Here is a 57,671-nt window from a genome sequence, read left to right as displayed (position 1 = left end):
TGCGCCGCCTGCGCCACCGAAGTGGTGGACTTCACCCGCATGAGCGACGCCGAAATCATGGCTTTCATGGCCCGGCAGGGCGGCCGGCGCGTGTGCGCCCTGACCAATGCCACTCAGCTGGCTCCCACGGCCCCGGCCACGCGCTGGCGGCGCTGGCTGCTGGCCGGCCTCGCGTTGCTGGGCTGGCAGTCGGCCACCTCGTGCGCTACCAAGCCACCCCAGCAGCCGCCCGTGCCCACCACCGCCACCGTGGCCACCGACCCGGCCATGACCCCGGCACGCCAAATCATCATTCGTGGCCAGGTGCTGGACGGCCCCAGCGGCCCCGCCGTGGCCGGCGTGCGGGTAATGATAAACGACACGGAGTTTGGCACCACCACCGACGAGAAGGGCAATTTCGAGCTGATAATGGCCCGCGACTGGGCGCCCATCGCCGGAGGCAGCGTGACGCTGAAATTCTTAGGCAACCCGTTCGATTTTCAGCCCAAGGATGTGGCGCTGAACCTGAAGGCCGCGCCCGCCGCACTGGCCGTGCACCTGGAATCAGTGCCGAACCGGGGCAAGGTGATGGGCAAAATCCGGATGCCCGAGCCGCCCGTAGCCCCGCCGCAGAAGTAGCGGCTGCATCATCATCAGTTATGATTTAAGCCCCAACTGCTGAACGCCGTGATTTCCATTCCGAAGCCCTGTGCCGAAAGTTGGGATGCCATGATGCCCACGGCCGACGGCCGCCAGTGTGGCCGCTGCCAAACGGAGGTGGTGGATTTTACTCGCATGAGTCAGGCGGAAATACTGGCTTTTATGGCGGCGCGGAAGGGGCAGCGCGTTTGTGCCTTCATGGCGGTCCCGGTGGCGGTGCTGCACCACCCGAAACGGTGGAGTGGCCCCCGGCGGTGGCTGTTGGCGGTAGCTGCTTTTCTGAGTGGGCAGCAGGTTTCGGCGGCCGCTCTGCCGCCACAGCCGCTGCTCATCGGGCATTCGCTGGTTGGGCAGAATCCTGGCAAGGCCATGATTACCATTCGCGGGGTCGTGATAGATGACTCATTGAATGTGCCAGTAGCCGGAGCGAGAGTATATTTTGGCGAAACACAATACGGTACGGTTGCCAACGAGCGGGGAGAATTTTCCTTTTCCTTTCCCGCTGATTGGGCACCCGCAAAAAGCGGAATTATAAAAGTGAGAGTTGGGGGCGTGCCTTTTGCGCTTGCAGGGCAGGCCGTGGAAGTAAGCGTAAAAGTGACTTCAGCGCCTTCGCCGCTTACCATCCGGCTGCTTTCAATTCCGGAACGCGGCTTTCGCAAGGGAAAAGCCAGGTTGGAAGAGCCCCCGGTTCCCTTGCCTGGACCTCGCAAAAGCCGCCGCTAACCACCAAACCTTTCTGCCCCAAAATGCCTTCTGAGAGGGTATGAAAGTTTTGCGTTTTGCCCTCCTTTGCCTGCTGGCGGCGTGTGCTGCCCCGCGTCCCACCACCCGCTTCAACCCCACCGCTACCCACGCCGCGCTGCCCCACGAGGAAGCCGTGCACCCCAAAAACTCGCTGGAATGGTGGTACCTCACCGGCCACCTGCGCGACCAGGCCACCGGCGAGGATTTCGGCGTGGAGTACGTATTCTTCCACTTCAACCTGAAAGACGGCCGCCAGGACTGGCAGATGGTGAATGTGGCTCTCACCGACCCGCAAGGCCAGAAATTCCACTTCGACTACAAGCTGGGCCGGCTGCCCGTGCTGCTCACCGACTCATTGCCGCTGCGCCTGCGCGAGCAGCAGCGCGGTGAAACCTGGAAATTTGACGGGCAGGAGGGAGCCTACCACCTGCAGGCTGCCCTCACCGGCAAGGCTAATGCCGGCTACGCCCTCAACCTCACCACCCTGCCCACCCGCGACGTGGTGCTGCACAGTGGCACCGGCTACGAAAACTACGGCAACGGCATCATGGCCGGCTACTATTCCTTCCCGCGCCTGGCCACCACCGGCACGCTCACAGTGGCCGGCAAAACCCGTCAGGTAGCCGGCGAGCTGTGGTACGACCGGCAGTGGAACTGCACCAGCATCGTGGACAAAAACGTGGGCTGGGACTGGCTCAGCATCCAGCTCGACCAGCCCCAGGAGGAATTCATGCTGAACACCCTGCGCAACTCCGCCACCGGCCAGAACCTCAACAACGGTACCTTCAGCGGCACCACCGGCCCCAGCATCCACCTCTCCGGCCCCGATTTCCAGCTCACGCCCCTGACGTACTGGACCAGCCCGACCTCGAAAAAGAAATACCCCGCCACCTGGCGCGTGCAGGTGCCCGGCAAGGGCTACGACCTCACCGTGGAGCCACTGGTGCCGCAGCAGGAGCTGGCGCTACGGTTTTTCCACGCCTTCACCATGTATTACTGGGAGGGAATGTGCCGCGTGAAAGGCACCCACAACGGCCAGCCCGTGACGGGCAAGGCGTATGTGGAGATTACGAATCGGTAGGCGGCTTGTCATTGCGAGGCTGCAGGCCGTGGCAATCCGTTCTCTCTCAGCGACCAGCCCTGGGCTGTGAAAAGCCCTTTTTAAAGCCAGGAAAGCCCCGATACTGAGTAGTGCCGGGGCTTTCTGGTAGAAGAAAATATCTGGTTTTGACAGGACGGATTGCTTCGTCGTACCTCCTCGCAACTACAGGCGGCCACTACTGATTCAGCACCACGCGGAAGGTGGTGCCGCGCCCCAATTCGCTCCATTTCACGAAAAGCTTGCCCTCGTGGTAGTTCTCGATAATGCGCTTAGCCAGCGCCAGGCCCAGGCCCCAGCCGCGCTTTTTGGTGGTGAAACCGGGCATAAATACGCTTTCGAGCTTGTTTTTGGGGATACCCTTGCCCGTGTCGGTGATGTCGATGGCCACTTGGCGGGGCGGGGCGCCGCGCCGGTACCAGCTGCGGCGGGTACGCACGCGGCGTAGGTGCAGCGTGATGGAACCGCGCCCTTCCATGGCATCCACGGCGTTTTTACAGATGTTTTCGATGACCCAGTCGAACAGCGGCACGTTGATGCGGGCCGGCGTGTCCATCGGCAGGTCGGATTCAATCTTGAAAATGACCTTCTTCGACACCCGGCTTTGCAGGTATTCGATGGCGTTGCGGGTGGTGAGGTACAGGTTTTCGTCCTTCAGCACCGGCACCGAGCCGATGTTGGAGAAGCGCTCCGTGATGATTTCCAGCCGCCGAATGTCCTTGCCCAGCTCCTCCACGATAGGCTCGTTTTTGAACCGCTCGGAGTCGCGTAGGTAGTTCTGCCAGCCCACCAGGCTGCTGAGCGGCGTGCCCAGCTGGTGGGCCGTTTCCTTGGCCAGGCCCACCCACACGCGGTTTTGCTCGGCCCGGCGCGACGAACTGAACGCGAAATACGCAATGACGGCCAGGCAGCCAATTACCACCAACTGCACCAGCGGGTAGGTGCGCAGCTGCCGCAGCAGCTGCGAGTCGCGGTAGAAAATATAGTTAACCTGCCCCGCCCCAAACTTCACGATGATGGGCGGGTGCTGCTTCTTCATCAGCAACAGCTCGCTTTCGAGCAGCGTCACCGAATCGGCCGGTGAGAGGTGGGCCGCCATGGTGATGTTTTTGGCGTTGGTAATGTCCTTGCCATCGCTGCTGAGAATGACCGGGATAGTCGTGTTGTTGCTGATTATTTCGTTGAAAACAAACGTATTGGTTTCGGCTTCCGAATTGATAATGTATTCCAGTGCCTTGGCGTAGAGCTGAATCTGCTGCTGCTCCCGCTCCGACACGCGCTGCACCAGCAGGTTGGTGTAGATGACCGTGGCCGCCCCGATGAGCAGCGCCAGCACGGCTATCAGAATTTTGATGCGGGTTTTTTGACTGTAAATCGGAATCATGAACGGGAATACGGGGCGGGCAAAGGAACGGCAGTAAAATTGACTGTCATCCTGAGCGCAGCGAAGGACCTTATCACGCTAAAACGGCTTGCAGTAAAAATGATTGCTGCAAATCTGGTCAGGCGTGATAAGGTCCTTCGCTACGCTCAGGATGACAGAAGTGCCTCAGCCCACCAGCACAGCGTTGCTGCTGGCAATTTCCTGCAAAATCTCCAGCACGTCGGCGGGCGTTTCGGCATTCACCAGGCTGGTGCGCCAGGTTTTCGCGCCTTCCAGGCCCCGGAAATAATGCGCGTAGTGGCGGCGCATCTCGAAGACGCCCACCTTCGGGCCTTTCCACTCAATGCTGCGGTCGAAGTGCATCTGGCAGGCGGCCACGCGCTCCTCCAGCGTGGGCGGGGCCAGGAGCTGGCCGGTGGCCACGTAGTGCTTCACTTCCCGGAAAATCCAGGGGTAGCCGATGCTGGCCCGGCCAATCATCACGCCATCCACGCCGTAGCGGTTTTTGTATTCGAGTGCTTTTTCGGGGGAGGTGATGTCGCCGTTGCCGAAAATCGGGATTTTGATGCGCGGGTTGTCCTTGATTTTGGCGATGAGCCGCCAGTCGGCATCGCCCTTGTAGAGCTGGGCGCGGGTGCGGCCGTGCACGGTGAGGGCGGCAATGCCCACGTCCTGCAGGCGCTCGGCCACTTCTTCCACGTTTTTGGTGCCTTCGTCCCAGCCCAGGCGGGTTTTCACGGTCACGGGCAGGTGGGTGTGCTTCACTACGGAAGCCGTCATGGCCACCATCTTGGGGATGTCCTGGAGCAGGGCCGCGCCCGCACCCCGGCAGGCCACCTGCTTCACCGGGCAGCCGTAGTTGATGTCAATCAAATCCGGCCCCGCCTCGGTGCTGATGGCTGCGCATTCGCCCATCGTCTCCACGTCGGAACCGAAGAGCTGGATGCCGATGGGCCGCTCATAATCAAAGATGTCCAGTTTCTTGCGGCTCTTGGCAGCCGCCCGAATCAGGCCTTCCGAGGAGATGAATTCGGTGTACATCAAATCGGCCCCGTGGGCCTTGCACACGGCGCGGAAGGGCGGGTCGCTCACGTCCTCCATGGGCGCGAGCAGGAGCGGGAAATCGGGAAGCTGGATGTTGGGACCTATGTTGACCACGGGAGTATCGTATGTTGATATTTTACAGAACGTCATGCAGAGCGCAGCGCAGCATCTTGCCCGCCACCACTAACTCAAACGTTGAAGCGTCATGAATTAGTGACTGCGGGCAAGATGCTGCGCTGCGCTCTGCATGACGTTCTATAAAGTCGTTATTCAAGCCTAAGTTAAAAACTACGGTAAATTTACGCCCTTCCCAACTTGCACCCCGCTATGAAAGGTTTCCTACCCCGCACCCTGCATCCTGGCCTTCAGATACTGCTGCTGCTGGGCACCATGATAATGGGGGCCTGCGTGGGCTACGCCATCGTGTTTGTGTGGGCGCAGGCGGGCTTCGGCGTGTCGATGCTCCAGGCGCTGGGCATGATGAATAATCCGGCGGCTTCGCCCCAGGGCTGGGGGCTGCTGATGATGTTTCAGGGCGTGCTGCTGCTGTCGGCGTTTGGGGGCGGGGCGGTGCTGCTGGCCTCGGCGCTGGGCTACGGCTGGGCCGAGTATTTTAGTCCGCGCCGACTGGGGGCGTGGTGGTGGCTGCTGGTGGTGGCGGTGCTGATTATTGTCACGCTGCCGTTTATGTCCACCATCATTGCCTGGAACGCGGGGGCGCATTTCCCAGCTCAGATGCACGAGTTTGAGGTGTGGGCGCGGGCCAGCGAGGACCGGGCGGCCGTGCTCACCAAGTTCCTCACCAAGTTCAACACGCCCGAGCGCTTTTGGCTGGGCGTGCTGGTGATTGGACTGGTGCCGGCTGTGGCCGAGGAGCTGGTGTTTCGGGGCGTGATTCAGAAAAATCTGGTGCGCTGGTTTTCGCCGCATGTGGGCGTATGGCTGGGGGCGGCCATTTTTTCGGCCATTCACTTTCAGTTTTTTGGGTTCGTGCCGCGCTTCGTGCTGGGGCTGGTGCTGGGGTATCTGTACCTCTGGAGCGGCAATATCCTGGTGAGCATGACCGCGCACTTCACCCAAAATGCCTTCCAACTGTTCATCCTCTACCTGGCTCAGCGCGGCCAGTTCGGCTGGGGCTTCGACCCTGACTCGACCGACGCCCTGCCCTGGCTGCTGGTGATTCCGTCGGCGCTGCTCTCGGCCGGCTTGCTCTATGTGCTGCACCGGCACTTCACGGCCCCGGCCCCGCCCACCGCCATGCTCACCCTCAGCAGCGAGGGCGTGACTGTGCGTAAGGCTGAGGAGCCTTTGGCCTAAAAAGAACGTCATGCAGAGCGCAGCGAAGCATCTTTACTGCAATTATAAACCCCGTCGATTGGATTGCGTTGCGCGGTAAATATGCTTCGCTACGCTCTGCATGACGTTTAATAATTCGTTTTCAAACCTCCCCACTTTGCCCGACTCTACGCCTCCGCCTGCCCCCGCCGTCTCTCCCGAAACTACCGCCGCACCCGCCGGTCCCAGCAACTTGCGCCTGCGCGTCATCTGGGGCGTCATCGGGGCCGTGCTGCTGCTGGGCAGCGTCTGGTTTAGCCCCTGGACGTTCGGGCTGTTCTTCGCCGCCGTGCAGGCCATCATGCTGTGGGAGTTTTACCGCATGATGCGTGCGGGCGGTTACGCGCCGGCTACGTGGATTGGGGTTGTAGTTAGCTTAGCGCTATTCGGGAGTGTCTTATTTGGTACTTATTACTTGATGGGTGACAGCATCTTTTCGTTGGCCAAAACTGACGGTTCGCCCGAAGGAAATAAACTCGCAGAACACATCACGACTTCCTTTTGGCAGTCGCAAACCTGGCTGACGCTGTTTGCCATTCCAGGAGCGCTGCTCACCGCAACAACGGTAGTTCTGCTGATTCGGGAAATGTTTCTCTGGCCCAAATACAGCCAGCCTTTCACAAATGTGGGCACCGCCATTACCGGGTTGCTTTACATCAGTGTGCCAATGACGGCGCTTATTGTCCTTGCTTTTGGCGCAGGAGGCTATGACTACCGCCGCGTCTTCGCCCTCCTCTTCCTTATCTGGGCTTCCGATATCGGCGCGTACGCCGTGGGCCGGGCCATCGGCAAGCACAAACTGGCCCCCCAAATCTCGCCCGGCAAAACCTGGGAAGGCTGGGCCGGCGGCTTCGTCATGACGCTGGTAGTGGGCTGGGCCATCGGCTACATGCTGCCCGATATGCCCCTCACGCACCGCCTCGTGGCGGCGGGCGTGGTAGCAGTGTTCGCGCCCCTCGGCGATTTGGCCGAATCCATGCTCAAGCGCAGCGTGGGGGTGAAGGACTCGGGCAGCATCATGCCCGGCCACGGCGGCTTGCTGGATAGGTTCGATGCGTTTCTACTGGTGCTGCCGGTGCTGGCGCTGCTGCAGTTGCTGGTGGGGTAGGGGCGCTTGTCATTGCGAGTGGAGCGCAGCGCAACGCGGCAATCCGTCCTGTCAAAACCAGAACTTTCTTTTGCCAGAAAGCCCCGTTACTTCGCTGTATCGGGGCTTTCTGGTGTTTAAAAAGAGCTTTATCACATCTCAGGGCTTATCACGTTATACAGGGCAGATTGCCACGTTCCGCTGCGCTTCACTCGCAATGACAGGCGATTAACGTTTTCCCAAACGTTTGCGGCATTTGCCCGCTTCATCCTGCCAAAAGCAATACCTTTGCGGCGCGAAACCGTACCCATATTCCCACCCAAACCACATCCCTAAATCCCCATCCCGAATGGCAGCTCACACTGTGTACAAGGAGCCGGCTCCGATAATGGACCGCGAAAACCCGCTCGAATCCATGATGTCGCGTTTCAACATCGCGGCCGAAATCCTCGGCCTCGATGACGAAACATACAACGTTCTCAAAGCGCCCGATAAGCAGGTCATCGTGAACCTGCCCGTGACGATGGACGATGGCAAGCTGCGCGTGTTCGAAGGCTACCGCGTGATTCACAACACCATCCTCGGTCCCTCGAAAGGCGGCATCCGCTACGACAAGCACGTGCACCTCGACGAGGTGAAGGCCCTCGCGGCCTGGATGACCTGGAAGTGCGCCGTGGTGGATATTCCCTACGGCGGTGCCAAGGGCGGCATCATCTGCGACCCCACCACCATGAGCCCCGGCGAGTTGGAGCGCCTCACCCGCGCCTACACACTGGCCCTGAAAGACGTTTTTGGCCCCGACCGCGACATTCCGGCCCCCGACATGGGCACCGGCCCCCGCGAAATGGCCTGGCTGATGGATGAGTTCTCGAAAACCGTCGGCGCTACCTCGCCTGCCGTGGTAACGGGTAAGCCGCTGGTAATGGGCGGCTCGCTGGGCCGCACCGAGGCTACCGGACGCGGCGTAATGGTTTCGGCCCTGGCCGCACTGGGCAAGCTGGGCCTGAAGCCGACCGAAGTGTCGGCCGCTGTGCAGGGCTTTGGCAACGTGGGCTCCTGGGCCGCCAAGCTGCTCTTCGACAAAGGCTTGAAAATTAAAGCCGTGAGCGACATCTCGGGCGCTTACTGGAACGACAACGGCATCAACATCGATGAAGCCATTGCCTACAAAAATGCCCACAACGGCCGCCTCGAAGGCTTTAGCGGGGCTACCACCATGGATGCCGACGACCTGCTGACGTGCGACGTGGACGTGCTGGTGCCTGCCGCCGTGGAGGACGTAATTACCGAGCACAACGCCCGCGATATCAAGGCCAAGCTCATTGTGGAAGGTGCCAACGGCCCGACTTCGGCTTCGGCCGACCCGATTATCAATGAAAAAGGCATCATGGTCGTGCCGGATATTCTGGCCAACTCGGGCGGCGTTACGGTGTCGTACTTCGAGTGGGTGCAGAACCGCCAAGGCTTCAAGTGGACCGAGGAAATGGTGACCGAGCGCGCCGACCGCATCATGTCCGACGCCTTCGAGAAGGTGTATGCCACGAGCCAGAAATATAAAATCCCGATGCGCATCGCGGCCTACGTAGTGAGCATTGATAAAGTAGCCCAGACGTACAAGTTCCGCGGCGGCTTCTAATCAAATAGTTAGCGTGATTTCACGGAATGCACAGATTTTTTCTGCGTTCTTCCGTACTTGCTTTCTGGAAAGGCACGGGCCGCTCGGTTCGTGCCTTTCTGATTTCTGTAGCGACCTTTGCCCGGATATCCCGTTTACAACGTTTACCTCATCAGTCGGCCCGGTTCTGCGCGGCTGAGTAGCTTTTTCATCTGAAACCGAATTCATGAACCAAAGGACGGCGCAAGCCACGCCGGGGAGTTCGTTTCAAGCCGTGCTATATGAAGATTCATAAAGAAGGACGACGCATTCTGTTCGTTACGCTGCTGATTTTGCTGGCGCTCAATTTGCTCATGTTTCAGTTCAATCGGGGCCAGGATTTGGTGAACCGGCTCTTTGCTGGGGCCACGGTCATCATCTTTCTGCTGATTCTGCAGTTCTTCCGGAGCCCGTTCCGGCACCTGTTCACCCACGAAGACCTGCTGCTGGCCCCGGCCGATGGCAAGGTGGTGGTAATCGAGAACGTATTCGAGCCCGAGTATTTTGAGGATGAGCGCAAGCAAATCAGCATTTTCATGTCGCCCATCAACGTGCATGTGACGCGCAACCCCATTTCGGGCCTCGTAAAGTATTTCAAGTACCACCCCGGCAACTACTTGGTGGCCTGGCACCCCAAAAGCAGCACCCAGAACGAGCGCACCACCGTGGTAGTGGAGTCCGATGCCGGCCCGCTGGTGCTTTTTCGGCAGATTGCCGGGGCCATGGCCCGCCGCATTGTGTGGTATGTGAACGAGGGCGACGAAGTGAGCCAAGGCGAAGAGTTCGGCTTCATCAAGTTCGGCTCGCGCGTCGATTTGTTTGTGCCGCTTGATACGGAAGTGAAAGTGGAGCTGGGCCAGAAGGTGAAGGGCGGCGAAACCGTGATTTGCCAGCTGAAAGTCTGATTAATTAAATGGTCACGCATAAAAAAGGCCGCTCACTGAGCGGCCTTTTTTATGCGTGACCATTTAATTAAAACCAGGTGGCGGCCAGCTGCATCAGTTGCTCCAGCGCGGCCTGGTCGTCGTGGTCGAAATCGTTGAGCTGGTCGCTGTCGACATCGAGCACGGCCACGACCTGACCGTTTTTAATGATGGGCACCACGATTTCGGATTTGGAATCGGAGCTGCAGGCGATGTGGCCGGGGAAGGCTTCTACGTCGGGCACGAGGATGGTTGCGGCCCGCGCCCAGCTGGCCCCGCACACGCCCTTGCCGTGGCGGATGCGCGTGCAGGCAATCGGGCCCTGGAACGGGCCGAGGACCAGCTCATCGGCTTTCACGAGGTAGAATCCTACCCAGAAAAAGCCGAATGCTTGGCGTAGCGCGGCAGCCGTGTTGGCCAGATTGGCGGTGAGGTCGGGCTCGCCATTGGTGAGGGCTTCTATTTGGGGCAGCAACTGCCGGTATTGCTCGGCTTTGGTGAGCGTGGTGTCGAGGGCGAGGGTTTCGGCCATGATATTTTTAGGTATTGAGTGCGGAATGCTGTCATCCTGAGCGCAGCGAAGGACCTTGTCACGTCCTCATTTTTGAATTCACTGCTAATCGTGCAGAGGTAATAAGGTCCTTCGCTGCGCTCAGGATGACAGGCGTGGAATAGAAAAGCTTACTGATTCACGTACCAGAACAGCTCATCGGCCCCAACGTTTTCGACGTTGCGCAGGCCGCCGTGGCCCAGGCGCGGGGCGGCAATGCCCTGGCCCAGCTTCATGGGCGAGCGAAATACGCGAATTTCGTCCCACATGCCGGCGTTTATCAGCGCGTTCAGCACCGTGGGGCCGCCTTCGACTAACACTGATTGAATTTGGCGCTGGTAGAGGTCGGCCATTACCTGGGGTAGGAGGTCGTCGGCTTCGGAGAGGTGTACGAGGTCGAGGTTGGCCTTGTGGTAGGGCTGGCGGTAGGTGTAGATGAGGGTGGGCTGCGAGCCGTCGAGCAAATTATGGGTGGGCGGCAGGCTCAGGTTTTTGTCGATGACGAGGCGCGTGGGCTGGGCCCCGGGCCAGTCGCGGGCGCTTAGGCGGGGGTTGTCGTGCAGGGCCGTGCGCGTGCCCACCAGAATGCCCTGCTCCTCGGTGCGCCATTTGTGGGTGAGCAGGCCCGCCTGCGGCCCGCTAATCTGGACCGACTGGAAGTAGCGCCCGGCCAGGAAGCCGTCGGCAGTTTCGGCCCATTTGAGCACCAGATAGGGGCGCTTTTTCTCGTGAAAGGTGAAGAAGCGCCGGTTCAGCCAGCGTCCTTCTTCGGCCAGCGGGCCAGTCTCGACGTGGATGCCGGCGGCGCGGAGCTTCTCAATGCCGCGCCCTGCTACCAGCGGGAAGGGGTCTTCGTTGCAAATCACCACCTCGGGCACGCCCTTGGCGATGAGCAAATCGGCGCAGGGCGGGGTTTTGCCGTGGTGGGCGCAGGGCTCCAGGGTGACGTAGACGCGGCTTTTTTTCAGCAGCGCTTGGTCTTCTACGGCGGCCAGGGCGTTTACTTCGGCGTGGGGGCCGCCGTATTGCTGGTGCCAGCCCTCGCCGATGATGCGGCCGTCGTGCGTCACGACGCAGCCGACCAGGGGGTTGGGCCGGGCGTGGCCGGTGCCGAGCAGCGCCAAATCGAGGGCGCGGCGCATGAACAGGGCATCATCGTTTTTCATGGGCGCGAAGGTAAGCGCCGGGCCGCCGCTGGGGCCCGGCGCTACCTTTGGGGCAATGAACGTTCGCCAATTCACCGACTCGATTACCACGGCACTGCAAGCCATCTACCCCACCTCAGAAGCCCAGGCCATTTCCGCTTTGGTAGCGGAGCACCTGCTGCAAATGGATGCCCTGAAGCGTATGATGGAAGCCCAACAGCCCGTTGCGCCCGGCACCGAAGCCGCCCTGGAACCACTACTAATGCGCCTGCTGGCCCACGAGCCGGTGCAATACGTGCTGGGCACCGCCCACTTCGCCGATATGGAGCTGGAGGTGACGCCCGCCACCCTCATCCCGCGCCCCGAAACCGAAGAGTTGGTGTATCTCATCAAGCAGGAGCAAGCGGGCCGAACGGGCTTGCGCGTGCTCGACGTGGGCACGGGCTCGGGCTGCCTGGCGCTGGCGCTGGCCCGCCTGCTGCCCACCGCCGAGGTGATGGCCGTGGATATTTCGGCCGAAGCCCTAGCCGTGGCCCGGCGCAATGCGGCCCGCTTTGCGCCCCAGGTGGTGTTTGAGTTGGTCGATATTCTGAACTTGCTGCCGAAGGAAATTGCCCCTAGCTCGCTGGATGTATTGGTGAGCAACCCGCCCTACGTGCGCGAAAGCGAACGGCCCGAAATGCGCGACAACGTTCTGGCCTGGGAGCCCGCCACCGCCCTGTTCGTGCCCGATGCCGACCCGTTATTGTTCTACCGCCGGCTGGCCGAAGTGGGCCGGGCGCTGCTGCGCACCGGCGGGAGCATTTACCTGGAAATCAACGAAGCCCTGGGCGCTGAAACGGCCGCCTTACTCACGCCCGGTGATTTTGAGGATGTGCGCGTGCTGCCCGATATGTTCGGCAAGGCGCGGGTGGTGCGCGGCACGCGGCGGTAAGCCACTTGTCATCCTGAACGCAGTGAAGGACCCTATCACGGTTGAACAACTTGCTCAATCGTGATAAGGTCCTTCACTGCGTTCAGGATGACAGATGGATTCAGCGCCAGCCAAAATCCTACAAATTCTGCAGCACGAAATTCGTCATCTGGCGGTAGAGGTGCAGGCGGGTGTTGCCGCCCGAGATGCCGTGGTTGCGGTTGGGGTAGTACAGCGTCTGGTAGTCCTTGTTGGCCTTGATGAGGGCATCGACGAAGGCGATGGAGTTCTGGAAATGCACGTTGTCGTCGCCGGTGCCGTGCACGAGCAGGAACTTGCCCTTCAGGTTCTGGGCGAACTGCACGGGAGAGTTATCGTCGTAGCCGCCCGGGTTTTCCTGGGGCGTTTTGAGGTAGCGCTCCGTGTACACGGTGTCGTAGTAGCGCCAGTTCGTGACCGGGGCCACGGCGATGCCCATCTTGAAGAGTTCGGCGTTTTTGGTCATGGCCAGCGAGGTCATGTAGCCGCCGTAGCTCCAGCCCCAGATGCCGATGCGCGACTTATCCACGTAGGGCAGCGTGGCCAGGTATTTCGCGCCCTCGCCCTGGTCGATGGTTTCGAGCTTGCCCATGTTGGCGTAGGTGGCCTTGCGGAAGGCCGAGCCCCGGCCCGAGGTGCCCCGGTTTTCCACCGAAACCACGATGTAGCCCTTTTCGGCCAGCATCTGGTGCCAGAGGTAGTTGGTGAAAGCCGTGCCGCCGCCGGCGTTATCCAGCACCGTCTGGGTGCTGCTGGTGCCGAAGCTGGGGCCGCCGTACACGTGCATCAGCACGGGGTATTTCTTAGCGGGGTCGAAGTTGCTGGGCTTAATCATCCAGGCGTTCAGCTCCACGCCTTCGCTGGTTTTAAATGTCAGGAATTCGAGCTTGCCGAGGTCGTACTGCGTGAGGGTTTGCTTGAGCTTGGCGTTGTCTTCCAGGGTTTTCACCAGCTTGCCGGTGCTGCCTTCACGCAGACTGGTCACCGTGGGCACGCCCGCCGAGGAGTGCACGTTGAGGAAATACTTCGTGTCGGGGCTCATGTTCACCACGTCGGTGCCGTTGCCGGCTTCGCTGATGCGTTTTTTGTCGCCGCCCTTCAGATTAATGCGATACAAATGGCGCTGCAACGCCGAGCCTTCGGTGCTAGTGTAATAGACATTGCCGGTCTTGGCATCGAAGCCGTTGATGGCCGAGATTTCCCAGTTGCCCTTCGTGAGTTGGCGTACCTGCTTGCCGTCCATGTCGTGCAGGTAGAGGTGCTGGTAGCCGTCTTTCTCGCTGGTGAAGAGGAATTGCTTGCCGCCTTCGAGGTAGTTCAAATCATCGTTGATTTCAACGTAGGCGGGGTTGGTGTCCGTGAGCACGACTTTGGTTTTGCCAGTGGTCACGTCGCCGTGCAGGATTTCGAGCTTGTTCTGCAGGCGGTTCAGGCGCTGGATGCTGACCGTGTTGGGCACGCGCGTCCACTGCAGGCGCGGGATGTATTGGTCGGCCACGGGGCCCACGTCCATCTTCGTGGTTTTGCCGCTGGCCACGTCGTAGCTGCTCACGCTCACGATGGAGTTTTTCTCGCCGGCCTTGGGGTATTTAAAGCGGTATTCCTTCGGATAAAGCCCGCCCCATTCCTGCATGTCGTACTCGGGTACCTGGCTCTCATCGAAGGTGTAAAAGGCAATCTGCCGGCTGTCCGGCGACCAGAAAAAGCCCTGCGCGAAGCCAAATTCCTCCTCGTACACCCAGTCGGCCGAGCCGTTGATGATATTGTTTTTTAGGCCGTTGGTGGTCACGGCGGTTTCCTGCATCGTGGCCAGGTCGGTCACGAACACGTTGTTGTCGCGGGTGAAGGCCACGCGCTGGCCGTCGGGCGAGAAGGTGGCGTAGCCCTGCTTGCCGCCGGTGCTCAGGGGCGTCAGCTTCTTGGTGCCCCGGTCGAACACGTAATAGCTGGCGCGGGCGCTGCGGCGGTAAATGGGCTCGGTGCCCGTCGTGAACAGGATTTTCTGCTCGTTAGTATTGAAGGAGTAGCCATCCACGTTGAGCGGTGCGCCGGCCAGCTGCAATTCGGCGGCGGCGGCCAGGGTTTGCACGGCTTTGCCGGTGGTCACCTCGTACTGCACCAGGCTGCCGTTTTCCAGGGCCGAGTAGTAGCGGCCGTCATTCATCCAGTTGAAACCAGGCACCGAAGCCGAGCGGAACGTGGGCTTGGCCCAGATGTCTTCTAAGGTGAGGGGCAGCTTCTGCTGCGCGTGAACGAGGGTGGGAGTGAGGCCCGGCACCAGGGCCGGGCCATTGGCGGCCAGCAGGGCCGCCAGCGCAAAAAAGCGTAAACGCATAGGGAATAAGAACAAAATCGAAATAAGGACGGAAACCGAACGTTAAAGGTAACATTCGCCGGCAGCACGGTTGCAGGCCGTGGCCCCCGTTACCTTTGCATTATGCGTTTTCGCCTCCTGTTGCTTTGCCTGCCCGTGCTGCTGGCCGCCTGTTCCAAAACCGACCGGCCGGTTCAGCTCGACTTCGTCGGTATCTCCACGCTGACTTCCAGCAACAAGACCGTCCAGCCCAACGACACGCTCACGACCCGCGTGTACGCCGTGGGCAATGACAATGCGCTCAAGCGCCTGAAAATCACCGTTACTTACCTCCCCGGCATCAAGCCCATCATCTACCCGGTGCCCCTGTCATCCTATGACCCCACCAAGAATGCGCCAGATAGCAAGGAAATCACCTACCTCGATTCGCTGATTCAGCCCATAGCTGGCAGCAGCAGTGGCCACGATATCAGCGAAACGCTGTTTGTCAATCAGTTTGCGGCCCGGGCCACTTCCGGCACCGAGCAGTGGCAATACACGGCCACCGACGTAGCCGGGGCCACGGCCAGCCGCGCCTACCGCCTCACGGCCCGCAAAGCCGACTCCGCCGTCGTCGTGCACAGCTTCACGGCGGTGCTGCGGCCGGTGCCGCGCCGCGCCGTGGTAGCCCGGGGCGTGCGCGACCGCAGCCGGGTATTTCTCAACCTGCAATACGGCCTGTTGCTGCCCAAATACGCGGTGCTGAACCAGGAGCGCTCCGTAGAAGCCAACCAAACCCTGGTGGACCTGATTTGCGTGGCGGGCGGCACCGGCACTACCCTCAGCCTGGTAGCGCCGGCCAATACCGATACCGCCATCTGCAAACTGCCCGCCGTGTGGGCCACCGCCAGCCGCCACGCCACCGGCCTGCGCCTGACCACGCTCACCAGCGACCAGTTCAGCAAGGCCGTTGCCGCCGACTTCACCACGAGCTACGACAGCAGCCCGGCCTTCAAGCCCAACGCCTTCGCCACCGGTGCCCTGACCAAAGGCCAGGTACTGGCCTTTAAAATCAGCGACGGCACCACGGACCGCTACGGCCTGCTGCTCGTTTCCGACCTCGTGCTGGGCTCGGCCCCGGTGCTCAACTGCTCCGTTAGGGTGCAGAAATAAGCCGGCAGCCTGCTGCACAAAAAAGCCTTCCCGGATTCGGGAAGGCTTTTTTGCAATGGCAAAGCAGGGCCTTTGTTAGAAAGTGATGCCGGCCGTGATGCTGGTGGTGAAACGGGAGTTGTCCACCTTCACCAGCGGCTCGTCGCCGCCCAGGTCGTAGGGCGTGTGATATTGGTGGTAGGATGTGTACACGCCGGCCAGGTCGAGGAAGAAATTGCCCTGCCGCAGGCCCGCTCCCAGGGTGTAGAAATTCTGGGCGCGCTCGTTGCTGTTGTCAATTTTGTAGGGGTCGCCGTAGCGGGCATAGCCAGCCCGCACCCGGAAAATATCGAAGCGGCCCTCGGCCCCAACGCGCAGGTTGACGGTGTTGCGGTAGCTGGCGCGGATGTCGCTGTTTTCAGCCGTGAAGGAATAGTCATCGCCGTTGCTGTCCTGCGCGTCGTTGTGCAGGCGGGCTTGGCTGTAGCCCACATACTCCACATCGCCCGTCACAAAGCCGTGCTTGCCAATGGTGTAGGCCACGCCGCCATTGGCCCGGAATGGCGTGGTGATGGTGTACGCATAGAGCGGAAATTCCTGGTCGAGCACCTTCACGCCCACCGGGCCGCTGGGCAGCGAGGTTGCCACCACATCGTTTCCCTGCGCCGTAAACGTCGTGGTAAAGGCTGCACTATAGGTATCGGTCATGCGCATGAACGTGGGCGTTTGGATGGATGCACCGATGCGCAACGCATCCGTGGCCCGGTAAATGGCCCCGATGCGGGCGTTGAGGCCGGTGCCGGTGGTTTTCAGCTCATCGTGCAGCGTGTAGTCGCTGAGGTGAGTGGTGGCGTCGGTTTCGGTTTCCGTGTAGTTGCGGGTCTGGGTAAAGTTCGAGCTCACAATGCCCACGCCGATGCCCAGATAAAGCCGGTCGCGGTAATTGGCCCCGTAGCCCAGGTCGAACTGCGAAACCGAGCCCTTCGAAATCACGCTTTCCGCCTGCCCGATTGGCCCCTTGCGCGTGGTAGAAGCCACACCGATGTCGTTGCCGTTGCGGTCTTTGGCAATAGTGGTCAGGTAAGCCCCGTAAGCCAGCCCGTTGAGGGAGGTGAAGTTGCCAGACTGGCCCTGCGCCCGCAGCCGGTCGACGCTGGCCTGGGTGTAGCCGTTGTACCCGACCGTGCGGCGCAACGAAGCCAGATACGACTGGTCATCGCCGGTCAGGGTATAGTTACCCGCCACGCGGGTATTAAGGGTATTGCCGTACTGGAAGGCCGTATTGAAGTCGGCCAGCCGGGTAAAGCCCAGGGCAAAAGCCCCGCCCCGCCAGTTGGTGGTCTGGTCGTCATCGGGCCGGCGGCTGGCAAACACCGCGCCGGTGCTGGCAATGTGAAAGCTGTTCTTCGTGTCGTTCTGGGCCGCGCTTGCGCTGCCGTCAACGTGGCTGTCGCTCTGGCCAATGCCAATGCCGGGCGTCAGGTGCACTTCTGATTTCTGAAACAGTCCCAGCCCGGCGGGGTTGCTGGTGAGGTTACCAAAATCAGCTCCCAGGGCCACATTGGCTCCCCCAATGGCCTGGGTGCGGGCCGTGCCCCCAAATTGCAGGCGGGAATATCGGAGAGCATCGGTGGCATCCTGGGCAAAGGCGTGGCCGGCCTGCCCTGCTACCAGGGCCAGGCTAAGCCAGTAAATCCGTTTTTTCATGATAAGGGAAGAAAGGGAGCCAACCGTTCGGCCAGCTCGCTGGAAATTTTTTGCAGAATCCTTAGCCTATACCTTATTCGCCGCGACCACGGCCCCGGCCACCACCGCCACCTCCCCCGCCACCACCAGATGGCGCGGAGTAGGAGGGCTGGCTGTACGAGCGTTGCTGTGGTTGCTCGTAGCTGCGTTGCTTCGGTTGCTCATATGTGCGTTGTTGCGGCTGCTCATACGTGCGCTGCTGAGGCTGGCTGTATGTGCGCTGCTGGGGCTGCTCATACGTGCGCTGCTGCCGGGGCTGCTCGGCGGCCTGCCCGCCGTTGTTGTTGATGGGCTCCCCAAGAATGTTCTGGAAGAACCCACCGCGGCGGCGCTGGCCTTCCTGCGGTTGCGGCTGCATCTGGCCGTTGTTTTGCGGCAGGGCCTCGGCGGTGCGTGTGCGGCCCCGGCCATCGTCGCTCATCATCTGGCCCTGGTCCTGCGGGGCTGCGCCTATGGCCGGCCGGTTAGTCGTGGACTGGTCCATGTTGCGGTAGCGCGGCTGGTCATCCATACGCCGGGGCTGGTTGTAGGAGTCGTTGGTGCGCATGGGCTGCGTGGCGGGCGAAGTCGAAGCGGCCTCACTGCGGGTGCGGCCCACGGCATCGGCCATGCCCATTGGCATCGATTCGGGGGTATTCGACATCACGCGCTCATCGCGGGTGCGGCCGCTGCCGTTGGGCGTGGCTGGGGTGCCAGCGCCCTGCCCATTGCCCGCGCGGCCCGACGAATACCGGCCATCCGAAGCGCGGTCGGTGCGGTGGCTGCCGTAGTTGCGGCCGCCCCGGTCGCCGCCGTTGCTGTAGTAGCCGTTGTTATAATTGTTGCCGTAATAGCTGCTGCCATAATAGCCGCCGCGCCCATAGTAGCCGCCATAGAAGGGGCTGCTGTAGTAGAACGGGTCATACCCACCGTAGCCATAGCCATATGGGCTGTAGCCATAACCGAACGGGCTATAGCCATAGTAGCCGCCGTAGCCGCCATACCCAAACGAGCGGCCAAATCCAAAGCTGATGCTCAGGCCCGAACCGTAGCCATAGCCGCCATAGCCAAACGGGCTATAAAGCGAGCTGTAAAACGGGTCGCACCATCCGAAGGCATAAGGCGAAAAGCCGCAGGCCCCGCCGCCATAAGCATAGCCGCCGCCGTAGCTCAGGCTGGTATAGGGGCTGTAAGGCGAGTAAGAGTTCAGCCCCGGGCCGTAGTAGCTCGATGAGCCCCCGTAGCCGGGCGCACCGCGCATGTAGGTGTAGGTGTTGTCGTAATACTGGTCGGAACCGGAATTATTCTGCCGGGTTGAAGACGAGTTGGTGGTACCGCCATTGTAGTCCGGGTTGGCCTCCTCGCTGGTAGCGGCCGGGGCCGGCGCGGTGCTGACCACGGCCGTGGTGCGGTCTTTGGAAGAATAATAGACCCCGTCGTCTTCCGACGAAACGAGGCCCGAGGTGCTCGCGCAGCCGCCCAGTGCAAACAGGGCCAAAGCGGGCAAACAGGCGGTGAGCAGGTTTTTCATGACTAAAAAAAAGTAAGGATGGGAAGGCTTTCTGTAAAGTAACGGACTATACGATGATAGCGGGGTGAAGCGGCTAGAAATCAGGTTCAGCCCAGTAAAAAATGCTGAAAAATAAGCCGGTCACTGCCGTCACCAGCGCAAAGCACTTCCGCAAGGAGGTCCGCACTTTAATAACGTAATTTGACCCCGAAACGGTGCCCCAAGGTCAAGTCAAATCCTGTACCAAATCCGGGAACTTTTTCAATTACCCCTAAGATGCCTCCCATGAGTAAAAAGTTGCCTACCCGCCAGGAAGATTATTCGCTTTGGTACAATGAGTTAGTGAAGCGTGCCGGCCTGGCCGAAAACTCGGCCGTGCGCGGCTGCATGGTCATCAAACCCTACGGCTACGCCATCTGGGAAAAAATGCAGCGCCAGCTGGACGATATGTTCAAGCGCACCGGCCACGAAAATGCCTACTTCCCGCTCTTCGTACCCAAAAGCTTATTTGAAGCCGAAGAAAAAAACGCCGAAGGCTTCGCCAAAGAGTGCGCCGTAGTGACTCACTACCGCCTCCAGACTGACCCCGACAAACCCGGCAAGCTGCGCGTAGACCCCAACGCCAAGCTGGAAGAAGAGCTGGTGGTGCGCCCCACCTCGGAGGCCATCATCTGGAGCACGTACAAGAACTGGGTGCAGAGCTACCGCGACCTGCCGCTGCTCATCAACCAGTGGGCCAACGTGGTACGCTGGGAAATGCGTACCCGCCTGTTCCTGCGCACCGCCGAATTCCTGTGGCAGGAGGGCCACACCGCCCACGCAACTGCTGAAGAGGCAGTAGCCGAAACCCGCCAGATGCTCGACGTTTACGCCGAGTTTGCCGAGGAGCACATGGCCCTGCCGGTGGTGAAGGGTGTGAAAACCCCCAACGAGCGGTTCGCCGGGGCCGAGGACACGTATTGCATCGAAGCCTTGATGCAGGACGGCAAGGCCCTGCAAGCCGGCACCAGCCACTTTCTGGGCCAGAATTTTGCCAAGGCGTTCGATGTGCAGTTTGCCAACAAGGAAGGCGTGCGTGAGCACGTGTGGGGCACCAGCTGGGGCGTGAGCACGCGCCTGATGGGCGCCCTCGTGATGGCCCACTCCGACGACGAAGGCCTGGTGCTGCCGCCTAAATTGGCTCCTATACAAGTAGTTATCGTGCCCATCTACAAAACGGGCGAGCTTGATGCACTGCTGGAGCGCATCAAACCCATTCAGATGGGCCTGATTGCTCGGGGCATTTCGGTGAAGCTGGACGCGCGCGACACCGAGCGCCCCGGCTTCAAGTTTGCCGAGTGGGAGCTGAAGGGCGTGCCCGTGCGCCTGGCCATCGGCGCGCGCGACCTTGATGCCGGCATGGTGGAAGTGGTGCGCCGTGACACCAAAGAGAAAATGAGCCTGCCCCTGGCCGACATCGTGGCCAGCGTCGACCAATTGCTCACCGATATCCAGACCAATATCTACGAGCGCGCCAAGAATTTCCGTGCCGCTCACACCACCCGCGTGGACAGCTACGACGAGTTCAAGCGGATGCTGGACGAGGAGCCCGGCTTCCTGCTGGCCCACTATGACGGCACCTCCGAAACCGAGGAGCGCATCAAGGAGGAAACCAAAGCCACCGTGCGCTGCCTGCCCCTGAACGAGGCCGACGAAGAAGGCATCTGCATGGTGACGGGCAAGCCCAGCCCGCGCCGCGCTTATTTTGCCCGCGCCTACTAAGCCGAATTAGCGGCCATTCCTGAGTTGTCATTCCGACGCAGGAGGAATCTGAGTGAGGTCGTTGAACAATGACTTTACTCAGATTCCTCCTGCGTCGGAATGACAATTTTTTGGTTCAGGCGTTGGCGGGAGGGGGACAATGTGCCTGCCCGCTAGTACCTTCGGAGAGAATTATCATGCTTGATAGCCTCGATTTAGCCATTTCATCATCTTTCCATAACATTTTACCACATTACTATGAAATACGCCATACTAGCCGGCCTGCTGACACTGGGCACCCTGGCCGCCAATGCCCAGACAGGCAAAATCCAGGTGCCGGCCCAGGCCATCACCCAACTCGAAGACCTGAAAGAGCTCACCAAAGCCGAAGTAGCCAAGGCCGGCAAAGCCACCAAAGCCCACGCCGAAGTGCGCCCCGACCTCAACCGCTACCTCGTTATCTCGGCCGATGATTTCCTGCGCGTGACCAAGGAGCAGCCCACCAAAGAGGCCTACCTCAAGTGCCTGGACAACGGCCTGGCGCGCGTAGCCCCGCTCACCGCTACCGCTACCGACCGCCAGCAGGTGGCCGAGTACTTCCAGGAGCTCATGGAAATCGTGGGCCTGGAAAGCTCCGAAGGCCGCCTGGATTCCTTCGTAGGCGCGGCCAGCAAGGCGCGGCAATAATCAGCGTCCGCATCATAAAAAAAGCCCCGATACATTACGTATCGGGGCTTTTTTGCGTCCAGTCAGGCCGGGCTATTTCTTGGTGATGGTGAACTCCACGCGGCGGTTTTTGGCGCGGGTTTCTTCCTGGTCGTTGCTGGCAATGGGCTTGGTGTCGCCGAAGCCTTCGGTGGTCACCCGCTCACTTTTGATGCCGTGGGTGCCGAGGTATTTCTTCACCTCGTTCACGCGGTCCTGGCTCAGCTTGAGGTTCAGGGCCGGGTCACCCTGGTTGTCGGTGTGGCCCGAGAGCTTAATTTCCACCGTCGGGTAATCCTTCATGATGCGGATGAGGCGCAGCAATTCGGGGTAGGAGTTGGTGGTGAGGTAATACTTGCTTTGCTGGAAGAAGATGTTGTTCATCTTCACCGTCTGGCCCACATTGAAGGGTACGAGGAACAGGTCCTGCTTCTGCTCGGAATATTTGTCCTTGGCCGTCACGTCGAGGTTAGCGTTTTCGGCGATGTAGCCTTTGGCCTCGGCGCGGTAGCCATACTGCACGCCGCTGGGCAGCACGATGGTATAGGAGCCATCAACCGGGTCGGTTTCGGCTACGCCGATTTCCTCACCCGTGAGCAGGTTTTCGTAATGAATAATGGCGCGGATGGGCTTGCCGGTGTTCACGTCGAGCACTTTGCCGGTTACCAGCGTCACCACTTCGGGCTGGAAAGCGGGGGCCAGCGAGATGCGGAAAATGTCCTTGGAACCGTTGGTACCGTTGCGCGACGACACCAGGTAAGCATCCTGGCCGGCGGCCGAAATGGTGTAGTAGGCATCGAAATCGGGCGAGTTCACCACCGGACCCAGGTTGCGGGGCGGGCTCCAGTTGGTCCAGGTATCGTCGAGGCGCTTGCTGTAGAAGATGTCCGACTTGCCGTAGCCGCCCCGGCCTTCGCTGGCGAAGTACAGGGTCTTTTCGTCGGCGGCGAGGAAGGGGGCGAAGTCCGATTTCGCGGTGTTCACGTTCGGGCCCAGGTTCTTGGGTTTGGTCCAGGTGTTGTTGGTTTCGGGCACCGGGAAGCTCACGAAGAGGTCCTGGCCGCCCAGACCGTCGGGGCGCTCCACGGCCATGAGCAGGGCCTTGCCCGACGTGGCGAGGAAGAAATCGACGTGCTCCTTATCGAGGTTCACGAAGTCCTTGATGACCTGCGGCACGGGCTGCGTCCAGCCCATGCGGGTGTGCTTGGTGAGGCTGCACCCGAGCGGGTCCATGGTGCCGTCGCGGTTGTAGATGTTGATGAGGATGGCGCTCTGGCCGTTGGCCGATACCGAGGCGATGCCGTTGGGGTCGTCGGGGGTGTTCACGGGGCCGCCCACGTTCTTGGCCAGGCCCCAGGTCTTGTTTTTGCCGCTGAGCAGGGCCGAGGCGAAGACGTCCTGCGGGTCGCGGCTGCCGCCCACGTTGTCGGGGTTGCTTTCGCGGGCGAAGTAGAGCGTGCGGCCGTTGGGCGAGATAACCGGGTGGGTTTCTACGTAACGGGTGTTCACGTTCGGGCCGAGGTTCACCAGCGAGGAGTCAAACTGGGTCGATTTCACGGCATCAGGGCCTTTCTCGCCGGTAAAGGCCTGCTTCACCATGGTCGACACCACGTCGGCGATGCCGATGGCGTCAATCTGGTTGATACCTTCGACTTTGGCCGTGTTCATGCGCACCACTACGCCCAGGGTGCGGTATTCGGCAGCCGGGAACTTCACTTCCAGCGTGCGGGAGGGCTCGGGGAGGGGGCCGGGGTTGTCGTTGGAGTATACTTCGTGGTGCACGCCTTTGGTGTCCACCAGCTCGACTTTGGTGATGGAGCCGGGGTTGAAGTTCTCGACAATAGTCACCTGCTGGGCGGCCACCGAACGCGCAAAGCGCACTTCGATGAACTCATTGGGTCCTTCCTTGCGCGGAATCCAGGCGTCGTTGCTGATTTGACCCAGCGGCAGGGCATTGGGCACGCCCAGCACCTGCGACGGCGCGAACGGGTCTTTCCCATCAGATTTCTGCGACGACACGGCTACCAGCCGGGCTGCCCATTGCACGTGCTGCGCCTGGGCCGACGTAGCGGCCAGCAAGCCCAGCGCCACCGGTGCGGCCATCAGCAAATTCTTCATAAGATAATTATTCATGGTATCAATAGCAGAAAAGAGAAGTGGCAATAGGGCCCCGGGCAAATTTACATCAATGCCGTTGGGAACGGGCGGGGTTTGCTACCGCTAACCTAACGAAACCTAACGAAAAACTATTTTCGGGGCCTCGCCGTGCAATGTATTACCTTCCCGCTTCGGCCCGCCGAGGGAATAAGTCGGGGGCCGGACAAACGTGGTAATCCGGTGGTTTTCGGCGGGTAAGAGGACCGTAGCGCGGGGCGCGGCGGTGGGCCGGCGCGTGGCCGGGCTGCTGGTGTTGCTGGCGCTGCTGCCGCTGGCGGGCCGGGCGCAGGTACTGGTGGGCGCTACCGCGTTTGGGCCGGTTTTTCGGGGTTTGCGGCCCGCCGGGGCCGATACGGCGCTGCTACTGGTGGCCCGGGCCCGACGGGTGGGCGTGAGCACCTTCGTGCAAACCAGCGGGGCGCGGGGTTACCTTCGGCTGGGGCCGCGCCAGCAGCTGCGCTACCGCGTGGGCACCGACATGATTTACGACTCGCGGGGCACGCCGCCCTTCGTGCGGGAAGACTACGGGGCCGATGTGGCCGACGTGTTCACCCTCGACGCGGCCAACCACTGGCAGCTGGGCCAGCAATTCCACTACGACCAGAGCCGCGCCAATGCCACCCGTACCGGCCTGTGGCTGGGCCGCCTGGGCTACCAGCGCCGCCTGCGCGCCGCCTCGCCCACCGATACCCTGAGCCAGATGCGCCTCACGGTGCTGGGCGGCCTGGCCACCGACCGCCGCAACGGCCGCGAAGACGCAGGCTTCGCCTTGGGCTTCGATGCGGCGGCGCTGTACTTCCTGAATGGCCCCACGGCCGCGCCGCTGGCTGTGCGCGTGCTGGGCACCCGGGCCAGCCTTGGCCCCCGCACCATGCAGCGGCTGGTGGCCGAGGCGGCCGGCGAACAGGCGTTTCTGGAAGGTGCGCCGCTGGTGGTGCAGGGCCTCGTGGGCTACCGCACCAACCGCGCCGAAGACTACCTGCTGGGCTCGGTGCAGCGCATTCAGTCCGATACCGTGGCGGTGCAGGCGGGGGCTTCGTACCGCATTAATGAGTTTGCCACGCTGCGCTCGGATAATAGCTTGCTGTTGCCCAAACGGGCCTTCCGCTACCGGCGGCTGGGCGAGCGGGCCGATACCTTGCAGGACGTGGGCTACCGCCAGCGCGAGTTGGATACCCGCCAGGAGCTGCGCTTTGCCCGGCCCAAACTGCAGTCGTCCATCAGCTTTGGCTACCGCGAGCGCACCCGGTCGTATTATCTTGATAACTCCCGGTTTTTGAGCGTGCCGCGTTTGGCGACTGCGCTGGCCCGCGAGCAGGTGAAAGACATCAAGGAGCAAACCATCTTGTGGCTGGGTAATTTGACTTGGCTGCCCAGTCCGCGCCACGCGCTGGCGCTGCTGGGCTCGGCCCAATTGCTGCGCGTGGATGCTCCTAGTAAGGACAACCAGCAAACCCGCGACGAAGCCCAGCACCTGCTGCGCCTGACCTGGACGGGCCGCTGGGCCGGGGCCTTCCGCACCACGCTCGGGGTGGCGGGCGAGTACCGCCAAACGGTTTTCATCCGGGCCAGCCAGAGCGCCGAGAACTACGTGGACCACCTGCTGCACTGGGAGCCGGGCTTCACCTGGGCCCCCGGCAAGTGGAGCATCCGCTCGAACTACCACCTCTGGGTGAGCTACCAGGTGCGCGACCAGACCACCGAGCAGGCCCGCAACCGCGCCAGCCGCGTGCTGGAACAATCCCAAAGCCTCACCTACCAGCTGCGGCCGCACCTGCTGCTGCTGGCCGACTACCAGCGCCGCGAAAACCGCGTGGGCCAGCTCGATTGGACGCGCTTCCGCGAGAGCCCACTCGATACCAGCGTGACGCACGACCTGTCCATCGGGGGGCGGCAGAGCTGGATTGGCAAGCGGGGCAGCACCAGCCTGCGCCTGGGCTACCGCCTGCTGGAGCAGCGCAACTACGGCCGCGCCGCCCTGCTGCTCGACAACCCCACCGGGCCGGCCTCGCAGCTTATCTACCTGCACAGCATCACGCGGCAGCAGGGGCCGGAGGTGGCGGTGGAGCGCCGCGCCACGGCCGGCTTCAACCTCACGGCCAGCATCTGGCTGCAATGGCTGCGCACGTATTCGGCATATTCGATGGGGAAGGGGGCGTACTCGGGCAGCAGCTACACGGCGGTGGATTTGGCGCAGGAAACGCGCCGGGTACTACCGTATTTCGAACTGGCGGCGGAGTGGCGGGTAGGGCGGCGGTAGGGTAAGCAGAAAGTTTGTGCTACTTCCCCTACCTTCCGGCCTCACAACCTAACCCCCACATTTCAACCCTCATGGCAGCCCTTTACCACGACCTCTACACCCCCCATTTCAACAACATCCGGTGCAGCCGGCCCACCTTCCTGTGCTTGCTCAACTACACCGTGACGGCCACCGGTGCCAGCACCGACCCCGCCCTCCTGGCCCTGAGCCCCGGCCTGAAAGCCGCCGCCACCGCCCTGGCCGGCACCGTGGTGGCCCGCGAAGGCCAGGATGGCACCGGCCAGGCCCTCACCCGCTCCAAAAAGGACGTGTTGCGGGCCATGCGCACCTTCGTGCAGGACACCAATGCCGTGACCTTGGTGCCCACCTACCGCCAGCACCTCGACCGCCTCAAGGGGCTGCTGCCCCAGGGCCTGATGCACCTCACCGACGCCAACGCCACCGACCTGCCCGTGCGCTTCGAGGCCTTTGCCAAAGCCCTGCACGCCCACGAGGGCGACCTGGGCAAGCAGGCCGCCAAGGATGCCGATGCACTTCTCACCGAGCTCACCGCCGCCACCGCCGCCAAGGATGCTGGCCTGAAAGTGGAAAAGGAAACCATCGGCTCATTGGGCGGGCAGTGGGCGCATGCCTGCCAGCTGCTGTGGCAGGTGCACTGCACCGCCCTGGCTGCCTTCTGGCAAGAGCCCAAGCAGGCCGAAATCTACTTCAACTACGGCCTGCTGCCCAACCGCACGGGTGGCAAAGCCAAAGTGGCCGCCCCCGCCACGCCCAAGTCCTAACCCCCAAAAAGCTCCGCCGCATGCGGCGGTACCCTTCGGCACAGTGCCCACATGGCCAACCGCATGCGGCGGGCCATGTGGGCACTGTGCCGAAGGGTACCACCGCATGCGGCAATAGGCATGGGAAATGTGCCCACATGGCCCGCCGCATGCGGCGGTAGGCATGGGCACTATGCCGAAGGGTACCGCCGTATGCGGCGGAGCTTTTACCAGCCCCATCAGTGGCCTTAGGCCCTGTTTTCCATTAGTCTCCCCTTTTTCCTTTCCCAATGAAGCATTTTTCTACAACCTTTCCCGGCTCTGGCCGGCAACTCATCACCTGGCTGCGGCCGTATCTGGCGGCGCTGCTGCTGCTGCTGCTTGCAGCCCCGCTGGCCCGTGCTCAGGCTCCGGCTCCGGCTTGGCAGTCGCTGTTTACGGTGGGAGCTTCAGGCATCAACGGGGCGTATATAAGTGCTACGGCGGCCGATGCGAGCGGCAATATTTTCATCGCCGGCGGCTTCAGTGGCACCGTCCCGTTTGGCAGCACCACGCTCACGAGCGCCGGGCGCGACGATGTATTTGTGGCCAAATGGAGCCCGGCCACCAACGGCTTCGTGTGGGCCCAACGGGCCGGCGGCACCAGCATAGACTACGTCAATGCCCTGGCCGTGAGCGGCAGCAGCGTGTACCTGGTGGGCGTGTTTGGCAGCACCCAGTTGGTGTGTGGCAGCACAACCCTGACCAATGCCGGCCCCACCACGGCCTCCACTGTCATCTACGATGCCTTCGTGGCCAAGCTCACGGATGCGGGCAGCAGCGGCAGCTTTGTCTGGGCCCAAAGCGTGGGCGGCACGGGCGTCGAGTACGGCAACGGGGTGGCCGTGAGCGGCAGCAGCGTGTATTTCGTGGGCCAGTTCGGCAGCCCAACCGCCGCCTTCGGCCCGCTCACGCTCACCAACAACGTCACCACGGGCAGCGGCAACAACATCTCCGATGTGTACGTGGCCAAGCTCACCGACGCGGGCAGCACTAGCAGCTTTTCCTGGGCCGAGCGGATAGGCGGCACGGGGGGCGATTATTGCTCCGGCATTGCCATCAGCGGTTCGAATATCTACCTGGGGGGCTCTTTCGGGGCGCCTACCGCCCGGCTGGGCAGCCTGGTGCTGACCAACGCCGACCCGGCGGGGACGGCGACGGATGTTTTTGTCACGAAGCTGCTCGACCAGGGCACGGCCCCGGCCTTCGTCTGGGCGCAGCGGGCCGGCGGTACCGGCCCCGAGGAGGTCCAACACCTGGCCGCCAGCCCGAACGGGGTCTACATCGTGGGGCGCTGGTATGGGGCCCCCGCCCGCTTCGGCAATGCCGTGCTGGTGAATGCCGGCCAGCTCGATGCCTACGTGGCCAAGCTCACCGATGCCGGGGCCTCAGGCGGGTTTGAGTGGGCGCAGCAGCTGGGCGGGCCGACGATGGACTACGCCTACGGGCTGGACGTGCGCGGCGGCAGCGTGTACGTGGCCGGCAACTTTCAGAACACGGCCACATTCGGTCCGCACACCCTTACCAGCCTAGGGGCCGACGACGTGTTTGTGGTGCGCCTGGCCGATGCCGGCCCCACTGCCCAGGTGGTGTGGGCGCAGCAGGCCGGCGGCCCCGGCAGCGATGCCCCGTCGGCCGTGCTGGTGATGGGTTCCCGTGTCTACATCGCGGGGGGCGTGGGGGTGCCAGCGGCCTTCGGCACGTTGCCGGTGGCCAGCCCGGTAGGCGGCAGTGCCACCTTCCTAGCTTCGATGACCGACCTGGTGGGCCTGGCCACCACCGGCCCCCGCGCCCTGCCCGACGTGGCGGTGTACCCCAACCCCGCCCACGCCACGGCCACGGTGCAGCTGCCGCCCGTGCCCGGGGCCTCGGCTGCCACCATTGCAATTACCGATGCCCTGGGCCGCGTGGTGCGCACCGCCACCGTGCCCCTGCCCGCCGCCGGCCTGCGCCACGAGCTGGACCTGGCCGGGCTGCCTGCCGGCCTCTACGCCGTGCGCGTGGCCGCCGCTGGCCGCAGCGCCACTCACCGCCTGGTGGTGGAGTAGGGCCGGCAGCCCGCCCCATCACCCAAAGCCAAACGCCCCCGCTACTTCCGTGGCGGGGGCGTTTGCGTTAGGCGGCAGGCACGGCCGTGGGCAGGGCCGTCAGCAGCTCGGTGAGGCCGGCCGCCAGCGCCTCGGTGGCTTGCTGGCGCTCCGTATCGGGAGCCGTTTTGCTTTCCACCGCGGCCAGCCAGGGCACCAGCTGCTCGGCCCCGATGAGCTTGAGCGACGGCCGTAGCTTGTGGGCCACGGCGGCGGCGGCGGGCCAGTCGGTGGCGGCCAGGGCAGCGTGCAGGTCGGCCACGCTGGCGGGCGTGTTGGTGTGGAAGGAGGTCAGAATCCGGTTGATGAACGTGGCGTTGCCGTGGGCCGTCTGGTGCAGCAGGGCCAGGTCGAAGAGCGCTGCGGCGGCCGGGGCGGCGCTTGGGGCAGCGGCCGGCACCGGCACCGGGGCTGGTAGTGGAGCGGGCGCGGCAGCGGCGGGCTTCACGTCCACCAGCGGCTCCTTCACGCCGGCCATCAGTGAAGCCAGCTTGCTCAGCAGCTCGGCCTCGTCGAAGGGCTTGGGCAGCGTGTCGTTCATGCCGGCGGCATAGTACTTCTCGGCATCGGCCCGGAAGGCGTTGGCCGTGAGGGCCAGGATGGGCGTGGCCGCCCGCCGCGCATCGGCGTGGGCCCGGATGCGGGCCGTGGCCTCCAGCCCGTTCATGCCGGGCATCTGGATGTCCATCAGGATAACGTCGTAACGGTTCATCTCGAACCATTCCAGGGCTTCGATGCCGCTGGCGGCCTCGTCCACCGTCACGCCGTGGGCCTCCAGCAGCAGCTGGGCCACTTCGCGGTTCACGGCATTGTCTTCCACCAGCAGCACGCGGGCCCCGCGCACGGCCGCTTCCTGCACCGGGGCCAAGGGGGCCAGGGCCGCCTGCCGGGCTTCGGGGCTGGCCTTAGGCAGCGTGACGCGGAAGGCAAAGGAGCTGCCCTTGCCAGACTCGCTCTGCACCGTGAGCTGGCCGCCCATCTGGGTCACCAGCGCCCGGCTGATGCTCAGGCCCAGGCCCGTGCCCCCAAACTGCCGGGTGGTGTCGGCATAGGCCTGGGTAAATTCTTTGAAGATGCTCTCCAGCTTGTCCGGGGCAATGCCGATGCCGGTATCCGTCACCCGAAACTCGGTGGTGAGCGTGTCCTCGGTTTCGCTCACGTAGTAGCCGCCCACCGTCACGGTGCCCCCCACCGGCGTGAACTTGATGGCATTCGACAGCAGGTTGATGAGCACCTGGTTGAGGCGGTAGGAGTCGCCCAGCACCCAGGGGTGCGGGCACGAGTCCTTCAGCAGGGTGCCCACCACCCGAATGCCCTTCTCCTGGGCCTGCATCACCAGCGGCTGAGCGGCGCTGCCCATCGAGTCGCAGAGGTTGAAGGCGCTTTGCTCCAGCTCCAGGTTGCCGGAGGTGATTTTGGCCATGTCGAGCACGTCGTTCACCACGTTCAGCAAGTGCCGCCCCGAGTGCTGAATGACGGCCGTATAGTTGCGCTGCTGCTCGTTGAGGCCGGTTTTGGCCAGCAGGCTGGTCATGCCCAGCACGCCATTGAGCGGCGTGCGGATTTCGTGGCTCATGTTGGCCAGGAAGTTTTCGCGGGCCGTGGCGGCGGCTTCGGCCGCGTGCTGGGCGTTTTTCAGGGCCGAAATATCGGTGCTCACGCCCAGCACCTGGGCCGTGCCATCGGCCAGCACCAGCGGGCAGCGCACGGTTTGCAGCCAGCGCACCTCGCCATTGGCCAGCGTGATGGACGTCTGAATGGTGAGCGGCTGGCCGGTGCGCAGCACTTCCTGGTCGGCCTGCACCGAGGTTTGGATTTCCTCCTTACTCATGCCCGCTTCCATGCTGGACGCGCCGGCCAGCTCCGCAATGAGGCGGCGCCAGGTCTGCATCTCGGCGTTCTCAAAGATGGTGTAGCCCTTGGCATCGCGCACCCAGATGAGGTTGGGGTTGAGGTCGAGCACCAGATTGGTGAAGGCGTGCTGGGCCTGGGCGGCGGCCTCGCTCTCACGGGTGCGGGCCTCCGCCTGGCGCAGGTTGGTGATGTCGAGGCCGTAGCACATTACCTGGCGCAGCACCCCATCGGGCCCGAACACGGGCTGGTAGTAGCACAGCCAGTGGTGGTGGTCTTCGGTGCTGGTGCCGGGCCAGCGCTCCTCCCAGTTCACCAGGGCGCGGGTTTGCACGGCCCGGTCAAACAAGCGGCGGCGGCGCACGGCCAGCTCCTTGGGTAGGCCCTGCTTGGCGCAGTGGTCGGCAAAAGTCAGGCCGATGCGGGCCTGCCGCCGGGCGGGGTCGGGCTCGGCGTAGGCGTTCACGTAGCGGTAGCGCTGGTCGGGGTCGAGCACCGTCACCACGGCCGGCAGGTGGGCCATCACCGATTCGTAGAACGAATATTGCTCCCGAAGGCTTTCCTCGGCCTGCCGTTGCGGCGTGATGTCGGTGAGGTAGAGCATCGCGGAATTGTCTTCCAGCACCGGCACGGCCGACAGCAGAAAGTGCTGGCTGTTGGCCATGATTTCGCGCTGCTGCACGGCCCCAGTGCGCAGGGCCGTAGTAGTAGCCTGCACCAGCAGCGGCCGCAGCCGCGACGGCCCGGTGGCTGCCAGTTCCCGCGCCATAAAGCCGGCGGCCGGGTTGGCATACAGCAGCTGGCCCTCGGCACCCACCCGCAGCACGGGGTTGGGGTTGAGCTCGGGGGTGCGGCTCAGCGCGAGTACGGTCGGCAGTTGGGCTTCGGCCAGCTCGCGGCGGGCGCGCTCAGCCAGCAGCAGCTCCCGCAGCTCGGTGGGGTCGGAGGGAAGTTCGGTTTGCATCAGTAGAAGCGAAGCGGCGACATCCGGCAATGTAGTGCCGTCCGGGCATGAGAGCCCAATCTTTGCTGGAAAGTTACGCCAGCCTGCTTCTTCTACAACGCTGGTTGGTTGTGCGGAGTGTGGTTTCGGATTGTTCTACAGTTCTTTACGGAGCCGTGCCACCGGAATATTCAGCTGCTCGCGGTACTTGGCCACCGTGCGGCGGGCAATGTTATAGCCCCGGGCATTCAGCATCTTTTCCAGCTTGTCGTCGCTCAGCGGCCGCTCCTTGCTCTCCTTGCCGATGAGGTCTTTGAGAATGCTCTTCACTTCGCGGCTCGACGCATCCTCGCCCGAATCAGTGGCAATGCCCTCAGAGAAGAAGTATTTCAGGGGATAAATCCCGAACTCGGTCTGAATAGATTTCGAGTTGGCCACCCGGCTCACCGTCGAAATATCCATGCCGATACGCTGGGCAATGTCCTTCAGAATCATCGGCTTGAGCTTGCCTTCGTCGCCCTCGGCAAAGAAGTCCCGCTGCAATTCCACGATGGCATTCATGGTGCGCAGCAGCGTGTTCTGCCGCTGCCGGATGGCATCGATAAACCACTTAGCCGAGTCCAGCTTCTGCTTCACGAAGGTCACGGCTTCCTTCATTTTCTGGTCCTTCTTGGCCGCCTTGTCGTAGGTCCGGAACATCTCGGTGTAGGCCGGGCTCACGCGCAACTCGGGGGCGTTGCGGGCGTTCAGCGTCAGGTTGAAGATGCCGTTATCATTCGTCAGAATGAAGTCGGGCATCAGGTACTGCGTCTTGCCCAGGCCGCTGGGGCCGCTGCCGCCCGGCTTCGGGTTCAGCTTGAGAATGACGTTGATGGCCTCTTTCAGCTCGTCATCCTCCAAATCCAGCTTCTGCTGAATGCGCGGGTAGTGCTTCTTGCTGAACTCCTCAAACGTGTCGGTCAGAATGCGCTCGGCGTTCACCGTGTTCTCGTCCTGCGGCCGGCGCTCCAACTGTAGCAGCAGGCACTCGGGCAGGTCGCGCGCCGCAATACCGGGCGGGTCGAACTGCTGCACCACGCGTAGCACGGCCTCAATCTCGGGTACCGTCACTTCCAGGTTCTGCGAAAAAGCCAGGTCGTTGGCAATGGCCGAAAGGTCGCGCCGGATGTAACCGTCGCCGTCAATCGAGCCGATGAGCTGCTGACCGATGGCCTCCTGGCGCTCATCCAAATCGGCAAAATGCAGCTGGTCGAGCAGCGAATCTAGGAGCGAGCCGCTGGTGTCGGCTAGGGGCGTGTCGCGCTCCTCTTCCTCGCCGGGGCCGTCGCCCTGCATCTTGTAGCCCGCTATTTCGTCGTCGTTGAGGTAGTCGCTCAGGTCGAGGTCGGTGTTGTCGGCGTTGGCTTCGGTATCGGCCGGGCCTTCGTCCTTGGGCTGAATTTCGGGCTCCGGCATCTCGTCGGCCTGTTCCGAATCGTTGCTGCTGCGGTCATCAAAGTCCTCATCCAGCGTGTTTTCGTCGTTGTCGAGGCTGGAATCCGGGTCGTCGGAGTCGTCGCTGTCGTCATCGTCGCGGTCCAGCTCTTCGGTGTCGTCGGGCTCGTCCTCTTCCAGCGCCGGATTCACTTCCATTTCTTCCTTGATGCGCGTCTCCAGCTCCGCCGTAGGAATTTGCAGCAGCTTGATAAACTGAATCTGCTGCGGGCTAAGCTTTTGCGAAAGGAGCTGTTTTAAGTCGAGGCGTTGCATAATAACGAAAGTACGGAAAGCAGGGGGCGGAGGTCAATTTTACTAAAGTTTGGCATGAAAAGTTGGTGTGGCCCGCATTACAAAGTCCGCGTTGCATTCCGTGCTACCACCTTATCGGCCTACCTTTGCCGATTCATCCGCTTCCCCGCAAGTTATGTCCCTCAAACGGTCCACCGTCAAAGAACTCCTGGCCAGCCAGGACCTTGACCGCGAAGTTCTCGTCAAAGGCTGGGTTCGTTCCCGCCGCGGCAACAAATACGTGCAGTTCATCATCGTAAATGACGGCTCCACGATTCACACCATCCAGGCCGTGGCCGATGCCGGGAATTTCCCCGAGGAAAGCCTCAAAGACGTGAGCAACGGGGCCGCCGTGGCCATTCGTGGCAAGCTGGTGGCCTCGCAGGGCAAAGGCCAGGCCGTCGAAATCCAGGCTACCGAAGTGACGGTGCTGGGCGCGGCCGATGCCGAAGCCTACCCGCTGCAAAAGAAAGCCACCTCGCTGGAGCACCTGCGCGACATCGCCCACCTGCGCCCCCGCACCAACACGTTTGGCGCGGTGCTGCGCGTGCGCCACGCGCTGGCCTTCGCCGTGCACCAGTATTTCAACGACCACGGCTTTTTCTACGTCCACACGCCCATCATCACCGGCTCCGATGCCGAGGGTGCGGGCCAGATGTTCCGCGTGACCACGCTGCCCCCCGAGCACCCGCCCCGCACCGAGGACGGCTCCGTGGACTTCACCCAGGACTTCTTTGGCAAGCAAACCAACCTCACCGTGTCGGGCCAGCTCGAAGGGGAGTTGGCCGCCATGGCGCTGGGCAGCATCTACACCTTCGGCCCCACCTTCCGGGCCGAAAACTCCAACACCGCCCGCCACCTGGCCGAGTTCTGGATGATTGAGCCCGAAGTGGCCTTCAACGAGCTCGAAGAAAACATGGACCTGGCCGAGGACTTTCTCCAGAGCCTAGTGCGCTACGCCCTAGCCAACTGCGCCGACGACCTCGCCTTCCTCAACGAGCAGTACGACAAGGAACTGCTCACCCGCCTGAACTTCGTGGTCGATAACGCCTTCCAGCGCCTCACCTACACCGAGGCCGTGGAAATCCTGAAATCCGCCAAGCAGAAATTCGAATTCCCGGTCGATTGGGGCACCGATTTGCAGTCGGAGCACGAGCGGTATCTGGTGGAGAAGCACTTCAAAAAGCCCGTCATTCTCACCAACTACCCGAAGGAAATCAAGGCCTTCTACATGAAGCTGGACGACGACGGCCGCACCGTGCGCGCCATGGACGTGCTGTTTCCCGGCATTGGCGAAATCATCGGCGGCTCGCAGCGCGAGGAGGACTACACCAAGCTCACCACCCGCATGGCCGAGATGCACGTGCCCGCCGAAGACCTCGACTGGTACCTTGATACCCGCCGCTTCGGCACCGCGCCGCACGCCGGCTTCGGCCTGGGCTTCGAGCGCCTCGTGCTGTTCGTGACGGGCATGAGCAACATCCGCGACGTGATTCCCTTCCCGCGCTACCCCAAAAACGCAGCGTTTTAAGCGCGGGCTTTTAGTTAGATAAGAAACAGAAAAGGCGGCTTAAATAAGCCGCCTTTTCTGTTTCTATCGGGCGATGTTGCTGGCAAAAATCGGAATGCCAGCTTGTTATGGCACCTTGGGCTGCGCCGCCGGGGTGCAGTACAGGTTGAATGCCTGATTGATAAAGCCAAACCCAACGTCGGTCAGGTTGCCTTCCATCGAAAGAATCAGCACCAGCTGACGGCCCCGTAGCTGCTGCGCCAGGTTCAGGTCTTTCACCTGGCGAGTTTCGCCGGAGGGGATTTGCTCCGGCCAGGTCACCGATGCGTTATAGTACCAGAACCGGGATTCGGGCGCCAGCAGGCGGTCGAAGTAGGGATAGAAGGTGAAAAAGCTTTTGGTGAAGCTGTCGCCGATGACAATTGCATTGACCGGGCTTTTGCCTTGGGCCGGCCCGAATACGACGTGCGGATAAGCCGTGGGGTAGGGCGGGATTTCCTGGGCCAGGTTCAATAAATCTTCCAGGTCCTTGTCGGCGTAGCGCAGCTCGGCGGCGCGGGTTACCACGTCGGGCGGGCCTTGCTGGGCAAAATCGGGCAGGTCGCGGCCCGTCATGCTTTCGATGCGATGGAAAAGCGTATCGGCCATTCGGGTCGTGGCGTAGCCGCTCCAGTGAGTGCCGGTGCGCGTGAACAAGGGGTAGGGCGGCCGGGCGGCCTGCCAGCGCAGCATCAGGGCGGCCGCGTCCAGGGTATTGATGCCGTATTTGGCAAACTGCTGGCTAACGGTGGTGTAATTGCTGGTGCCCCGCCATTGGCTGGCGTAGTCATCGGGCAGGTATTGGGGCAGCACGCGGGCTTTGCCAGGAGCTATAACAAACAGTAGCTCGGTGCCGTGCGCCCGCAGCGTATCCTGAACCTGCCGCAGTTGCTGGGCGCGCTTGGCAATTTCCTCATCGCCCAGATAATATCGGCCCAGATACGCCTCAATACTGTTTTGCTGGAAGAGGTTCAGGTCTTTGCCCAGCACCACGCCATCGGCCAGGGCCTTGTGCCAGATGGAGTAAGCCACTTGGTTGCGCACGCGCACGAGCCAGGGCCGGAAGCCCAGTTGCTCGGTGAGGGAATTTTCCAGGGTGGGCTGGTAGGTACTGTCCCACAAGTCGCCCCAGCTAAACACGGGCGTAGGCGCGGGATTCGTTACGCCGTCGAGGGGCCGCACGGGCACCACGGGCCAATTTGCCTGCAAGGCCGGCCACGCGAGCAAAAGCAGCAACCCAGCGAATATGAGGCGCTGGCCATACACCGCAGTTTTGGGAGAGGGAGGCATAAGAAAGGGAAGCCCGGCGAGCCAGCCGCTAAAAGCGGAAGTAGATGAACGGATTGAACGAATTGCTGATGATGTAGCTGGCGCTGAGCACCAGCAGCAGCGCGGCCCCAAACCCCAGCGCCACCGAGCGGCGCAATGACAGCGTGTGCGCCGCGTACAGGCTCAGGTTGCGGCGTTCTAGGAACGGAGCCACGTTCATGAAGGCAAAAAAGGCCCCCAGGGCCAGCATGGCCCAGAACTGGGTGTCAAAAAAACGCCAGTCGGGCGGAGGAATCACCACCGCTGCCGGCGTGGCATCCCAGCCCGCATCGGGCGCGGGCGCGGCCTGGCCCAACATCCGCGCCAAAAAAGCCAGGGCCCCACTGAGGGTTTCGGCCCGGAACAGCACCCAGCCGGCCACGGTGATGACGAACGTGGGCACGATGCTCAGGGCCCCCAGGCGGCGGTAGAGGCGCAGCAGAAACAGGCGGTCCAGAATCAGCCAGAACCCGTGGTAGGCCCCCCAGGCGATGAAGTTCCAGGCCGCCCCGTGCCAGAAGCCGGAGAGAATGAACACGGTCCAGAGATTGACGTAGAGGCGACTGGGCTTCACGCGGTTGCCGCCGAGCGGGATGTAGAGGTAGTCGCGCATCCAGCGCCCCAGCGTGATGTGCCAGCGCTGCCAGAACTCGGTGATGGAGCGCGAAACGTAGGGGGAATTGAAGTTTTCGGGAAACTGAAAGCCCATCAGCCGCCCCAGGCCCACGGCCATATCGGAGTAGCCCGAAAAGTCGAAATAAATCTGGAAGGTGTAGGCCAGCGCCCCCACCCAGGCCACGGCGGTGGGCAACTCATGCACCGGCGAGCTAAAGATGCGGTCAGCCTGCTCGGCCATTACGTTGGCAATGAGCACCTTCTTACCCAGGCCCACCATAAAGCGAAACATGCCGGCCAGCTTCTCGTCGATGGTATCAAACTGCGAGCGGTCGGTGAGCTGGCCCGCTATTTCGTGGAAGCGCACGATGGGGCCGGCAATCATTTTGGGAAAGAGCATGATGTAGAGCATGAAGTCCCAGAAGGATTTCAGCGGCTTGTTCACGCCCCGGTACACGTCGATGGTGTACGTCAGCTTTTCGAAGGTGAAGAAGGAGATGCCGATGGGCAGCACCACCTTTTCCCAGGTCAGCCCGGAGCCGCCGAAGAAGCTGCTCATGGCACTGGCATTATCCAGAAAGAAGTTGGCGTACTTGAAGTAAAAGAGCATTCCCACGTTCAGCACAATGCTGATTAGCAGAAACAGGCGCTTTCGCCCTTGGTCAACGGCCGCATCCATGTAGCGGATGAGCACAAAGTTGGCCACGACTGATGCCAGGAATAGCGCCAGAAAACTGAGCCCTCCCCACGCGTAGAAGCCAATGCTGGCCAGCAGGGCCACGGCATTCTTCAGGCGTGCCGGTACCGCGTAGTACAGCAGCAGAAAGGCGGGTAGAAAGTAAAAGAGGAAAAGAGTACTACTAAAGACCATGGAAAGGGAATAACCGCTGGGAGAGCAGTTTCAAAGCTACGCATACCCGGGAGAAGGCCAACGAAAAAGGACCGGCTGAGGGGCCGGTCCTTTAGGTGGTTTGGGGCAAGTTGCGGTGGTTTAATGGCCGTGGCCGCGACCGTGGCCATTGCCGTGACCATTGCCGTGACCATTGCCGTGACCCTGGTCATTTTGCCGGCCTTCGCGGTAGCCTTCTCGATAGAGCTTTTTTGCCTGGCCGGGCGGCAGGCCGCGCTGGCGCACTATCACGGGGCGGGGCTGCACCACCACTACGCGGCGGGGGTAGCGGTCGCGGTGCGCGCCCACGTACACCCACGGCTGGCGGCCCCTGTAGTCGAGCACTACGGGGTGAAACTGGTAGGGGTCGTAGCCATCCACCACGGCCACGGGCACCCATTGGCCGTTGCGGAATACAATGTATTGCTGAGCATACAGGTCGTAGTAGCCGTCGATTTCGGGGATGTAGTAGAACTGCGTGCCCTGGGGCACGGGCGGCCCCCAGGCGGGCTGGCCTACGTTCACATTCACGTTGACCTGCGCTTTGGCCGCCGGGGCTAGGGCCAGCGCAACCACGCTAACCAGCGCCACGCACAGGGTTTTTGGGGTGAAATTCATGGCTTTTTACGAAGTGAAATAATGGGGTAATACGGCGCTGTTTAAAAGGAAGATGCCAAATACTGCCGCAGCAAAAAGCCCCGCCAGTGGGGCGGGGCCTGGTCGTAGTGCAGCCGGCGGCTTAATGCTTGCCTTTGCCGTGGCCCTTGCCATGGTCGTCGTCGTGGTCTCGGCCGTGGTCGTCATCGTAGCGGCCCTGCATTTTCTTGGCCTGGCCGGGGGGCAGGCCGCCGTTGCTGGGATTGGCGCGGTAGCCCATTTTCTTGGCCTGGCCGGGCGGCAGCGCGCCGTTGCTGGGGTTGCCGCCGCGGGGGTAGCGGGCGCGGTACTCGTCGTAGCGCGACCAAGGCTCGGCGCCTACATAATCAACCACTACGGGGTGGAAATTGGCCGTGTTGTAGCCCGAAATAGTGCGGGTGCGCACCCAGCGGCCATCGCGCCGCACTAGGTACTCGCGGGTCGGCACGTCGTAGAAACCGTCAGTTTCGGGAATGTAGTAGTACTGCGAGCCCTGCGGTACGGCCGGCCCCCAACTGGGCGGGTTGATATTGATGTTGATTTGGGCCTGGGCGGCTGGCGCGGCCACAAGCGCCGTGCCTCCAACCAGGATGGCGCAGAGCACGGTGGGAATGAGTTTCATAGAGAAATGATTAAAGGCAAAAGCAAAACGCCCGACCCACTGATTGGACCGGGCGCTTTATACTAGAGTTGGCCCCAACAAGTTGGGCGCACTATAGAACGGGCTTAGTCGCGGCCGTGGCCACGGCCGCCACCGTTGTTGCCGCCGCCATTGCCGCGCCCGCCGCCGTTGTTGCCCTGGCCACCGCCCTGCTGGCCCTGGCCGCCACCGAAGCCGCCGTGGTTGCCCTGGCCCTGGCCGGGGTTGTAGCCGCCACCACCCTGCTGCGGATGCTGCGTGGGCTGCTGAGGCATGGGGTTGCCGCGCGGGGTGTTGTAGCCGCCGCCGCCGGGGTACTGGCCGTGGTTGTCACGGTCGCCGCCGCGGTTGTCGTTGCCGCGGTAGCCGCCGCGGTCGTCGCGGTCCCGGTCGCCGTAGTTGCGGCCGTTGGAGTAGCCGCCGCGGTTGTCGTAGCGGGAGCGGCCGTAGCTGGGGCCGTAGCCATAGCCGCCATTGTAGTAGCCGGCGCGGCTGGGGCCGTAGTTACGATAGGGCTGGTAGGCGTAGCGCTGGCGGTAGTAATCGACCCGCAGCCAGGGCTGGGCCCCGCGATAGTCTACAATGACCGGGTGGAACTGGTAGGGGTCGTAGCCGTACAGCTCGGGCAGCGGCACCCAGTAACCATCCTGGTACACAATGTACTGCTGGTTGTAGAGGTCGTAGTAGCCGTCAATCTCGGGGATGTAGTAATACTGCGTGCCGTAGGGAACCTGCGGCCCCCAGGCCGGGGTGCCAATATTAATATTCACCCCCACCTGGGCCTGGGCGGCCGGAGCCGCGAACAGCGCCATCGCGCCCACCAGGGCTGCGCCAACAAATTTTGCGAGGGGTTTCATGATAAGGAGTTGATAAAAAATAAGCTAGCTCCGTAACGGTGCTGCCACTTCAATAGATGCAAGGCAAGTGCCAGAGTACCCCGCCAACCGTTGGTTGGCCCAAAACATTCGCCCAATTGCCCAAAATCAACGCCGATTTATTTTCCGCAGGATTTCCGGGGACAAATACCCCCCGTTTGGGGTTATACCCCGACGCCCCGCGGCGTCATTCCTCGTCTTATCTCGCGGCCCGGACTAGCTATCGGGCGGCGCTTTCCGTACTTTTGCGAACTTATTCGCTGCGTTTCTGAATGGCCAAAAAATCCACTGCTACCCCGGTTGCCAAAGCTCCTAAAGCCCCGGCCGCCGCTAAGAAAAAACCGGCATCCAACGGCGCGGCCGCGGCCGCCGAAACGGCTGCCGCCGTGCGTGATATCACCGAAATTCCGGCCGCCGGCCCCGTTACCGAGCACGTACATGGCCAGCTCAACGGTCACAGCCCCGCCTCGCAGCACCTGGAAGCGCAGTACATCGAGGTGTACGGCGCACGCGAGCACAACCTGAAAAACGTGAGCGTGAAGATTCCGCGCAACCGCTTGGTGGTGTTCACGGGTATTTCGGGTTCGGGCAAGTCGAGCCTGGCCTTCGATACCATTTATGCCGAGGGGCAGCGGCGGTACATGGAGACGTTTTCGGCCTACGCCCGCTCGTTTATGGGTGGGCTGGAGCGGCCCGACGTGGACAAGATTGAGGGCCTGTCGCCGGTTATCAGCATCGAGCAGAAGACTACTTCGCGCAACCCGCGCTCCACGGTGGGCACCATCACGGAGATTTACGATTTCCTGCGCCTGCTGTATGCGCGTACCGCTGAGGCATTTAGCTACGCCACCGGCAAGAAGATGATTCGGCAGTCTGACGACCAGATTATCAACTACATCATCAAGCACTTCGACGGCAAGAAGCTGGTGGCGCTGGCGCCCGTGGTGAAAGGCCGCAAAGGCCACTACCGCGAAGATTTCCAGAAGATTGCCAAGCTGGGTTTCACCAAAGTGCGCGTCGATGGCGAAATCCTCGACATTACGCCCAAGATGCAGGTGGACCGCTACAAAATCCACGACATCGAAATCGTGATTGACCGGCTGCTGGTGAAGGAGGAAGACCGGTTCCGCCTATCGGGCTCGGTGCAGAATGCCCTCACCCACGGCAAGGGCACCATGTTGGTGCTCGACCCCGACGCGAAAAAGGCCACGCCGCAGTTCTTCTCGCGCTTCCTGATGGACCCTGCCACCGGCATCGCCTACGACGACCCGGCACCCAACACGTTCTCATTCAACTCGCCCTACGGCGCCTGCCCGACCTGTAACGGTCTGGGCGAAGTGCAGGAAATTACCGAGGAAGCGGTGCTGCCCGACCGCAAGCTGAGCATCAGCCGGGGCGGCATCGCGCCGCTGGGCGAGTACCGCGACATCTGGATTTTCCAGCAGCTCCAGCTCATTCTCAAGAAGAACAAAGCCACGCTGAACACGCCGATTGAGAAGCTGCCCGAGGAACTGCTGAAGCGCCTGCTCCACGGCATCTCAGAGGATGAGGCCGACAGCGGCAAGGGCATGTATTCGGAGCCGTTCGAGGGCATTATTCCCTTCCTGCGTCGGCAGATGGATTCCGAGTCGGACAACATTCGGGAGTGGATTGCGCAGTACGCGCAGGCCCAGCCCTGCCCCGAGTGCCACGGCTACCGCCTGAAAAAGGAAAGCCTGCACTTCAAAATGGACGACAAGCACATCGGCGAGCTGTCGGTGATGGACTTGAACGACCTCGCTGGCTGGTTTGAAGGGCTGGAAAGCCGCTTGACCGACCGCCAGAACGTCATCGCCCGCGAGCTACTCAAAGAAATTCGCAAGCGCATCGGCTTCCTGCTCGAAGTAGGCCTCGACTACCTGAACCTGCACCGCCCGGTGCGCACGCTGAGCGGCGGCGAAAGCCAGCGCATCCGCCTCGCCACCCAGATTGGTACCCAACTCGTGGGTGTGCTCTACATCATGGACGAACCCAGCATTGGCCTGCACCAGCGCGACAACGAGCGGCTCATCAAAGCCTTGCAGCACTTGCGCGACATCGGCAACTCGGTGATTGTGGTGGAGCACGACAAGGACATGATTCTGCACGCTGACCACGTGCTCGATATCGGCCCCGGCGCGGGCATCCACGGCGGCCACATCGTGGCTTCGGGCACGCCGCAGGAGATTTTCAATTCCGGCTCGCTCACCTCGCAGTACCTCAGCGGGCAGAAGCACATCGAGATGCAGCGCAAGAAGCGCAAGGGCGAAGGCACCGAGCTGGTGCTGAAAGGTGCGAAGGGCAACAACCTGAAAAATGTGACCCTGAAAGTGCCGCTGGGCAAGCTAGTGGCCGTGACGGGCGTATCCGGTTCGGGCAAATCCACGCTCATCCACGACACGCTGTACCCGATTCTCAACCAGTATTTCTTTAATGCCAAGCGCGAGCCGCTGGCCTACGGCAGCATCGAAGGGCTGGATTTGGTGGACAAGGTGATTGAGGTCGACCAGTCGCCCATCGGACGCACGCCGCGCTCAAACCCGGCCACTTACACGGGGGTATTCACTGAAATCCGCCAGCTGTTTGGCGAGATGGCGGAGGCGAAAATCCGTGGTTACGGCCCCGGCCGCTTCTCCTTCAACGTGAAGGGCGGGCGCTGCGAAACCTGCGAAGGCGCGGGCATCCGTACCATCGAAATGAACTTCCTGCCCGACGTGCACGTGCCCTGCGAAACCTGCAAAGGCCGCCGCTACAACCGCGAAACGCTGGAAGTGCGCTTCAAAGGCAAGTCCATCACCGACATTCTGGACATGACGGTGGAAAAGGCCGTGGAATTCTTCGAATACCAGCCCCGCATCCTGCGCAAAATAAAGACCCTGAACGAGGTAGGACTCGGCTATCTCACGCTGGGCCAGCAGGCCACCACGCTTTCGGGCGGCGAAGCCCAGCGTGTGAAACTTGCCACCGAACTCAGCAAAAAGGACACCGGCAAGACCTTCTACATCCTCGACGAGCCCACCACCGGCCTACACTTCGAGGACATCAACCACTTGGCCGATGTGCTCCAGAAGCTGGCCGACAAGGGCAACACCGTCCTCATCATTGAGCACAACCTCGACCTGATTAAAGTGGCCGACCACGTCATCGACATCGGCCCCGAGGGCGGCGCGGGCGGTGGCACCATCGTGGCCCAAGGCACGCCCGAGCAGGTGGCCAAATCCGGCAAGGGCCACACCGCCCGTTTCCTGGCCGAGGAGTTGAAAACGAGCAAGTACGCCACCGCGTAACTGAAACGTATTGCGAAAGAGGCCGGAAAAATTTATTTTTCCGGCCTCTTTTCATTCCTGCAAATGCGTACATTTTTACTATTTCCCCTGCTGCTGGGCCTCGCCGCCGGCACCTCACCCAAAGCGCCTAAACCGGGCACCCTGTTCAAGGGCAAATTCCTCAACGGCATGAAAGGCGACAGCCTGAGCTTCGTGCTTGCGCCCGACGGCAAAACCGTGAGCGACTTCACCTTCAATGGCTACTGGCGCTGCGGCGGCAAGCTGGAGCGCCAGCGCGCCGCCGGCCCCACCAAAGGCACTTTCACTGTCACCAATGGCACCATTGCCGGCCGCCTCTGCGAGCCGCCAAACGGCGGGGCCACGGCGTGGTGCTTCGACCTGGGCGGGCAAATTGCCGGCAAAACGGCCAAAGGCCGCTTTCGCATGAATATCAACGCCCTGCGCTGCGACTCCTACGAGTTGCAGTGGGAAGCCGTGGCCGTGGGGTCGGCCAGTAAGTAGCTGCTGGTCAGGTTTTACTTGGCCGCATCCACGGCCGGGCGCATCTTGGTCACCATATCGAGGTGCATTTTCAGCACGGGCAAGGTTTTGGCTGCAAAGGCTTTAATGTCTGGGTCGGAGGCCTTGATGGAGGCGTCGGTGAACTCTTTTACGTCTTCCTCGTGGTCCTTGAGCATTTCCTTCATGTACTCCTGGTCCATTTTCACGCCCTTCTTTTCGGCCACGTCTTTCAGCACCTTCTGGTGGTCGTTGCCGAGGGCGGTGGGCAGGGTGATGTTCTTTTTAGCCGCCAGCGCCATCAGCTCGGCGTTGGCCTTGGTGTGGTCTGATACCATTTTCTTGGCAAATTCCTTGGCCTGGGGCGTCACGGCCCGGGCTGCCACCTGCTTACCAAGTTCAACTTCGAGCATGCCACCGCTGGCGGCCTTGGTCATGAACTTGGAGTCGTAGTCCATGCCTTTTTCCTCAATTTTGCCCATGTTGGTGTTGGCCGTGGCACTGTCGGCTTTCACTTCGTTAACTTTTTGGGCCTCCTTCACGGAGTCATTCGTGTTGCAGCCGGCAGCGGCAATCAGCAGCATGGCGGCACTGAGCAGGGTGATGAACGAGCGTTTCATGGCGAGAGAAGGGGTTGGTGAAGTGAAGTGGATAGGGTAAGATGAATCCGCATCAATGAAAATTTGCTGAAGTCCTGCGGCTTATGGTAGCTTTTCGGCCACGTCGGCGGTTGCTTTGGCCGCATCGAGCTGCTCCTGCACGGCGTCGTGGAACTTGGCCGCGAAGCCGCGAATGTCGCCGTCGTACGCATCGTCGCTCATGTCGTCGAAGGCATCCTCGTCCTGCTTCTGGGCTTTCACCAGCAGGGCCATCAGGTGCTTGTCAATCTGGGCACCGGCCTGGGTGCTGGCCTCGTGGTACGCCTCCTGCTCGTCATCGCCGAGGGCGGCGGGCACGGTCAGGCCCTTGGCGGCGGCCAGGGCGCGGAGCGTGCCCAGCAGCTCCAGCCGCTGCGGCACCAGGCTGGCCCCGTAGCTGCGCACGGTAGGAGAGGTGGCCCGGGCCTGCGCCAGCTTGCCCAGCTCTACTTCGAGCAGGGCATTGCTAGTGCTTTTTACTAGGAATTCGGCGTCGGCCTCCTGCTTTTTGGTGATATCGGCGGCGTCAATTTTCTTTTCGTTCTGAGCCATCGCCGCGTCCACGGCATCGGCCTTGCCGCCGCCCGACGAGCAGGCTGCCAGCAGCGGCAGGGCCACGGCTGCCCATTTAAACAGCCGCAACGGCATTGCAAGGGCAGGAAAGGGGCGCATGAGAAATAAGTTGATAATAAGCCAGATGGGCTGATATGCCATCTATACGACTCGCCCCGGGCTGGGTTTTTTGCGGGGCGGGAGAAGTTTTTTTACGGCCGGGTTAAACCCACGTAGCACCTTTGCTTCCAACCAACCACAACCGCCGTTCAACATTCCCATTCATACACTTTTTCTCACCCCGTCATGCGTACCGTTTCTCTCCGTTCCCTGGCCTTTGCCTGTCTCGCCAGCGGCGCACTGCTCACCGCCAGCTGCAACCGCAACAACGACGCCACGCCCTCCGACGACATCACCACGGCCGAAGACCGCACCGACGATAACTCTGAAACGGCCATGAGCTCGGAAGCCATGAAGATGGCCGGCCCCGCCGACCCTACTGTACAGGGCTCGGCTTACCTAATCGGCGAAAACGACTTCAAAGCCCGTTTCGGCACCTGCGCCAACCGCAGCTACGACTTTGCCACCAAAACCCTCACCATCGACTTCGGCACCACCAATTGCCTGTGCGCCGATGGCCGCTACCGCCGGGGCAAAATCATCGTTCACTTCACCACTGACGTGTTGACCCGCCGGGCCGGGGCGGTGGTCACCCGCGACAACTATTTCGTGAACGACAACCAGCACACCGCCACCCGCACCTTCACTGATATCGGCGGCGGCTCGTTCACCGTTGACGTGACCAACGCCAGCATCATCCGCGCCAACAACGGCGGTACCCACTCCTGGACCGCCAACTGGACCTTCACCTGCACGAATGGTTTCGGCACCCCGCAGGTATCCGACGACGTGTACAACGTAACCGGCTCGGCCACGGGCACCAACCGCAAGAACGTGGGCTACACCGCTACCATCCAGAATGCCCTCGTCAAGCGCGCCGACTGCCCCAAATACTTCGTGCAGGGCACTATTGCCGTCACCAACACCAACAGCAAGACCATGACGCTGGACTACGGCACCGGCACCTGCGACAACGTGGCCACCGTGACCGTGAATGGCCACACCAAAACCATCGCACTGCGCTAAGCACGCTTCGGCAAACCAGCGTATCGATTTCTGAAAAGGCTGCCCACGGGCAGCCTTTTTTTGTGCCCGCTGGGTTGGCGCATCATCTGGTGCTTTGGTTTCATTTGAATAATGCCGGCAAGGAAATCGGCGCTGTTATTTCTGGCTGCGTTGCTCTGGCCGGGCTTGCAGCTTTACCTGTTTCGGGCAAAACAATTAGCGGGTGACTATCAATTATCGAAGTTTTATTGCTGATAAATGCAAGAAAAATGATACACCCACCAATCAATAAATGATTGATAATTAAGTTGGCCGACCTTGATACGGTAAGAGCTGCGGTGGAAACGTGAGAAAATAGTAATAAATGTTCTTGACATAGTATTTTGTATAGTATATATTAACAATATACTATATTTAAGCACCCTCCCGCAGATACGGGAGCGGTGACTTGTGACCTCGTGCGCTGCCCTGTTTTAGGCAGTCATTCAGGGCTTAGCTGTTTCACTCGATGGTACAGCCCATCTTTCGCGCCACTACCTGCCTTCGCATTCCGCATTCGTATTCCGCGCTTTAGGGGCGTGGCGAAGGATTGCAGCACGTAGCCACCCACTTTTGAATCAGGGTTTTCCCCAGCCGCCAGCTGGGGTGCAGGACCTTATTGGCCCTCGATTTCGACCTCCTCAACACGACGGGTTGCCATTGCGCGCTTAGCTGTGCTGCTGCTCCGCAGCGCCTTCAATTGCTAGTATATCAAGCACAAACCTTTATCCACAAGACCATGAAACTCATTTCTCATACACCTCATGCTTGTCAAGGCACATTTTCTAAATGGCTGTTAGCCTCAACTTCTGCTCAAAGAATGGGCACTACTGGTTGGCTGCATTTCTTGCTGCTCATGGTGGCGGGGCTTATGTTCTCCAGTACGGCACTCGCACAAACCTTTCCTAATGCAAACAGATGTACGTCCAAGGATTTGGAACTGGTTAGCGCTTCGATAACGGGCACGGGCTGCGTTACCTGTACCTCCGGCACTACACTGACATCGGATTTGACAATAGCCATCAACAACTCCACTGGCTCACTTCGCACTTCGTTTGCGTTCTGGGGCACGCTCACCATTCGGCATTCTGATGGCACCAGTTCCACACCAACCTCGATAACTGGCTGCGTGGGCCCGGTTCCGCCCAATGCAATCACCTCCTTTTCTTCAAGCAACAACTCGGGCCTACCCAAAATCACATATACCTGCGGCGATGCCTTGACGATTACGGGCTTATATCTGGCCTGGACGGACGCTGCCGACAACACCAATCGCCAGTGCCCGCTCGACCCGTCGAAGATTGCTCCTAAGTGCGGCACCCTTCCTTCCCTGGCAATCATTACGCCGCTCTCGGCTAGTGTGAGTTCGTCTGTTAAGCCTTGTGTAGGCGCAAGCACGGGCAGTATCACCGTCTCGGCTACGGGCGGAAAGTCGCCTTATACTTACAGCCGGGATGATGTGACGTACCAGAGCTCGGCTACTTTCAGCAATCTTGCTGCTGCTACCTACACCATTTACGTAAAAGACTCGTCTTCTCCGGCTTGTAAGTACAGTTTCAACTTCACGCTGGGTAGCGAAAGTGCCCCCTTGGCACCGAGCCTGACGCCAACCCAGACTACCTGTACAAGCGCTACCGGAAGCATCGAGGTAACCGCTCCTTTGGGCACCGGTCTCACCTACAACTTGGACGGCGGCGCCTTCGGCACTGCAACTACCTTTGGGAACTTAGCCCCGGGTAGCCACTGCGTCCGGTGCAAGAACGCAGCCGGCTGTATTTCGTCCCAAACCTGTTCTACTATTAACGACCAGCCAGCTACCGCCCCCGGCCCTTCGGTGATAATTACAGAGTCCTCGCTGTGCGGCACGGTCACGGTGCCAAAGCTGACGATTTGTAACCCGGTAGTTGATACCAAATACGATGTGTATGAGGGGGACGGAACATCCCTCATTCAGTCTACTACATACAAATCAGGCGCATTGACAATCAACATGCACGAAGGCAAGGGCTTTAGCGTCATTGCTACCAGTTCGGCTGGCTGTGTTTCCGACGCCACCACCTGCACTAATTCTCCCACTCGGATTGTGACCACCTGCCCTTCTCCTGCCCGTGTCTCCAACAGCCCTGCACCATCGACGGTGGGAGCCAAAGATATCCAAACAATGGCCTACCCCAATCCCACCACCAAGGACGCCACCATCAACTTCTCGGTGCCCAAGAGCGGGCACGTGCTGGTGCAGGTGTACGATGCGATGGGCCGGCCGGTGGTCACGCTGTTCGACGGGGAAGCCCTGGCTGGCGAGCAACGCTCGGTGGTGCTGAAAGGCGGTACGCTGGCGGCTGGCACCTACACCTACCGCGTAGTGGCCAATGGCAAAACCAAAACCAACCGCGTTATTCTCGACAAATAAGCCCCGGTTAGTTGGTGTTTAAAAAAGGCCCGTTCCGCTGGGACGGGCCTTTTTGCTTTGGTGGGCGGCCGCTCGATTGGCCCACGGCCATGTGGGGTACGGGCATGAACACTGCTAAAGCGGATATTTTGGACATTGTGCCCGCCAAATACAACCAGGTGCCCACTAAGTACAAAAGCCCAGCCGGGGATAACCCTTGCCCTGGTGGACAATTCCGGGCTGAGCGGCCTTCGTCTCTGGCGCCACTTGCTTCACTTGCAATAGCTGGATAAGGTGTATGGGCTATATGATGTAAATCAATTAGTTGTATGATTTTCCGGCTCAATAGCCACCGGAGTACTGGCTTGCCGCCGACGTGGTTTATCTGTCATATACATAGACTGATGCGCTTTGATTTGAACTATCCGGCATGGATTTATTAAAAATTTTAATAATAAAATTAAAGTAACTATTTTTTAATAAAATTAATATATACATTTGAATATACTGCTTTGAGTGTGGCTGTCTTCCTAGGCTGGGAGCCACGCTTGTGCCCTCCGCGTACTGCCTGAGCCCAAGGGCGGTCATACTAACGCTTTGCTGATGTGGGCATCAGCAATACCCTTATTTCATCCCCGCCGCTTGCCTGCACACTCGCCGCTTTCGCGCGCCCGGTTGCATTCTGACAAGTAGCCACCCTTTCTGATTTCACGGGGTTTTTCCGGGCCAATAGCCCGGGAATGGGGCGCTATTGTCCCTCACTTGCTGGTTTCGTCTCCCCTGCGGCTCTCCATTGGAAGCTGCGGCTGGCCGCTTTGCGGGCCATGCACGCTGCTGCTGTCAACCATTCACCTTTATCTGCGCACCCATGAAACTTGCTTATCGCGCCCTTAATTCCTCGCTTGCTACAGCAAGCGCTTTCGTTCGTTTTCTTTATTCCATTACCCTGCCTGGCCGGAAACTGTGGCGGCCGGCCGGGGCACTATTGGCGGCGCTGCTGCTCCTGAGCCCCGGCGCTTTTGCCCAAAATGCGGTGCCGCCGGGCGTGGCCCCGGTGCCCATTCCCAATTCTAGGCCAACTGGTGTCACAAATGGCTTCGGGATTGATGGCGACCTGACTGCCTACAGCGGCGATGCTGCCAGCTATTTGAGTGCTGGCGACTGGCTGCCGAACCCGCTAACGGCCGCCGGATACGGCGGCGTGCTGTCGGCAACCGGCACCGTGCCCGCAACTGCCAACCCAAAGCGGGTGATTCATAAAACCGACTCTTACGGGGCTACGGACGACATTTTTTCGGGCGGCAGTAAGATTGATTCGAACCCCAACACAGCGGTGACCTGGAAGACCGGCGGGCCCAACCCTTCCAAAAACGACATCAACAACGCGCTGGTGTTCATCGAAGAGGCCTCAAGCGCCACCGCGCCGGGCACCTTCGTCGGCGACACGTGGGTGATGATGGCCGGGGACCGGGCCACCAAGGAAGGCAACAGCTTTCTGGCGTTCCAGTTCCTGCAAAAAACGCTGACGCGCAACACCAATGGCACTTTCACCAGCGCCGGCACAGACGGCGGGCGCACGGCGGGGGACATTCAAATCACGGCCGAATTTGTGAACGGCGGCACCGTGCCCAACCTGTACTACGAGGTGTGGCAGTCCGTAGCCGGGGCTTTTACCTGGGTGCAGATTCAGGCCCCGCCGGCCGGGGCGGCCTTTGGCCGCACCAACGGGGTGGTGCTGAGCAATGTGCCGTATTCGCCTTTTGGGGGCTCGTCCTACGATACCAACCTGTTTGCGGAGGTGGCCGTGGATATTTCTGCCGTGTACAGAAATGTGCAAACCACCTGCGTGGGGAAAATATCGACGCTGTGGGTGGTCACGAAATCATCCCAGTCCTCGTCGGCCAACATGACGGATTTTGTGGAGCCCATTCCGCTGGACCTCAAAATAAACGTGACGGCGGATGCTGGCCCGGATAGGGCCGTCTGCGCCGGTAATTCTACCACCATTGGCACCCCAGCCGTATCGGGCTACACTTATTCGTGGGCAATTGGCAGTGCGGCGCCCTTCGCCACGACGGCTCAGGTTGCGGTGACTCCCAGCGCCACCACCACCTACACCCTGACGGTGACCAAAGTGGGAGCCACCTGCTCGTCGCCCCCCGACGATGTAGTGGTGACGGTGAACCCCAACCCCACGGCTAACGCCGGTACGGCCCCCGCCACTCAATGCGCCAGCACGACAGGCAATTCCTTCCTGCTCGCCGGCTCGGGCAGCAACGGCACGCCTTCGTGGGCCGTGTTCAATAATCCCAATAGCCTGACCGTCAATATCACCAACGGCGGCACCTACGCGCCCACCATCGCCGTGAGCGGCGGCAGCGGCACGGTAACGCTACGGCTGACCGTGACCAGCGGCACTAACCCGGTGTGTACCGCCGCTACCAGCGACGTGGCCGTAACGGTGAAGCCGGTGCCGACGGCCAGTGCGGGCACCGCGCCGGCCGCGCAGTGCGCCATCGCGGCGGGCAATTCCTTCGTCCTGGCTGGCTCGGGCAGCAACGGCACGCCCTCGTGGGCCGTGCAAACCAACCCCAATAGTCTGACAGTCAATATTACCAACGGTGGCACCTATGCGCCCACCATCGCCGTGAGCGGTGGCAGCGGCACGGTGACGCTACGCCTGACCGTGAACGGAACCGCGAATCCCCTTTGCACGGCGGCCACCAGCGACGTGGCCGTAACGGTGAACCCCAACCCGACGGCTAGTGCGGGCGCTGCCCCGGCGGCCCAGTGCGCCAGCACGGCGGGAAACACGTTTAGTCTGGACGGCAGCGGGACCAATGGCACCTACAAGTGGACGGTCTTCAGCAAGTCGCCCAGTGCGTTGAGTGCGGTTTTCTCCAGCGATGCCATGGCTAAGCCGACGGTCACCGTGAGCGGCGGCAGTGGCACCGTGACCCTGCGCCTGACCGTGACCAGTGCTACCTGTGGTGATGCAACCAGCGACGTGACCGTGACGGTGAATCCCAACCCGACGGCCAGTGCGGGCACGGCTCCGGCCGCCCAGTGCGCCATCACGGCGGGCAATTCCTTCCTGCTCGCCGGCTCGGGCAGCAACGGCACGCCTTCGTGGGCCGTGTTCAATAATCCCAATAGCCTGACCGTCAATATCACCAACGGCGGCACCTACGCGCCCACCATTGCCGTGAGTGGCGGCAGCGGCCCCGTGACCCTGCGCCTGACGGTGACCAGCGGCGCTAACCCGGTGTGTACCGCCGCTACCAGCGACGTGGCCGTGACGGTGAATCCCAACCCAACGGCCGATGCGGGCACGGCACCGGCAGCGCAGTGTTTGAGTGCCAACGGCAACTCATTCTCGCCATCGGGCTCGGGCAGCAACGGCACGCCTTCGTGGGCCGTATTCAATAATCCCAATAGCCTGACTGTCAATATCACCAACGGCGGCACCTACGCGCCCACCATCGCCGTGAGTGGCGGCAGCGGCACGGTAACCCTGCGCCTGACCGTGACCAGCTCGGCTAACCCAGTGTGTACTGCCGCCACCAGCGATGTGGCCGTGACGGTGAATGCCAAGCCCGCCGGGCCTACCGTGACCATCCAGGAAGCTACGCTGTGCGGCACGCTCACCTCGCCCACCCTCACGGTTTGCGGCCCCGTAGCAGGCACCACGTATCTGGTGACTGAAACCGACGGCACAAATCCGCAAAGCACCACTTATAGCGCGGGGCCGTTGGTGTTCGTGCTGCGGGCCGGCAAAGGGTTTAGCATCACCGCTACGGCTTCGGCGGCGGCTGGCGGGTGTGTTTCGGCTGCCACTATTTGTGGGGGGCAGGCCGCAAGTTGCCCGGCTTCGGCCGGCCGGGTCGCCACGGCTGCCTCGCCCACCACTGCGCCTGCCTTGCAGCAGGGCATCCTGACGGAAGCCTACCCCAATCCCACCAGCAAGGATGCCACCATCAATTTCTCAGTGCCGAAGTCGGGGCACGTGGTGGTGCAGGTGTACAATGCCATTGGGGTAGCAGTGGCCACTCTTTTTGATGGCGACGTGGCAGGGGGCGAAACCCGTTCGGTGAAGCTCAAAGGGGAATTCCTGGCCACCGGTATCTACACCTACCGCGTGGTAGCGGATGGCAAAACCAAAACCAACCACGTCAGTCTCGTCAAATAAATATCCTGGCACTGACTACTAAAAAGGCCCGTCCAGCTTTGGACGGGCCTTTTTGACGTGAAGACTGTCACCGCTAACGCACCAGCGACAGCATCTGCTACTGCCCAAGCAGCGCCTCCGCCACAACCAAATCCTCGGGCGTGGTGATTTTCAGGTTACGGTAGTCGCCTTCCACCAGCTGCACGCGGCACAGGTCGTCTACCACCGTAGCATCGTCGGTGAAGCTGGCCAGTTCGGGCATGGCATAAGCCCGGCGCAGCAGGTCAATTTCGAACGTCTGGGGCGTTTGCATCAGGCGCAGGCGGCTGCGGTTCTGCGCCGCCGAGCCGTGCGCCGACACCAGCCGCACGGAGTCCTTGGGCATCACGGCAGCGGCGGCGGCGGCGTGCGTGGCGGCGGCGGCGTAGGTACGCTCCACCACCTGCCGCGACACCAGCGGCCGCACGCCATCATGTACCGCCACCAGGCCCTCGGTGTGGGCTTTCAGGGCCGCCAGGCCGGCTTTCACCGATGCCCAGCGCGTGGCCCCGCCCGCCACCAGCCGGTGCGGAATATCCACGCTGAACTGCGCGCACAGCGCCTGCCAGGTATCGAGCTGGTCGGCCGGCAGCACCACCACAATGTCGCTCACGCCCAACGCCGGCTCGGCAAAGCGGCGCAGCGTGTGCAGCAGCACGGGCTCGCCGCGCAACAGCAGAAACTGCTTGGGCCGGTCGGCCCCCATGCGGGTGCCGCTGCCGCCCGCCACCAGAATAGCAAACCGATGGGTGATGGACTGAGCAGATGAATGAACGGAAGGGCGCGGCAAAGCCATAAACAGCAGAATTGAAAGAGGCGCAAATATCCGACAAAGCAAAAGGCCCGGCTGCACATTGCAGCCGGGCCTTTTGCTCGTCTAATTAATCAAACTACAGAATCAACATGGCGTCGCCGTAGCTGAAGAACTTATACTTCTCCTTGATGGCCTGTTTGTAGGCTTCCATCAGCAGGGGGTAGCCGGCGAAGGCCGACGCCAGCATGATGAGCGTGCTCTCCGGCATGTGGAAATTGGTGAGCATGCAGTTGGCGATTTTGAAATCGTGGGGCGGGAAGATGAACCGGTCAATCCAGCCCTGCGTGGGCTTCATGCGGGCATTGGCCGACACCGACGCCTCCATGGCGCGGATGGTGGTGGTGCCCACGGCGCACACCTTTTTCTTCTGGTCGAGGGCCTTGTTCACCACTTCGCAGGCCGGGGCCGTCACGATGAAGTTCTCCGAGTCCATCTTGTGCTTGGTCAGGTCTTCCACATCCACCGTGCGGAAGGTGCCCAGGCCTACGTGCAGCGTCACAAACGCCGGCTCGATGCCCTTGATTTCCATGCGCTTCATCACCTCGCGGGTGAAGTGTAGGCCGGCCGAAGGAGCCGCCACAGCGCCAATGTGCTCGGCGTAGATGGTCTGGTACCGCTCCTTATCCGCAGGCTCGGTTTCGCGGTTGATAACCTCTTTCGGAATCGGGGTTTCGCCCAGCTCGTACAGCGCCTTGCGGAACTCCTCGTCGGTGCCATCAAACAGGAATTTGATGGTACGGCCGCGCGAAGTCGTGTTGTCAATCACCTCGGCCACCATGTCTGACTCGCCGAAATACAGCTTGTTGCCCACGCGGATTTTGCGAGCGGGGTCCACCAGCACGTCCCACAGGCGCAGCTCCTTGTTCAGCTCTCGCAACAGGAAAACCTCGATTTTAGCACCGGTTTTTTCCTTGTTGCCGTACAGGCGGGCCGGGAAAACCTTGGTGTCGTTGAACACCATTACATCGCCCTCGTTGAAATAGTCGAGAATATCCTTAAAGTTGCGATGCTCAATTTGGCCGGTGGCGCGGTGCACCACCATCAGGCGGCTTTCGTCACGGTTGCGGGCGGGGTGCATGGCCACCAGCTCCTCAGGGAGTTCAAATTTGAACTCGTGCAATTTCATCGCCATAGGGCAGTATTTGGGGGAATATACGGAATTTTGGGGAGGCAAAAGTACGGCTTTTTTTCGAAACATTAATTTTTGAAGAAATGCTCCGTTCATCTAGTCGCCTGGCCTCCTGAGCTGAGCGAAGGACCTTGCCGCCATTACAGTACCTGAATTACGGCAAACTGTTCAGACGTAATAAGGTCCTTTGCTTCGCGGACGTCAGATAAGGATGCCCGCCGCAAGGCCAGTTGGCGCAACTTCCCCGCCGGTTTCCGTCTTTTGGGGCCGGAAGCTGCTTTACTCGTGTCCGCCCGCCCTTATGTTGAACCTGCGCCTCACCCTCGAAAGCTTTCTCTTCGCCTGGGATGCCCTCAAATCCAACCTGTTGCGCACTGTTTTGTCGCTGCTGGGCGTCACGGTTGGCATCTTTGCCATCATCGCCGTTTTCACCATCGTCGATTCGCTGGAAGCCAACGTGCGCAGCAGTCTCGACTTTGTAGGCGACAAGATTATCTACGTCTCGAAATGGCCTTTCGCCTTCGATTCAGACTTTCCGTGGTGGAAATATTTCCAGCGCCCCGTGCCCACACCCCGCGAGTACCAGCAGCTCCGCCGGCAGCTCGGCCCCAATAATAAAGGCATCGCCATCTTCGCCGCCAACAGCGGCAACGTCCTGAAAGCCGGCTCCAACTCGGTAGCCGACTGCGTGCTCCAGGGCGTGAGCTACGACTTTCGCGTCGTGAGCAACGTGCCCATCAAGGAAGGCCGCTACTTCACGGTGCAGGAAATGGACGCCGCCCGGCCCGTGGCCATCATCGGGGCCACCATCGCCGAAAATCTTTATCCGCACGGCAATGCGCTGGGCAGCCAGTTCAAGGCGCGCGGCCAGACTTTCACCGTCATTGGCGTGATGGAAAAGGAGGGCAAAAAACTCATCACCATTTCCAGTAACGACGCCAACTGCATCATCCCGTTCCCCATGTTCACGAAGATGTTCGCGCTCAGCACCACCGGTTTCGGCGGCGGTCCCAGCGCCACCATCGCCGTGAAAGGCCGCGATGAAGACGTGGGCCTGCTCGATTTGGAATACGAAATGCGCGGCGTGATGCGCAACATCCGCGGCCTGAAGCCCCGCGAGGAAGACAATTTCGCCCTGAATCGCCCCGAAATGATTGCCTCGGCTGTGGGTAAACTATTCAGTGTCATTGGTTTGGTGGGCGGCGTTATCGGGTCGTTTGCCATCCTGGTGGGTGGCTTCGGCATTGCCAACATCATGTTTGTGAGCGTGCGCGAACGCACCAACATCATCGGAATTCAGAAGTCGCTGGGGGCGAAGAATTTCTTCATCCTGTTCCAGTTTCTGTTCGAAGCGGTGTTCCTGTGCCTGATTGGGGGCGCAGCGGGCATTCTGTTGGTGTGGCTTGTGACGCTGATTCCGCAGGATGCGCTGCCGCTCACCATGTCGGCGGCGCGGGTGGTGCTGGGGCTGCTTATTTCGGTGGGCATCGGCATTATTGCCGGTATCGTGCCCGCCGTGCTGGCGGCTAACCTGGACCCGGTGATTGCCATCCGGGCCAAGTAGGGGAGGGATTGACGGCCATAGCGCGAACTTTGTCGTTCGCGCTACGATTCATCGCTACCCATGACGCTTCCTGCTTTTCTCGACTACCAACTCCTGGGCAATACCCTCGGGCAATACCTCATTGCGGTGCTCATCCTGTTGGTGGGCAGCGCTTTCCGACGGTTGTTTTCACGGCTGCTCAGCAAGCTGCTGTTTTCCCTCACCAAGCGCTACACCGCTGGCGTAACGGAGGAGGAGCTGCACAACCTGCTCATCCAGCCGCTGTCCACGCTGCTGCTGCTCGTTACGCTGGTGCTGGCCGGAACTACGCTCACGTACCCGCACAGCCCCACGGCCGGCCCCGGCGTGCTGCCCTGGCACGAGGTGCTGCTGCTGCGCGTGCTGGCGCTGGCCTTCATCGTAGCGGCGGCGCGGGTGGCCCTGCGGCTCGTCGATTTTGCCCTGCTGGTGATGGCCCGCCGGGCGGCCCTGCGCGAAACCACCAGCGGCCCCACGCGCCTCGACAATCAGTTTCTGCCCTTTGCCAAGGACCTGCTGAAGGTGTTTTTTATCATCATCGCGGTACTGGTGGCGCTGGGGCAGGTGTTTGGGGTGAATGTCACGGCCCTCATCGGCGGCTTGGGTATTGGTGGGCTGGCGGTGGCTTTCGCGGCCAAGGAAAGCCTCGAAAACCTCATTGCCTCGTTCACCATCTTTCTCGACCAGCCCTTTGGCGTGGGTGACCTCGTGACGGCCGGCGACGTGAGCGGCACTGTAGAAAAAATCGGTTTCCGCAGCACCCGCCTGCGCACCGCCGAAAAAAGCTACGTCACCGTGCCCAACAAAAGCATGATTGACAAGCCCCTGGATAACCTCTCGCTGCGCACCTCGCGCCGCGTAGGTTTCACCCTCACCTTCGACCAGAAAACTACCAGCGCCCAGCTACACACCATAATTGCCGACGCCGTGAAAGCCATGCAGGCCCACCCGCTCGTGACTCAGGACGTGCAAATGAAGTTCAACGCCCTCACGCCCGCCGGCAAGGAAGTAACCGTGCAATACTTCGTGGAAACCACCAGCTACGACGAATACCTCAACGTGAAAGAAGACCTTAACTACAGCATTGTGGAAGTGGTAGAGCAGCACGGTGGCCTGTTTGCCGGCGCGCCCGTGGTGGCGGCTCCCGTGGCTAAAGCATGACCACGGATTGGCTACGCCGAACTTCGTTTCGCTCGGATTTTTCGGATTCCACGGATTTTGTGGACGGCGCATTATAACAAAAAAGGCCACCGTGAGGTGGCCTTTTCTATTTTAAAGATTGGAAGATGTTGGCGACCGCAGAATCCGGGGGAGCCGGAAGATGCGAGCGAA

The 57,671-nt window shown here is 61.3% G+C and carries 41 protein-coding genes (1 of these 41 running past the window's edge); 22 read left to right on the top strand and 19 right to left on the bottom strand.

From position 1 onward, the window contains the following. The 3 genes in view from AAFH49_RS09675 to AAFH49_RS09665 are tightly spaced (at most 48 nt apart) and all read left to right on the top strand, a layout consistent with a single transcriptional unit that may run on beyond the window. Positions 1 to 618, top strand: the 3' portion of a protein-coding gene (locus AAFH49_RS09675; protein WP_342297655.1) for a carboxypeptidase-like regulatory domain-containing protein. The gene continues 84 nt to the left of window position 1, outside the view; 618 of the gene's 702 nt are visible here — the last part of the coding sequence; its start codon lies off the left edge, out of view; the stop codon is at positions 616 to 618. Between the two features lie 48 nt (positions 619 to 666). Next, complete coding sequence (locus AAFH49_RS09670) at positions 667 to 1,365, top strand: peptidase associated/transthyretin-like domain-containing protein (RefSeq protein WP_342297653.1); 699 nt, start codon at positions 667 to 669, stop codon at positions 1,363 to 1,365. Positions 1,366 to 1,405: 40 nt separating this feature from the next. After that, positions 1,406 to 2,467, top strand: a complete 1,062-nt coding sequence (locus tag AAFH49_RS09665) for a lipocalin family protein (protein ID WP_342297651.1) — start codon at positions 1,406 to 1,408, stop codon at positions 2,465 to 2,467. Between the two features lie 196 nt (positions 2,468 to 2,663). On the opposite strand, the gene AAFH49_RS09660 is transcribed toward AAFH49_RS09665, so the two are convergent. Next, positions 2,664 to 3,869, bottom strand: a complete 1,206-nt coding sequence (locus AAFH49_RS09660; protein WP_342297650.1) for an ATP-binding protein — start codon at positions 3,867 to 3,869, stop codon at positions 2,664 to 2,666. Positions 3,870 to 4,034: 165 nt separating this feature from the next. Then, a complete protein-coding gene (gene dusB / locus AAFH49_RS09655) occupies positions 4,035 to 5,027 on the bottom strand; it encodes a tRNA dihydrouridine synthase DusB (RefSeq protein ID WP_342297648.1) in 993 nt (330 codons plus the stop codon). A gap of 213 nt (positions 5,028 to 5,240) precedes the next feature. Here dusB and AAFH49_RS09650 point away from each other — a divergent pair, with 213 nt between their 5' ends. From AAFH49_RS09650 to AAFH49_RS09635, 4 genes are all read left to right on the top strand, one after another. Further along, on the top strand, positions 5,241 to 6,230 hold the full coding sequence (locus AAFH49_RS09650; protein ID WP_342297647.1) for a CPBP family intramembrane glutamic endopeptidase: 990 nt from the start codon (positions 5,241 to 5,243) through the stop codon (positions 6,228 to 6,230). Between the two features lie 136 nt (positions 6,231 to 6,366). Beyond that, positions 6,367 to 7,356, top strand: coding sequence for a phosphatidate cytidylyltransferase (locus tag AAFH49_RS09645; protein ID WP_342297646.1), 990 nt, complete (start codon positions 6,367 to 6,369; stop codon positions 7,354 to 7,356). A gap of 328 nt (positions 7,357 to 7,684) precedes the next feature. After that, a complete protein-coding gene (locus tag AAFH49_RS09640; protein WP_342297645.1) occupies positions 7,685 to 8,971 on the top strand; it encodes a Glu/Leu/Phe/Val family dehydrogenase in 1,287 nt (428 codons plus the stop codon). Between the two features lie 260 nt (positions 8,972 to 9,231). After that, positions 9,232 to 9,894, top strand: coding sequence for a phosphatidylserine decarboxylase family protein (locus AAFH49_RS09635; protein ID WP_342297644.1), 663 nt, complete (start codon positions 9,232 to 9,234; stop codon positions 9,892 to 9,894). Between the two features lie 67 nt (positions 9,895 to 9,961). On the opposite strand, the gene AAFH49_RS09630 is transcribed toward AAFH49_RS09635, so the two are convergent. Together AAFH49_RS09630 and ribD are read right to left on the bottom strand one after the other, a co-directional pair. Then, positions 9,962 to 10,444, bottom strand: coding sequence for a GAF domain-containing protein (locus AAFH49_RS09630; RefSeq protein ID WP_342297643.1), 483 nt, complete (start codon positions 10,442 to 10,444; stop codon positions 9,962 to 9,964). 149 nt (positions 10,445 to 10,593) lie between these two features. Then, positions 10,594 to 11,628, bottom strand: a complete 1,035-nt coding sequence (ribD, locus tag AAFH49_RS09625) for a bifunctional diaminohydroxyphosphoribosylaminopyrimidine deaminase/5-amino-6-(5-phosphoribosylamino)uracil reductase RibD (RefSeq protein WP_342297642.1) — start codon at positions 11,626 to 11,628, stop codon at positions 10,594 to 10,596. Between the two features lie 55 nt (positions 11,629 to 11,683). Between ribD and prmC the strand changes: the two genes are divergently transcribed. Then, positions 11,684 to 12,541, top strand: coding sequence for a peptide chain release factor N(5)-glutamine methyltransferase (gene prmC / locus AAFH49_RS09620; protein WP_342297641.1), 858 nt, complete (start codon positions 11,684 to 11,686; stop codon positions 12,539 to 12,541). Between the two features lie 118 nt (positions 12,542 to 12,659). Here the strand turns inward: prmC and AAFH49_RS09615 are convergent, their stop codons facing one another. Further along, positions 12,660 to 14,894: a S9 family peptidase gene (locus AAFH49_RS09615; protein ID WP_342297639.1), complete on the bottom strand. Its 2,235-nt coding sequence runs from the start codon at positions 14,892 to 14,894 to the stop codon at positions 12,660 to 12,662. A 102-nt stretch (positions 14,895 to 14,996) separates the two neighbouring features. Here AAFH49_RS09615 and AAFH49_RS09610 point away from each other — a divergent pair, with 102 nt between their 5' ends. Beyond that, a complete protein-coding gene (locus tag AAFH49_RS09610; RefSeq protein WP_342297638.1) occupies positions 14,997 to 16,025 on the top strand; it encodes a hypothetical protein in 1,029 nt (342 codons plus the stop codon). 75 nt (positions 16,026 to 16,100) lie between these two features. On the opposite strand, the gene AAFH49_RS09605 is transcribed toward AAFH49_RS09610, so the two are convergent. Together AAFH49_RS09605 and AAFH49_RS09600 are read right to left on the bottom strand one after the other, a co-directional pair. Next, a complete protein-coding gene (locus AAFH49_RS09605) occupies positions 16,101 to 17,711 on the bottom strand; it encodes an OmpP1/FadL family transporter (protein WP_342297636.1) in 1,611 nt (536 codons plus the stop codon). A 73-nt stretch (positions 17,712 to 17,784) separates the two neighbouring features. Continuing rightward, positions 17,785 to 19,260 carry a hypothetical protein gene (locus AAFH49_RS09600; RefSeq protein WP_342297635.1) on the bottom strand — a complete coding sequence of 492 codons (1,476 nt, stop codon included), beginning with the start codon at positions 19,258 to 19,260 and terminating at the stop codon, positions 17,785 to 17,787. A 264-nt stretch (positions 19,261 to 19,524) separates the two neighbouring features. On the opposite strand from AAFH49_RS09600, the gene proS reads away from it, so the two are divergent. Beyond that, entirely contained in the window at positions 19,525 to 21,000 is a 1,476-nt protein-coding gene (proS, locus tag AAFH49_RS09595) for a proline--tRNA ligase (RefSeq protein ID WP_342297634.1), read from the top strand. Between the two features lie 237 nt (positions 21,001 to 21,237). Then, positions 21,238 to 21,666 carry a DUF4844 domain-containing protein gene (locus AAFH49_RS09590; protein WP_342297632.1) on the top strand — a complete coding sequence of 143 codons (429 nt, stop codon included), beginning with the start codon at positions 21,238 to 21,240 and terminating at the stop codon, positions 21,664 to 21,666. A 72-nt stretch (positions 21,667 to 21,738) separates the two neighbouring features. On the opposite strand, the gene AAFH49_RS09585 is transcribed toward AAFH49_RS09590, so the two are convergent. Beyond that, positions 21,739 to 23,817, bottom strand: a complete 2,079-nt coding sequence (locus tag AAFH49_RS09585; protein WP_342297631.1) for an OmpA family protein — start codon at positions 23,815 to 23,817, stop codon at positions 21,739 to 21,741. A gap of 193 nt (positions 23,818 to 24,010) precedes the next feature. On the opposite strand from AAFH49_RS09585, the gene AAFH49_RS09580 reads away from it, so the two are divergent. From AAFH49_RS09580 to AAFH49_RS09570, 3 genes are all read left to right on the top strand, one after another. Beyond that, a complete protein-coding gene (locus AAFH49_RS09580; RefSeq protein WP_342297629.1) occupies positions 24,011 to 26,101 on the top strand; it encodes a hypothetical protein in 2,091 nt (696 codons plus the stop codon). A 71-nt stretch (positions 26,102 to 26,172) separates the two neighbouring features. Then, positions 26,173 to 26,883, top strand: coding sequence for a hypothetical protein (locus tag AAFH49_RS09575; protein WP_342297628.1), 711 nt, complete (start codon positions 26,173 to 26,175; stop codon positions 26,881 to 26,883). Positions 26,884 to 27,152: 269 nt separating this feature from the next. Further along, positions 27,153 to 28,949, top strand: a complete 1,797-nt coding sequence (locus AAFH49_RS09570; RefSeq protein ID WP_342297627.1) for a T9SS type A sorting domain-containing protein — start codon at positions 27,153 to 27,155, stop codon at positions 28,947 to 28,949. Positions 28,950 to 29,016: 67 nt separating this feature from the next. On the opposite strand, the gene AAFH49_RS09565 is transcribed toward AAFH49_RS09570, so the two are convergent. Beyond that, a complete protein-coding gene (locus AAFH49_RS09565) occupies positions 29,017 to 31,803 on the bottom strand; it encodes a response regulator (protein WP_342297626.1) in 2,787 nt (928 codons plus the stop codon). Positions 31,804 to 31,938: 135 nt separating this feature from the next. Continuing rightward, positions 31,939 to 33,531, bottom strand: coding sequence for an RNA polymerase factor sigma-54 (gene rpoN / locus AAFH49_RS09560; protein WP_342297625.1), 1,593 nt, complete (start codon positions 33,529 to 33,531; stop codon positions 31,939 to 31,941). Positions 33,532 to 33,685: 154 nt separating this feature from the next. On the opposite strand from rpoN, the gene asnS reads away from it, so the two are divergent. After that, positions 33,686 to 35,080 (top strand): asparagine--tRNA ligase, encoded by a 1,395-nt coding sequence (gene asnS, locus AAFH49_RS09555; protein WP_342297623.1) that lies wholly within the window; start codon positions 33,686 to 33,688, stop codon positions 35,078 to 35,080. A gap of 105 nt (positions 35,081 to 35,185) precedes the next feature. Here the strand turns inward: asnS and AAFH49_RS09550 are convergent, their stop codons facing one another. The 5 genes from AAFH49_RS09550 to AAFH49_RS09530 form a co-directional block, all read right to left on the bottom strand. After that, positions 35,186 to 36,388 carry an alginate O-acetyltransferase AlgX-related protein gene (locus AAFH49_RS09550; RefSeq protein WP_342297622.1) on the bottom strand — a complete coding sequence of 401 codons (1,203 nt, stop codon included), beginning with the start codon at positions 36,386 to 36,388 and terminating at the stop codon, positions 35,186 to 35,188. Between the two features lie 28 nt (positions 36,389 to 36,416). After that, positions 36,417 to 37,892, bottom strand: a complete 1,476-nt coding sequence (locus AAFH49_RS09545; RefSeq protein ID WP_342297620.1) for an MBOAT family O-acyltransferase — start codon at positions 37,890 to 37,892, stop codon at positions 36,417 to 36,419. A 120-nt stretch (positions 37,893 to 38,012) separates the two neighbouring features. Next, positions 38,013 to 38,528, bottom strand: coding sequence for a hypothetical protein (locus tag AAFH49_RS09540; RefSeq protein ID WP_342297618.1), 516 nt, complete (start codon positions 38,526 to 38,528; stop codon positions 38,013 to 38,015). Positions 38,529 to 38,649: 121 nt separating this feature from the next. After that, positions 38,650 to 39,168: a hypothetical protein gene (locus tag AAFH49_RS09535; RefSeq protein ID WP_342297617.1), complete on the bottom strand. Its 519-nt coding sequence runs from the start codon at positions 39,166 to 39,168 to the stop codon at positions 38,650 to 38,652. Positions 39,169 to 39,272: 104 nt separating this feature from the next. Further along, on the bottom strand, positions 39,273 to 40,043 hold the full coding sequence (locus AAFH49_RS09530) for a hypothetical protein (RefSeq protein WP_342297615.1): 771 nt from the start codon (positions 40,041 to 40,043) through the stop codon (positions 39,273 to 39,275). A gap of 290 nt (positions 40,044 to 40,333) precedes the next feature. On the opposite strand from AAFH49_RS09530, the gene uvrA reads away from it, so the two are divergent. After that, positions 40,334 to 43,366: an excinuclease ABC subunit UvrA gene (gene uvrA / locus AAFH49_RS09525; RefSeq protein ID WP_342297613.1), complete on the top strand. Its 3,033-nt coding sequence runs from the start codon at positions 40,334 to 40,336 to the stop codon at positions 43,364 to 43,366. A 63-nt stretch (positions 43,367 to 43,429) separates the two neighbouring features. Beyond that, entirely contained in the window at positions 43,430 to 43,867 is a 438-nt protein-coding gene (locus AAFH49_RS09520) for a hypothetical protein (RefSeq protein WP_342297612.1), read from the top strand. A 14-nt stretch (positions 43,868 to 43,881) separates the two neighbouring features. Here the strand turns inward: AAFH49_RS09520 and AAFH49_RS09515 are convergent, their stop codons facing one another. Together AAFH49_RS09515 and AAFH49_RS09510 are read right to left on the bottom strand one after the other, a co-directional pair. Further along, entirely contained in the window at positions 43,882 to 44,484 is a 603-nt protein-coding gene (locus AAFH49_RS09515) for a DUF4142 domain-containing protein (RefSeq protein ID WP_342297611.1), read from the bottom strand. Between the two features lie 81 nt (positions 44,485 to 44,565). Further along, positions 44,566 to 45,174 carry a DUF4142 domain-containing protein gene (locus tag AAFH49_RS09510; RefSeq protein ID WP_342297609.1) on the bottom strand — a complete coding sequence of 203 codons (609 nt, stop codon included), beginning with the start codon at positions 45,172 to 45,174 and terminating at the stop codon, positions 44,566 to 44,568. A 186-nt stretch (positions 45,175 to 45,360) separates the two neighbouring features. Here AAFH49_RS09510 and AAFH49_RS09505 point away from each other — a divergent pair, with 186 nt between their 5' ends. From AAFH49_RS09505 to AAFH49_RS09495, 3 genes are all read left to right on the top strand, one after another. Then, entirely contained in the window at positions 45,361 to 46,200 is an 840-nt protein-coding gene (locus AAFH49_RS09505) for a hypothetical protein (protein ID WP_342297608.1), read from the top strand. 1,027 nt (positions 46,201 to 47,227) lie between these two features. After that, positions 47,228 to 48,628 carry a T9SS type A sorting domain-containing protein gene (locus AAFH49_RS09500; protein ID WP_342297607.1) on the top strand — a complete coding sequence of 467 codons (1,401 nt, stop codon included), beginning with the start codon at positions 47,228 to 47,230 and terminating at the stop codon, positions 48,626 to 48,628. Positions 48,629 to 49,475: 847 nt separating this feature from the next. Then, positions 49,476 to 52,796 (top strand): T9SS type A sorting domain-containing protein, encoded by a 3,321-nt coding sequence (locus AAFH49_RS09495; RefSeq protein ID WP_342297606.1) that lies wholly within the window; start codon positions 49,476 to 49,478, stop codon positions 52,794 to 52,796. A gap of 97 nt (positions 52,797 to 52,893) precedes the next feature. Here AAFH49_RS09495 and AAFH49_RS09490 read toward each other — a convergent pair whose 3' ends face one another. Both AAFH49_RS09490 and queA read right to left on the bottom strand, forming a co-directional pair. Next, a complete protein-coding gene (locus AAFH49_RS09490) occupies positions 52,894 to 53,610 on the bottom strand; it encodes a 2-C-methyl-D-erythritol 4-phosphate cytidylyltransferase (RefSeq protein ID WP_342297604.1) in 717 nt (238 codons plus the stop codon). A 94-nt stretch (positions 53,611 to 53,704) separates the two neighbouring features. Further along, positions 53,705 to 54,754, bottom strand: coding sequence for a tRNA preQ1(34) S-adenosylmethionine ribosyltransferase-isomerase QueA (queA, locus tag AAFH49_RS09485; RefSeq protein WP_342297696.1), 1,050 nt, complete (start codon positions 54,752 to 54,754; stop codon positions 53,705 to 53,707). A gap of 304 nt (positions 54,755 to 55,058) precedes the next feature. Between queA and AAFH49_RS09480 the strand changes: the two genes are divergently transcribed. Both AAFH49_RS09480 and AAFH49_RS09475 read left to right on the top strand, forming a co-directional pair. Continuing rightward, entirely contained in the window at positions 55,059 to 56,321 is a 1,263-nt protein-coding gene (locus AAFH49_RS09480) for an ABC transporter permease (RefSeq protein ID WP_342297602.1), read from the top strand. Between the two features lie 60 nt (positions 56,322 to 56,381). Further along, positions 56,382 to 57,500 (top strand): mechanosensitive ion channel family protein, encoded by a 1,119-nt coding sequence (locus AAFH49_RS09475; protein ID WP_342297600.1) that lies wholly within the window; start codon positions 56,382 to 56,384, stop codon positions 57,498 to 57,500. Positions 57,501 to 57,671 lie beyond the last annotated feature (171 nt).

It is taken from the genome of Hymenobacter segetis (genome assembly GCF_038448715.1).
Classification (GTDB): Bacteria; Bacteroidota; Bacteroidia; order Cytophagales; family Hymenobacteraceae; genus Hymenobacter; species Hymenobacter segetis.
Note: the sequence above shows the minus strand (reverse complement) of the source record. Positions and strands in the feature narration are given on the sequence as shown.

Bases quoted from the DNA above. Each gene is read 5' to 3' on its own strand.
- AAFH49_RS09610 (WP_342297638.1), top strand. From the start codon at position 14,997: ATGCGTTTTCGCCTCCTGTTGCTTTGCCTGCCCGTGCTGCTGGCCGCC.
- AAFH49_RS09585 (WP_342297631.1), bottom strand. From the start codon at position 23,817: ATGAATAATTATCTTATGAAGAATTTGCTGATGGCCGCACCGGTGGCG.
- AAFH49_RS09545 (WP_342297620.1), bottom strand. From the start codon at position 37,892: ATGGTCTTTAGTAGTACTCTTTTCCTCTTTTACTTTCTACCCGCCTTT.
- queA (WP_342297696.1), bottom strand. From the start codon at position 54,754: ATGAAATTGCACGAGTTCAAATTTGAACTCCCTGAGGAGCTGGTGGCC.
- AAFH49_RS09505 (WP_342297608.1), top strand. From the start codon at position 45,361: ATGCGTACCGTTTCTCTCCGTTCCCTGGCCTTTGCCTGTCTCGCCAGC.
- asnS (WP_342297623.1), top strand. From the start codon at position 33,686: ATGTCCCTCAAACGGTCCACCGTCAAAGAACTCCTGGCCAGCCAGGAC.
- AAFH49_RS09570 (WP_342297627.1), top strand. From the start codon at position 27,153: ATGAAGCATTTTTCTACAACCTTTCCCGGCTCTGGCCGGCAACTCATC.
- AAFH49_RS09565 (WP_342297626.1), bottom strand. From the start codon at position 31,803: ATGCAAACCGAACTTCCCTCCGACCCCACCGAGCTGCGGGAGCTGCTG.
- AAFH49_RS09520 (WP_342297612.1), top strand. From the start codon at position 43,430: ATGCGTACATTTTTACTATTTCCCCTGCTGCTGGGCCTCGCCGCCGGC.
- AAFH49_RS09635 (WP_342297644.1), top strand. From the start codon at position 9,232: ATGAAGATTCATAAAGAAGGACGACGCATTCTGTTCGTTACGCTGCTG.
- AAFH49_RS09660 (WP_342297650.1), bottom strand. From the start codon at position 3,869: ATGATTCCGATTTACAGTCAAAAAACCCGCATCAAAATTCTGATAGCC.
- AAFH49_RS09515 (WP_342297611.1), bottom strand. From the start codon at position 44,484: ATGAAACGCTCGTTCATCACCCTGCTCAGTGCCGCCATGCTGCTGATT.
- uvrA (WP_342297613.1), top strand. From the start codon at position 40,334: ATGGCCAAAAAATCCACTGCTACCCCGGTTGCCAAAGCTCCTAAAGCC.
- prmC (WP_342297641.1), top strand. From the start codon at position 11,684: ATGAACGTTCGCCAATTCACCGACTCGATTACCACGGCACTGCAAGCC.
- AAFH49_RS09600 (WP_342297635.1), bottom strand. From the start codon at position 19,260: ATGAAAAACCTGCTCACCGCCTGTTTGCCCGCTTTGGCCCTGTTTGCA.
- AAFH49_RS09510 (WP_342297609.1), bottom strand. From the start codon at position 45,174: ATGCGCCCCTTTCCTGCCCTTGCAATGCCGTTGCGGCTGTTTAAATGG.
- ribD (WP_342297642.1), bottom strand. From the start codon at position 11,628: ATGAAAAACGATGATGCCCTGTTCATGCGCCGCGCCCTCGATTTGGCG.
- proS (WP_342297634.1), top strand. From the start codon at position 19,525: ATGAGTAAAAAGTTGCCTACCCGCCAGGAAGATTATTCGCTTTGGTAC.
- AAFH49_RS09550 (WP_342297622.1), bottom strand. From the start codon at position 36,388: ATGCCTCCCTCTCCCAAAACTGCGGTGTATGGCCAGCGCCTCATATTC.
- AAFH49_RS09665 (WP_342297651.1), top strand. From the start codon at position 1,406: ATGAAAGTTTTGCGTTTTGCCCTCCTTTGCCTGCTGGCGGCGTGTGCT.
- AAFH49_RS09590 (WP_342297632.1), top strand. From the start codon at position 21,238: ATGAAATACGCCATACTAGCCGGCCTGCTGACACTGGGCACCCTGGCC.
- AAFH49_RS09475 (WP_342297600.1), top strand. From the start codon at position 56,382: ATGACGCTTCCTGCTTTTCTCGACTACCAACTCCTGGGCAATACCCTC.
- AAFH49_RS09480 (WP_342297602.1), top strand. From the start codon at position 55,059: ATGTTGAACCTGCGCCTCACCCTCGAAAGCTTTCTCTTCGCCTGGGAT.
- AAFH49_RS09535 (WP_342297617.1), bottom strand. From the start codon at position 39,168: ATGAAACTCATTCCCACCGTGCTCTGCGCCATCCTGGTTGGAGGCACG.
- AAFH49_RS09495 (WP_342297606.1), top strand. From the start codon at position 49,476: ATGAAACTTGCTTATCGCGCCCTTAATTCCTCGCTTGCTACAGCAAGC.
- AAFH49_RS09540 (WP_342297618.1), bottom strand. From the start codon at position 38,528: ATGAATTTCACCCCAAAAACCCTGTGCGTGGCGCTGGTTAGCGTGGTT.
- AAFH49_RS09605 (WP_342297636.1), bottom strand. From the start codon at position 17,711: ATGAAAAAACGGATTTACTGGCTTAGCCTGGCCCTGGTAGCAGGGCAG.
- AAFH49_RS09650 (WP_342297647.1), top strand. From the start codon at position 5,241: ATGAAAGGTTTCCTACCCCGCACCCTGCATCCTGGCCTTCAGATACTG.
- AAFH49_RS09530 (WP_342297615.1), bottom strand. From the start codon at position 40,043: ATGAAACCCCTCGCAAAATTTGTTGGCGCAGCCCTGGTGGGCGCGATG.
- AAFH49_RS09640 (WP_342297645.1), top strand. From the start codon at position 7,685: ATGGCAGCTCACACTGTGTACAAGGAGCCGGCTCCGATAATGGACCGC.
- AAFH49_RS09630 (WP_342297643.1), bottom strand. From the start codon at position 10,444: ATGGCCGAAACCCTCGCCCTCGACACCACGCTCACCAAAGCCGAGCAA.
- AAFH49_RS09575 (WP_342297628.1), top strand. From the start codon at position 26,173: ATGGCAGCCCTTTACCACGACCTCTACACCCCCCATTTCAACAACATC.
- rpoN (WP_342297625.1), bottom strand. From the start codon at position 33,531: ATGCAACGCCTCGACTTAAAACAGCTCCTTTCGCAAAAGCTTAGCCCG.
- AAFH49_RS09490 (WP_342297604.1), bottom strand. From the start codon at position 53,610: ATGGCTTTGCCGCGCCCTTCCGTTCATTCATCTGCTCAGTCCATCACC.
- AAFH49_RS09615 (WP_342297639.1), bottom strand. From the start codon at position 14,894: ATGCGTTTACGCTTTTTTGCGCTGGCGGCCCTGCTGGCCGCCAATGGC.